The 42,931-nt window shown below is 66.2% G+C and carries 42 protein-coding genes, 1 pseudogene and 1 riboswitch; of the genes and pseudogenes, 22 read left to right on the forward strand and 21 right to left on the reverse strand.

All coding sequences use genetic code 11. The features are described 5' to 3' along the window. Positions 1-217: 217 nt before the first annotated feature. The 3 genes from ACI2KK_RS24880 to ACI2KK_RS24890 form a co-directional block, all read right to left on the reverse strand. Positions 218-1,057 carry an alpha/beta hydrolase gene (locus ACI2KK_RS24880; protein ID WP_404671042.1) on the reverse strand — a complete coding sequence of 280 codons (840 nt, stop codon included), beginning with the start codon at positions 1,055-1,057 and terminating at the stop codon, positions 218-220. A 150-nt stretch (positions 1,058-1,207) separates the two neighbouring features. Continuing rightward, positions 1,208-2,002 carry a TSUP family transporter gene (locus ACI2KK_RS24885; RefSeq protein ID WP_404671043.1) on the reverse strand — a complete coding sequence of 265 codons (795 nt, stop codon included), beginning with the start codon at positions 2,000-2,002 and terminating at the stop codon, positions 1,208-1,210. 15 nt (positions 2,003-2,017) lie between these two features. After that, positions 2,018-3,058, reverse strand: a complete 1,041-nt coding sequence (locus tag ACI2KK_RS24890) for a TauD/TfdA family dioxygenase (RefSeq protein WP_404671044.1) — start codon at positions 3,056-3,058, stop codon at positions 2,018-2,020. 264 nt (positions 3,059-3,322) lie between these two features. Here ACI2KK_RS24890 and ACI2KK_RS24895 point away from each other — a divergent pair, with 264 nt between their 5' ends. Together ACI2KK_RS24895 and ACI2KK_RS24900 are read left to right on the forward strand one after the other, a co-directional pair. Beyond that, on the forward strand, positions 3,323-4,207 hold the full coding sequence (locus ACI2KK_RS24895; protein WP_369989406.1) for a sugar nucleotide-binding protein: 885 nt from the start codon (positions 3,323-3,325) through the stop codon (positions 4,205-4,207). Then, positions 4,200-5,132, forward strand: coding sequence for an NAD-dependent epimerase/dehydratase family protein (locus tag ACI2KK_RS24900; RefSeq protein ID WP_217841554.1), 933 nt, complete (start codon positions 4,200-4,202; stop codon positions 5,130-5,132). The genes ACI2KK_RS24895 and ACI2KK_RS24900 overlap by 8 nt, the downstream gene beginning before the upstream one ends. A gap of 276 nt (positions 5,133-5,408) precedes the next feature. Here ACI2KK_RS24900 and ACI2KK_RS24905 read toward each other — a convergent pair whose 3' ends face one another. Further along, a complete protein-coding gene (locus ACI2KK_RS24905) occupies positions 5,409-5,849 on the reverse strand; it encodes a winged helix-turn-helix transcriptional regulator (protein WP_404671045.1) in 441 nt (146 codons plus the stop codon). A 101-nt stretch (positions 5,850-5,950) separates the two neighbouring features. Here ACI2KK_RS24905 and ACI2KK_RS24910 point away from each other — a divergent pair, with 101 nt between their 5' ends. Further along, positions 5,951-7,171, forward strand: coding sequence for an MFS transporter (locus ACI2KK_RS24910; RefSeq protein ID WP_404671046.1), 1,221 nt, complete (start codon positions 5,951-5,953; stop codon positions 7,169-7,171). On the opposite strand, the gene ACI2KK_RS24915 is transcribed toward ACI2KK_RS24910, so the two are convergent. The 5 genes from ACI2KK_RS24915 to ACI2KK_RS24935 all read right to left on the reverse strand — a co-directional run bounded on the left by ACI2KK_RS24915 (position 7,168) and on the right by ACI2KK_RS24935 (position 11,177). Continuing rightward, positions 7,168-7,851, reverse strand: coding sequence for an OmpW family protein (locus ACI2KK_RS24915; protein WP_404671047.1), 684 nt, complete (start codon positions 7,849-7,851; stop codon positions 7,168-7,170). The genes ACI2KK_RS24910 and ACI2KK_RS24915 overlap by 4 nt on opposite strands. Before the next feature lie 109 nt (positions 7,852-7,960). Further along, positions 7,961-8,440, reverse strand: a complete 480-nt coding sequence (locus tag ACI2KK_RS24920) for a DUF3299 domain-containing protein (RefSeq protein ID WP_404671076.1) — start codon at positions 8,438-8,440, stop codon at positions 7,961-7,963. Positions 8,441-8,619: 179 nt separating this feature from the next. Beyond that, on the reverse strand, positions 8,620-9,885 hold the full coding sequence (locus ACI2KK_RS24925) for an ABC transporter permease (protein ID WP_369989415.1): 1,266 nt from the start codon (positions 9,883-9,885) through the stop codon (positions 8,620-8,622). Beyond that, positions 9,885-10,595 carry an ABC transporter ATP-binding protein gene (locus tag ACI2KK_RS24930; RefSeq protein WP_404671048.1) on the reverse strand — a complete coding sequence of 237 codons (711 nt, stop codon included), beginning with the start codon at positions 10,593-10,595 and terminating at the stop codon, positions 9,885-9,887. Before ACI2KK_RS24930 ends, ACI2KK_RS24925 begins: the two co-directional genes overlap by 1 nt. Continuing rightward, positions 10,596-11,177 carry a DUF2796 domain-containing protein gene (locus tag ACI2KK_RS24935; RefSeq protein WP_404671049.1) on the reverse strand — a complete coding sequence of 194 codons (582 nt, stop codon included), beginning with the start codon at positions 11,175-11,177 and terminating at the stop codon, positions 10,596-10,598. 132 nt (positions 11,178-11,309) lie between these two features. Between ACI2KK_RS24935 and ACI2KK_RS24940 the strand changes: the two genes are divergently transcribed. Beyond that, positions 11,310-11,657: a hypothetical protein gene (locus tag ACI2KK_RS24940; RefSeq protein ID WP_404671050.1), complete on the forward strand. Its 348-nt coding sequence runs from the start codon at positions 11,310-11,312 to the stop codon at positions 11,655-11,657. A 96-nt stretch (positions 11,658-11,753) separates the two neighbouring features. Here the strand turns inward: ACI2KK_RS24940 and trxA are convergent, their stop codons facing one another. From trxA to ACI2KK_RS24955, 3 genes are read right to left on the reverse strand one after another with little or no spacing between them, the layout of a single operon-like run. Beyond that, on the reverse strand, positions 11,754-12,626 hold the full coding sequence (gene trxA / locus ACI2KK_RS24945) for a thioredoxin (protein WP_404671051.1): 873 nt from the start codon (positions 12,624-12,626) through the stop codon (positions 11,754-11,756). 31 nt (positions 12,627-12,657) lie between these two features. Then, a complete protein-coding gene (locus tag ACI2KK_RS24950) occupies positions 12,658-13,317 on the reverse strand; it encodes a class I SAM-dependent methyltransferase (RefSeq protein ID WP_404671052.1) in 660 nt (219 codons plus the stop codon). Then, positions 13,318-13,770: a YbaY family lipoprotein gene (locus tag ACI2KK_RS24955; RefSeq protein WP_404671053.1), complete on the reverse strand. Its 453-nt coding sequence runs from the start codon at positions 13,768-13,770 to the stop codon at positions 13,318-13,320. A gap of 106 nt (positions 13,771-13,876) precedes the next feature. On the opposite strand from ACI2KK_RS24955, the gene nrdR reads away from it, so the two are divergent. The 12 genes from nrdR to ACI2KK_RS25015 all read left to right on the forward strand — a co-directional run bounded on the left by nrdR (position 13,877) and on the right by ACI2KK_RS25015 (position 22,803). After that, positions 13,877-14,341: a transcriptional regulator NrdR gene (nrdR, locus tag ACI2KK_RS24960; RefSeq protein ID WP_009685710.1), complete on the forward strand. Its 465-nt coding sequence runs from the start codon at positions 13,877-13,879 to the stop codon at positions 14,339-14,341. A 2-nt stretch (positions 14,342-14,343) separates the two neighbouring features. Beyond that, positions 14,344-15,471: a bifunctional diaminohydroxyphosphoribosylaminopyrimidine deaminase/5-amino-6-(5-phosphoribosylamino)uracil reductase RibD gene (gene ribD / locus ACI2KK_RS24965; protein WP_404671054.1), complete on the forward strand. Its 1,128-nt coding sequence runs from the start codon at positions 14,344-14,346 to the stop codon at positions 15,469-15,471. 42 nt (positions 15,472-15,513) lie between these two features. Continuing rightward, positions 15,514-16,179, forward strand: a complete 666-nt coding sequence (locus ACI2KK_RS24970; RefSeq protein WP_217887535.1) for a riboflavin synthase — start codon at positions 15,514-15,516, stop codon at positions 16,177-16,179. Positions 16,180-16,197: 18 nt separating this feature from the next. Then, the gene (gene ribBA / locus ACI2KK_RS24975; protein WP_404671055.1) at positions 16,198-17,289 is read left to right on the forward strand and encodes a bifunctional 3,4-dihydroxy-2-butanone-4-phosphate synthase/GTP cyclohydrolase II; all 1,092 of its coding nucleotides are present in this window, start codon (positions 16,198-16,200) and stop codon (positions 17,287-17,289) included. Positions 17,290-17,380: 91 nt separating this feature from the next. Beyond that, positions 17,381-17,857, forward strand: a complete 477-nt coding sequence (ribE, locus tag ACI2KK_RS24980; protein WP_217841567.1) for a 6,7-dimethyl-8-ribityllumazine synthase — start codon at positions 17,381-17,383, stop codon at positions 17,855-17,857. Beyond that, positions 17,854-18,354 carry a transcription antitermination factor NusB gene (gene nusB / locus ACI2KK_RS24985; protein ID WP_404671056.1) on the forward strand — a complete coding sequence of 167 codons (501 nt, stop codon included), beginning with the start codon at positions 17,854-17,856 and terminating at the stop codon, positions 18,352-18,354. The genes ribE and nusB overlap by 4 nt, the downstream gene beginning before the upstream one ends. Before the next feature lie 18 nt (positions 18,355-18,372). Then, positions 18,373-19,329, forward strand: a complete 957-nt coding sequence (gene thiL / locus ACI2KK_RS24990; protein ID WP_404671057.1) for a thiamine-phosphate kinase — start codon at positions 18,373-18,375, stop codon at positions 19,327-19,329. Beyond that, a complete protein-coding gene (locus tag ACI2KK_RS24995; protein WP_404671058.1) occupies positions 19,326-19,829 on the forward strand; it encodes a phosphatidylglycerophosphatase A in 504 nt (167 codons plus the stop codon). The genes thiL and ACI2KK_RS24995 overlap by 4 nt, the downstream gene beginning before the upstream one ends. Before the next feature lie 16 nt (positions 19,830-19,845). Continuing rightward, a complete protein-coding gene (locus ACI2KK_RS25000) occupies positions 19,846-20,589 on the forward strand; it encodes a substrate-binding periplasmic protein (RefSeq protein WP_404671059.1) in 744 nt (247 codons plus the stop codon). Positions 20,590-20,963: 374 nt separating this feature from the next. After that, on the forward strand, positions 20,964-21,581 hold the full coding sequence (gene ribA, locus ACI2KK_RS25005; protein ID WP_217841572.1) for a GTP cyclohydrolase II: 618 nt from the start codon (positions 20,964-20,966) through the stop codon (positions 21,579-21,581). Then, complete coding sequence (locus tag ACI2KK_RS25010) at positions 21,578-21,997, forward strand: MFS transporter (RefSeq protein ID WP_404671060.1); 420 nt, start codon at positions 21,578-21,580, stop codon at positions 21,995-21,997. Before ribA ends, ACI2KK_RS25010 begins: the two co-directional genes overlap by 4 nt. Then, positions 21,997-22,803 (forward strand): cobalamin-binding protein, encoded by an 807-nt coding sequence (locus ACI2KK_RS25015; protein ID WP_404671061.1) that lies wholly within the window; start codon positions 21,997-21,999, stop codon positions 22,801-22,803. Before ACI2KK_RS25010 ends, ACI2KK_RS25015 begins: the two co-directional genes overlap by 1 nt. On the opposite strand, the gene ACI2KK_RS25020 is transcribed toward ACI2KK_RS25015, so the two are convergent. The 4 genes from ACI2KK_RS25020 to ACI2KK_RS25035 form a co-directional block, all read right to left on the reverse strand. Next, positions 22,781-24,655 (reverse strand): TonB-dependent receptor plug domain-containing protein, encoded by a 1,875-nt coding sequence (locus ACI2KK_RS25020; RefSeq protein ID WP_404671062.1) that lies wholly within the window; start codon positions 24,653-24,655, stop codon positions 22,781-22,783. The two genes, ACI2KK_RS25015 and ACI2KK_RS25020, sit on opposite strands and share 23 nt — an antisense overlap. Positions 24,656-24,735: 80 nt before the next feature. Continuing rightward, positions 24,736-26,631: a 1-deoxy-D-xylulose-5-phosphate synthase gene (gene dxs, locus ACI2KK_RS25025; RefSeq protein WP_404671063.1), complete on the reverse strand. Its 1,896-nt coding sequence runs from the start codon at positions 26,629-26,631 to the stop codon at positions 24,736-24,738. Between the two features lie 175 nt (positions 26,632-26,806). Next, positions 26,807-27,694 (reverse strand): (2E,6E)-farnesyl diphosphate synthase, encoded by an 888-nt coding sequence (gene ispA / locus ACI2KK_RS25030; protein ID WP_404671064.1) that lies wholly within the window; start codon positions 27,692-27,694, stop codon positions 26,807-26,809. Further along, positions 27,691-27,933 carry an exodeoxyribonuclease VII small subunit gene (locus tag ACI2KK_RS25035; RefSeq protein ID WP_404671065.1) on the reverse strand — a complete coding sequence of 81 codons (243 nt, stop codon included), beginning with the start codon at positions 27,931-27,933 and terminating at the stop codon, positions 27,691-27,693. The genes ispA and ACI2KK_RS25035 overlap by 4 nt, the downstream gene beginning before the upstream one ends. A gap of 239 nt (positions 27,934-28,172) precedes the next feature. Between ACI2KK_RS25035 and ACI2KK_RS25040 the strand changes: the two genes are divergently transcribed. From ACI2KK_RS25040 to ACI2KK_RS25050, 3 genes are read left to right on the forward strand one after another with little or no spacing between them, the layout of a single operon-like run. Further along, a complete protein-coding gene (locus ACI2KK_RS25040; RefSeq protein ID WP_404671066.1) occupies positions 28,173-29,576 on the forward strand; it encodes an MBOAT family O-acyltransferase in 1,404 nt (467 codons plus the stop codon). Continuing rightward, positions 29,563-30,726, forward strand: coding sequence for a DUF459 domain-containing protein (locus ACI2KK_RS25045; RefSeq protein ID WP_404671067.1), 1,164 nt, complete (start codon positions 29,563-29,565; stop codon positions 30,724-30,726). Before ACI2KK_RS25040 ends, ACI2KK_RS25045 begins: the two co-directional genes overlap by 14 nt. A gap of 1 nt (position 30,727) precedes the next feature. Further along, entirely contained in the window at positions 30,728-31,918 is a 1,191-nt protein-coding gene (locus ACI2KK_RS25050) for an SGNH/GDSL hydrolase family protein (RefSeq protein ID WP_404671068.1), read from the forward strand. Positions 31,919-32,249: 331 nt separating this feature from the next. Here the strand turns inward: ACI2KK_RS25050 and ACI2KK_RS25055 are convergent, their stop codons facing one another. The 5 genes from ACI2KK_RS25055 to rtcR form a co-directional block, all read right to left on the reverse strand. Then, positions 32,250-32,735, reverse strand: coding sequence for a hypothetical protein (locus ACI2KK_RS25055; RefSeq protein ID WP_404671069.1), 486 nt, complete (start codon positions 32,733-32,735; stop codon positions 32,250-32,252). A gap of 70 nt (positions 32,736-32,805) precedes the next feature. After that, positions 32,806-34,068, reverse strand: a complete 1,263-nt coding sequence (locus ACI2KK_RS25060; RefSeq protein ID WP_404671070.1) for a PAAR domain-containing protein — start codon at positions 34,066-34,068, stop codon at positions 32,806-32,808. A 319-nt stretch (positions 34,069-34,387) separates the two neighbouring features. Further along, positions 34,388-35,038 carry a 3,4-dihydroxy-2-butanone-4-phosphate synthase gene (gene ribB, locus ACI2KK_RS25065; RefSeq protein WP_404671071.1) on the reverse strand — a complete coding sequence of 217 codons (651 nt, stop codon included), beginning with the start codon at positions 35,036-35,038 and terminating at the stop codon, positions 34,388-34,390. An 80-nt stretch (positions 35,039-35,118) separates the two neighbouring features. Beyond that, a riboswitch (FMN riboswitch) is annotated at positions 35,119-35,260 on the reverse strand. A gap of 62 nt (positions 35,261-35,322) precedes the next feature. Further along, positions 35,323-36,426 (reverse strand): alpha/beta hydrolase, encoded by a 1,104-nt coding sequence (locus ACI2KK_RS25070; protein WP_404671072.1) that lies wholly within the window; start codon positions 36,424-36,426, stop codon positions 35,323-35,325. A gap of 101 nt (positions 36,427-36,527) precedes the next feature. Then, positions 36,528-38,105 (reverse strand): RNA repair transcriptional activator RtcR, encoded by a 1,578-nt coding sequence (gene rtcR, locus ACI2KK_RS25075; RefSeq protein ID WP_404671073.1) that lies wholly within the window; start codon positions 38,103-38,105, stop codon positions 36,528-36,530. 1,225 nt (positions 38,106-39,330) lie between these two features. Between rtcR and ACI2KK_RS25080 the strand changes: the two are divergent. From ACI2KK_RS25080 to ACI2KK_RS25090, 3 genes and pseudogenes are all read left to right on the forward strand, one after another. Then, a pseudogene (locus ACI2KK_RS25080) lies at positions 39,331-40,248 on the forward strand (slipin family protein); the annotation flags it as partial. 213 nt (positions 40,249-40,461) lie between these two features. After that, positions 40,462-41,667 (forward strand): RtcB family protein, encoded by a 1,206-nt coding sequence (locus tag ACI2KK_RS25085; protein ID WP_404671074.1) that lies wholly within the window; start codon positions 40,462-40,464, stop codon positions 41,665-41,667. Between the two features lie 18 nt (positions 41,668-41,685). Then, positions 41,686-42,492 (forward strand): DNA polymerase beta superfamily protein, encoded by an 807-nt coding sequence (locus tag ACI2KK_RS25090; RefSeq protein ID WP_404671075.1) that lies wholly within the window; start codon positions 41,686-41,688, stop codon positions 42,490-42,492. Positions 42,493-42,931 lie beyond the last annotated feature (439 nt).

Genomic DNA, 42,931 nt, shown 5'->3' on the forward strand with positions numbered 1-42,931 from the left:
GCCGCCCCCCCCGGGGTTCTGGGCCTGGTTGGGGTTTGGGGTGGGGCCCCCGCCCGGCAATTTTGCATGAGGCCGAGGCCTTGGGGCCGCTTCGCAGCCCATCGCGACACGAGGCCGCTTCCCACAGAGACCGTGTTAATTCAATGAGTTGCAGTTTGTTCTATGAGAGCGGGCTTGCCCGCGAACACCGGCGCAGCCGGTGCCATGCCCATCACCGTCACCCCAGGATGAACGCCCCCACCGCCTGCGCCACCTGGTCCGCCACCGCCGGTCGCTCGCGCAGATGCGCGGCAATCCCGTGGTCGCAGTCGGTCAGCATCAGGCATTCCACATCCGCCGCCGGCACCGAGCGCAACAAGCTGTGGATCACTTCCTCAGGGATCGGGCTGTAGCGCTCCACCCCCGCCATGCGCCGCACCCCGGCCGAGGTCCCGGCCCCCTGGCCATACACCTTGGAGTTGAGCCCGTCGTACTCGCCGATCACCAGCAGCACCCGCCCCTGGAACTGGCGCAAAAAGGCATAGCTGTCGCAGTCCAGAAAGGCGAAGGGCTTGCGAATGGCCGCCGTGAACGCCGGCCCGAACGGCGCACTGTGCGCAGCATCCGGGTACACCGCCGGGCAGATCAGCACCAGCTTGCGCACGCTCGGGCGCTGCGCCGCGAGCTTCAAGGCGATGGCCCCGCCCAGGCTATGCCCGACCAAGGTGTCGCTGCGCGCATCCAGGTGCCGGTGAAAACGCAGCGCTTCGGCCAGGTTGCTCGCCAGCGAAGCGTCCCGAGCCCCAGGCTCAGCGGCCTGGCTGTGCCCCGACAGGTTGCCGGTCAGCGAACCAATGCCCTGTTGTTGCAGGCGGTACAGCAAGGGGTTGAGCCGGGTGAAATCCGAACGCGCCCCACCCACCACGAACACCGGCGCCGCGCGCTCCTGCCCCGGCACCAGCAGGCGGGCCTGCTGGCGGTAGCCGCCAAAGCTTTCCTCGATGAAACGCTCCGCGCCGGGCGCGGGTTCGTCGTACTGCCATAGCCCGCGTTGCGCGGTGTCCGAGCCCAGCTCCATCCGTACTCTCCCGAAACAGCACATCAATAGTCGATTTGGCCGGCACCTGTAGGAGCAGGCTTGTCTGCGATAAGGCCAGCACAGGCAGCAAAGGGCTGTTGCGCCCACACAGCATGTGACCTGCTCAAGCCCCCAGTTTTTCGCAACGCCTCAGGAGAAAACGTTCTTCAACCACTCCCCCAACGGATTGCCCGCCGTACCCAGCAGTTTTACCGCCATCACACAGCATACGACCACCAGCATAGGCCGGATCAGCCCTGGCCCGAAGCGCACGGCGCAACGCGCGCCCAATTGCGCCCCGACAATGGCCGCAGCAGCCATGGCCAGTGCCAACGGCCAGATGATCGCACCGCCCAGGGCGAACACCGACAGTGCGCCAAGGTTGCAGGCCGCATTGAGCAGCTTGCTGGTGCACACTGCAGCCATCAACTGCTGGCCCAGCAGAAGCACGCAGGCCAACATGAAGAACGAACCGACCCCCGGGCCGAAAATACCATCATAAAAGCCGATCAGCGGCGCTGCCGTCAGGCAGAACAGGCTGCGGCTGATCCGGGCCCTGCGCGGCATGTCCTGCAACTTGGGGGTGAAGGCAAACCAGGCCGCAACCGCTATTAGCAGTACCGGCACGCAGGCCTGCAACAGCCCCTGCGGCACCAAACTGACAGACAACGCCCCGGCCGCACCACCGACAAAGGCCAAGGCCGCCATGGGCAGGCCGCTGCGCCACTCGATCATGCCCTTGCGGGCAAACGCTGCAGTGGCAGAAACCGTGGCCGAAGCGGCCTGGAACTTGTTGGTGGCGATCGCGGCCACCGGCTCGATCCCCGCAATGAACAGCACAGGCAGCGTCAGCAAGCCACCGCCACCGGCGATTGCATCGAAAAAGCCTGCCAGCAGCGCGACTGCAGCAAGGGCGAGCAACAGCTCAAGGCCGGGTTCCAGCATGGTGAAATCTCCTGTTCAGCCGCGTACCAGCAGCGGGTCGTCGTTGAGCACCACAGGGCGCGCATAGGGGGCATAACCGAACAGCCGCACCAGCAGGCGGCGGTTGTCCTTGAGCACATCGCGGCCATGCAGGGCACGGCTGTTGTTGATCAGCAGGGCGTTGCCCGGCTGCAGGTCGAACGTCACGGGCTGCGCCTTGCGCAGCAATGCGGTGAAGGCATCGAATGCCTGCGCTGCGGCTTCGCTGGCGTGATCGTTGAGCGAGAAGCGGTAGGCGTTGTAGCGCATGGCGAAGCCGCCTTGGCTATCGAATTGCAGCATCGACACGGCGCTGCCGGCGGCGCCCTGGCCAGGCACGAAACAATCGCTGCGGCTGTAGTCGAAGGCGGGTGAGGTCAGGGCCAGCGCGTGCAGGCTGCCCAGGCGCTCGATGAGCGATGGCAAAGGTGTGATCAGGGTGGGCTCGTGCGCCGGGTTCCAGCGGGCGCTGAGAATCAGCGCTGAAGGGGCAGGGGAGTGACCGTCGCAAGACCGGACCGAACAGCGATAGGGCGCTTCGGTGTGGGCCCCGAGTTGCAGGCCGGAGTGAGAGCTGAGCTCGACAGAAGTTTGCCGGTTCTCATCGGCCCGGGGTGTGCGCCCCCCGCCTTTGAAGTTGCCGACCAGGCGTACCTGCTTGCCGTCATTGTCGATGTCGAAGGCGAAGGCCCGGTGAAAGGCCAGCTCCAGCAGCAGTTGATTGCGCGCGGCAAGGTAGAGGCATGGGTGAGCCTGTTCCAGGTCGGCAAGCCCAGGCAGTTGCTCTGGCAGCGGGTCGTCGAGGCTGAGCATATGTGTGTACAGCAACGCCGAGTGCTTGCCCTCGGCAAAGCGCTGCAGCACATCGCGCTGGCTGTGGCTCAGCGTTGCCCTGAAACGATCGGCCTGCTCGCGGGCCGTGCGGGCAGCCCCGCAGGCCTGCGGCCCGCCGAGCGCGACCAATACCCCGGTGGCGTCGGCCAAGGCCTCTGCCTGTGCAGGCGTGAACTTCAGATAAGTGATTTCTGGCTCGAGCATGTGCAACTCTCCCTGTCGACAAAGCGGTTCGCACTGGCGCCGATCATTGGCACCAGGCATCGAGTGCTATTGGAGGGATATCTGGGCGAGCCGAATAGTCAGACCGTTCCGACACTGCTATCAGCAGTTTCCTAAGAGGTGCCAGTCATTACCCAGGTGTGAGAGGGCCGCAAACACAGCGACAGCGGCCCCGGTTGCACTTCCCCCCGCACAAACCGCAAAATGCCCCTTTCCCCAATCGACCAGACCGGACCTTCTGACTCTATGCGTATGCGCCTGATGCTGTTGGGTGGTGGCAATGCCCTCGGGCAAGCGCTGATTCGCCTCGGGGCCGAGGAAGACATCGCCTTCCTGGCACCGCGCCCGCCGGAAGGCGGCTGGGACGCGGCCAGCCTGACCTTGCTGCTCGACGAGCAGCGCCCGGATGCGCTGGTCAACCTGGCCTACTACTTCGACTGGTTCCAGGCCGAGTCGGTCAGCGAGCCGCGCCTGGCGCAGCAGGAGCGCGCGGTGGAGCGGCTGGCCGAACTGTGCCAGCACCACGAGATCGTCCTGGTGCAGCCCTCCAGCTACCGGGTGTTCGACGGCTCGCGGGCCACCGCCTACAGCGAAAAGGACGAACCCGTGCCGCTGGGCCTGCGCGGCCAGGCGCTGTGGCGCATCGAGCAGAGCGTGCGCGCCACCTGCCCGCAGCATGTGCTGCTGCGCTTTGGCTGGCTGCTCGACGAAAGCCGCGACGGCTCGCTGGGGCGTTTCCTCACCCGCGCCGAGCAACCCCAGGAACTGCTGCTGGCCGACGACCGGCGCGGCAACCCGACCCCGGTGGATGACGCCGCGCGGGTGATCCTTTCGGTGCTCAAGCAGCTCGACTGCAAGGCGCCGCTGTGGGGCACTTACCACTACGCCGGCAACGAGGCGACCACGCCGCTGGCGCTGGGCCAGGCGATCCTCACCGAGGCTGCGCAGTGGCACCCGCTGGCCGTGCAGCAACCCACCGCCCAGGCCCACGCCGCGCGCCCGGACGCCAGCGAAGAGCCACAGCACGCGGTGCTGGCCTGCAAGAAGATCCTTCACACTTTCGGCATCAAGCCACGCGCCTGGCGCGCCGGCTTGCCGCCCCTACTGGACCGTTTCTACCGACATGGCTGATGCCCCCATCCTGATCACCGGCGGCGCCGGCTTCATCGGCTCCCACCTGTGCGATGCGTTGCTGGAAAAAGGCTACGCGGTACGTATTCTCGACGACCTGTCCACCGGCAAGCGCAGCAACCTGCAGCTGGGCCACCCCAGGCTGCAACTGATCGAAGGCGATGTCGCCGACGCAGCACTGGTGGCGCGCGCCACCGAAGGCTGCCAGGCAGTGGTGCACCTGGCCGCGGTGGCCTCGGTGCAGGCCTCGGTCGAAGACCCGGTGAAAACCCACCAGAGCAACTTCATCGGCACCCTCAACCTGTGCGAGGCCATGCGCCTGAACGGTGTGCGCCGGGTGCTGTTCGCCTCCAGTGCGGCGGTGTACGGCAACAACGGCGAAGGCCAGTCGGTCTTTGAGGACTCCCCGAAAGCGCCGCTGACCCCCTACGCGGTGGACAAGCTGGCCAGCGAGCAATACCTGGACTTCTACCGCCGCCAGCATGGCCTGGAGCCGGTGGTGTTCCGCTTCTTCAACATCTTCGGCCCGCGCCAGGACCCGTCCTCGCCGTATTCCGGGGTGATCAGCATCTTTGCCGAGCGCGCGCTCAACGGCCAGCCGATCATGCTGTTTGGTGATGGCGAGCAGACCCGCGATTTTCTCTATGTAGGCGACCTGGTCCAGGTGATGGTGCAGGCCATCGAAATGCCGCAGGTGGAGGAGGGTGCGGTGAACATCGGTCTGAACCAGGCCACCTCGCTGAACCAGTTGCTCAAGGCCATCGAGCAGGTGGTCGGCAGCCTGCCGCCGGTCAGCCATGGGCCGGCGCGTTCGGGTGACATCCGCCACTCGCGGGCCGATAACAGCCGCCTGCTGGCGCGCTTCGACTTCCCTGAGCCGACGCCGTTCGTGGACGGCGTGGCGCGGTTGCTGGGCAAGGCCTGACGTGTTGTGACGCCTGCACCGGCCGCATCGCCGGCAAGCCGGCTCCTACAGAACAAATCACAACTCGTTGATTTAACGAAGATTCTGTGGGAGCGGCTTCAGCCGCGAACACCGGCGAAGCCGGTGCCATCTAGCGCGGTGCCTGCTTCGCGGCTAAAACCGCTCCCACAGGTGCCGGGGCGCGCTTGGGACCGTAGTACCCTGCGCGACAGCGCAGCCCGAAGGGCTGTAGGAGCCGGCTTGCCGGCGATGCGGCCGGTGAAGGGCTTCAAGCCATCACGAATGCCGAATCACCCGCCGCTGACAATCCCCCGCCTGCAACACCCGCCCATCGCTGGCCTGCACCTGCAGGGTCGCGAGCCCTTGCCCGCGATCATCCACCAGCTCTGAACGCGCCTCGTCTGCACTGAACAGAAACCGCTCCCCCCACTGGCGCAAGCCGACCACCACCGGGAACAACGCCTGGCCCTTGTCCGTCAGCACGTACTCCTTGTAGGCACTGCCATCCGAGGCCGGTTGCTGCGCCAGCAGCCCGGCCTCCACCAGCAGTTTCAGGCGCGAGGCGAGGATGTTCTTCGCCAGCCCCAGGTTTTTTTGCCACTCGCTGAAACGCCGTGCGCCGTCGAAGGCATCACGCAGAATCATCAGCGCCCAGCGGTCACCAATCACTTCGAGGGCACGGGCCACAGGGCATTGCAGGTTGTTGTCGTCGAGCATGGGGGGTATCCGCAAGTCATCTGGTTGCAGATTAAAACCACATTTGCTAGAAAGCCAGCATGTGGTTTCAATTAGAAACCAGATTGATTGAGGATTCTGCCATGTCCAGTACTGCCGAACCCCTCGGCCGCGGCCTGACCTGCCTGCTCGCCGCTGCCTGCGCCCAGGCTGTGGCCACGGTGTACCTTGCCCAGCCACTGCTGGCCGCCATGGCCTTGAGCCTGGGCGTACCCCAGGCGCAGGTGGGACTGGTAGTCGGCGCGACCCAGGCCGGCTATGCGGCGGGGCTGCTGCTGATCGTGCCGTTGGGCGACCTGCTCGATCGGCGGCGGCTGATCGTTACGCAACTGCTGCTCGGCGCCGCTGCGTTGCTGGCCGTGGCCCTGGCCCCGGGCTGGGTTGTGCTGCTGGCGGCCATGGCCATGGTCGGGCTGATGGCGGTGGTGGTGCAGGTGATGGTGGCCCATGCCGCCACCCTGGCCACGCCGGCCCGGCAGGGGCAGGTGGTGGGCACGGTGACCAGCGGCGTGGTGCTGGGCATCCTGCTGGCGCGGCTGGTGTCGGGTGTGGTGGCCGACCTGCTGGGCTGGCGCGGGGTGTATGCCGGGGCGGCGGGGGCAGCGCTGCTGATGGCCCTGCTGCTCGCCTGGCAGTTGCCGGCAGCCCAGCCACGGGCCTGCGGCGACGGGTATCGGGCGTTGTTGCTGTCGACCTTGCGCCTGTACCGCGATGACCGCTTGTTACGCCAGCGGGGAGTATTGGCGTTGTTGGTGTTTGCCGCGTTCAGCGTGCTGTGGAGCGCGATGGTGCTGCCGCTCAGTGCCCGGCCCCATGGGCTTGGGCCGACCCAGGTCGGGCTGTTCGGCCTGGCTGGCATCGCCGGGGCCCTGGCTGCCTCGCGTGCGGGCTGCTGGGCTGACCAGGGGCGCGGCCAGCGCACCACGGGGTGGGCGTTGGCGTTGCTGACGTTGTCATGGCTGGCCAGTGCGATGCCTGGCGCCTCGCTGCTGGCGCTGGTGGCCGGCGTGCTGTTGCTGGATTTTGCGGTGCAGGCGGTGCACGTCACCAACCAGAGCCTGTTGCTGGCCGGGCGCGCGGCAATGGCCAGCCGGCTGATCGGCGCCTACATGTGCTGTTATTCGCTGGGTAGCGGGCTGGGCGCGGTGGCGGCGAGCTGGGTGTACGGGCAGTGGGGGTGGGGCGCGGTGTGCGTGCTGGGGGCAGCAATCAGTGCTGGCGCCTGGGGTTGCTGGTGCAGGCAGCAAGTGCGGGGCAAGCCTGCTCCCTCGCATGGGGAGCAGGCTGCTGGCGGAAAGGCTTAGAACTTGTAGCCGATGCCGACCATGTACACCCATGGGTCGACGTCCACATCCACCTTGGTCTTGCCCACGCCCAGGGCGCTCGGGCCGTCGATGGTGGCCTTGGTATCGATGTCGACGTACCAGACCGCGGCGTTCACCAGCAGGTTTTCGGTGAGCATGTAGTCCATGCCCAGCTGGCCGGCGATACCGATCGAATCCTGCAGCTTCATGTTGCTGAAGCCTTGCGCCTTGCGGTTGCTGCTCAGGTCTTCATCGAAGAACAGGGTGTAGTTGATGCCAACGCCTGCGTACGGCTGGAACTTCGAGCTCGGCTCCATCGGGTAGTACTGCAGCGACAGGGTCGGTGGCAGTTGCTTGATGTCGGCCAGCTTGCCGTCCAGGCCTGCGCCGAGGCCCTTCACGCCGACGGTGTGCTTGAACGGCGTGGCGGCCAGCAGTTCCAGGCCGATGTGGTCGGTGAGCATGTAGGCGAAGGCCAGGCCCAGTTGGGTGTCGCTGTCCAGGGTTGCCTTGGTGCCAGAGGCCTTGGCGCCGTCGAGCTTGATCTCGCCGCTGTCTTCGTTTGGCGCGGTGGTGATGGCGCCGGCGCGCAAGATGAAATCACCCGCCTGGTGGGCGTGGGCAACGGGCGCTGCGAGCGCCAGGGCAACGAGCGAGGCGCCGAGCAAGGACTTGTTCATGGAAGCTCCCAAAGGACGTGAGTAATCGAGTAGTCCAATGGTATGAATCCGTTCGAACGCAGGGTTTGACCCAGCTCAACGAACCCGCTTCATAAAGCCGACACAGGTCTCATTTCAGCTCGTAAGCGTAGATTTTCTCGGCTTCCATCTGGTAACCGGCATCGGCCAGTTCGCTGCTGCTGGCCTTTACCTGCATCGTGCCCTCTATCCAGTAGGGCTGGTACAGGTCCTCCACGCGCACGCCCATCTCGCTGAAAATGTGCACGATCTGGTTCGACGGTGGCGGCGGCACGTGAATGCACGCGCCGTAGTAGGGCACCAGCAAAAACTCGGTGGTACGGCCTTCCTCGCTCACTTCAAGCGGCACGATATAACCGGGGATCTTCACCTGCTGGCCGTTCAGCGCCTTCACCACCGGCGCGTCGGGTGCCTGCTGGCGGGCGGCGGGGGCCGACTCGGCCGCCAGCGCATCGCCGATCTGCGACAGGTCGTGCAGCGGCACCAGTTGCGGCGGAATCACCGGCGCGCCCTCGGGGATCAGCGCCGGCCAGTCCAGCTCACGCGGTTCGCCAGCCCAGGCTGCCGGCATGATCAACAGCAAGGCGGCCAGCACCGCAGCCCCTGTGGGGGCGGCTTTAGCCGCGAAGCAGACGACGCGGTGGATGGCACCAGCTTTGCTGGTGTTCGCGGCTAAAGCCGCTCCTACAGGGGGCGAAGAGCCTTGCCGGCGACGGCGGGCGAACCTGAAACAACGCAACATGAACACCCTCAAAGATGAATCGACAAGCCATCGGCCAGCGACTGCCGGTAGGCGCGCCAGGCCGGCACGCTGCCCATCAGCAGCGCCGCGCCGAGGATGATAGCCAGCAAGGTCCATTCGTGCGCGCTCGGCCAGGCCAGCGGCAGGTACAGCCCGTAGTTGGCCTGTACATAGCCCTGGGCCAGGGCGATACCGGCATACAGCAAGCCCAGCCCGGCAGCGATGCCGGCCACGGCCAGGGCCAGCGCCTCGAGCACCAGCAGCCCGCCGATATGCCAGGGCCGCGCGCCCACCGAACGCAAGATGGCCATCTCGCGGCGGCGCTCGTTGAGGCTGGTGAGGATGGCCGTGAGCATGCCGATCAACCCGGTCAGCACCACGAACAACGACACTACGAACAGCGCCTGCTCAGCCGTGCCCATCAGGCTCCACAACTCCTGCAGCGCAACGCCGGGCAAGATCGCCAGCAATGGCTCGCTGCGGTACTCGTTGATTTCGCGCTGCAGGCTGAAGGTGGCGATCTTGTTGTTCAGGCCCAGCATGAAGGCAGTGATGGCCGTGGGTTGCAGGTCCATGGTGCGCGCCTGCTCGGCGCTGATGCGCCCGGCGCCGCGGGCCGGCACGCCGTTGTGCCAGTCGATGTGGATCGCCTCCATGCCGCCCAGGCTGATGTGCAGGGTGCGGTCCACCGGGGTGCCGGTGCGCTTGAGCACGCCGACCACGGTGAACGGCTTGTCGTCATGCTTGACCAGGCTGATGGCGGCTACACCGTGCGCCAGCACCAGTTTGTCGCCCAGCTTGTAGTGCAGCGCCTCGGCCACCTCGGCGCCCAGTACCACCTCGAACGGGTCGCTTTCGAACGGGCGGCCCTGGCTCAGCGCCAGGTGCTGCTTACGACCGTACTGGTAGTGGTCGAAGTAAGCGCTGGTGGTGCCCATCACCCGGTAGCCGCGGTGCGAGTCACCCAGCGAGATGGGGATCGCCCACTTCACACGTGGGTCCTGGGCGTAGTGCTGGTAGCTGTCCCAGCGGATGTTGTTGGTGGCGTTGCCGATGCGAAACACCGAATACAGCAGCAGGTTCACCGACCCCGAGCGGGCGCCGACGATCAGGTCGGTGCCGCTGATGGTGCTGGCGAAGCTGGCGCGGGCTTCGGTGCGTACCCGCTCGACAGCCAGCAGCAGGCACACCGACAGGGCAATGGCAAAGGCGGTCAGCAGGGCGGTGAAGCGGCGGTTGGCAAGGCTTGCCAGGGCAAGGCGGAGCAGGTACATCAGGCCTCCCGGGGCTTGGCGGCGCGGTTGAGTTCGGCCAGGGACAGGTTGCGGTCGAACAGCGCTGCCAGGCTCTGGTCGTGGCTGACGAACAGCAGGCTGGAGCCGGCGGCGCGGCACTCCTCGAACAGCAGGCGGATGAACGCCTCGCGGGTGTCCGCGTCCAGCGCCGAGGTGGGCTCGTCGGCGATCACCAGCTCCGGCTGGCCGATCAGCGCGCGGGCGGCGGCCACCCGTTGCTGCTGGCCGATCGACAGGCTGCCGGCACGCCGCGCCAGCAGGTCCGGGTCGTTAAGGCCCAGGTGCGCCAGCAGGTGCGCGGCGGCCTGGTCGATGCTGCCATGGCGCTGGCTGGCGCGTTCGGCACGGGACTTCGAGAAGCGGCAGGGCAGCTCGACGTTTTCGCGCACCGACAAAAACGGCAGCAGGTTGAACTGCTGGAAGATGTAGCCAGTATGGTCGACCCGAAAACGGTCGCGGGCGCCCTGGCTCAAGCTGGCCAGGTCCTGGCCGAGCAGCTGGATGCGCCCCTGGCCCGGGCGGTTGACCCCGCCCAGCAGGCCCAGCAGGGTGGTCTTGCCACTGCCGCTGGGGCCCTTGAGGAACAGCGCCTCGCCGGCCTCCAGGCGAAAGCTCGGGATATCCAGCAGCGGCGCCTGGCCGGGCCAGGCGAACACCAGGTCATGCAGCTCGATCAGCGCCTGGCTCATTCAGAACGCGACCACGGCCTTGGCGGGGGTGGCTTCCACGCCTTTCTGGCCATTCGGGCCGATCAACTGAACGTTGACCTTTTGCGTTTGCGGGAAGGTCTTGAACAGCGGGCCGAGGTCGAGCTGGGTGAGCTTGCCCGGGGTGGCGCAGGTGAACTGGTAGTGGGCGTTCACATCGGTGTGCTGGTGGCCGTGCTCATGTTCGTGCGCGTCGGCATCGTCGTCGGCGTGGGCCGCGTCGCCGAACAGCGGGCTTTCCAGCTCCTGGGCGTCATCCTTGCAGCCGGCAGCCTGGGCCAGGCCGAACAGCTTCTGCGGTTGCTCGAGCAACTGGCGTGCGGCGGCGACCTTGGCCTTGTCGGCGTCAGTGCTGGCGGCGTGCTCGAAGCCGACGATGTTCATCGCCGGGCTGTCCAGCTCCAGCTCCAGGGTGTTGCCGTCAAGCACCACGTTGAGCTTGGCCACGCCGTGCTCGTGGGTACCGAGGGTGCCATGGGCGTGATCGTGGTCATGGTCGTCGTGGGCATGGGCCACGGCCAGGGGCAGCAGGGCGAAGGGCAGGGCGAGCAGCAGACGACGCATGGACGGCTCCAGAAGCGGCTTTGAATGATTTGGTAATGTTATAACAACTTTTCTTTGTGCCGCCAGACGTTCCCGTGCAGGTTTCATGTTGCGGTAGCATGGCCCAATTGACCTGCGTGCAAGGAAAACATCGTGAGAATTCGTGGACAGATTGGTGATTGGCCAGTGGACCTGACCGTTGAACTGGAGCCCCATGAGTGGGCGCAGTTGGGCCGCCAGGTGGTGTTGCCGGTGGCCGCCGAGGCCGCGCAGCCCGCTACCGCCAGCGCGGCGCCGCGTCAGGATGACGGGCAGTGGGCAGCGGCGCGCGAGGTGCTGCGCACGGCAGGGCAGATGAGCGGGCCGCAGTTGCTCGACCGGCTTGAAGCACTGGCGGGCAGTACTGCTGCCGGCAAGCGGCTGCTGGTGCGGTTGCGCCACAGCAGTGAGGTGAAGGTAGAAAGCGGCGTGGATGCGCCGGTGTATCACTGGGTGGGGTGAGGCGGCCTTTCGGGCCTCATCGCCGGCAAGCCGGCTCCTACAGGTAGGGCGTATCCCTTGTAGGAGCCGGCTTGCCGGCGATAGAGCCGTGGAAGGTCAGAACATCGCCGAAGACAGGCGCCGGCGGTAAACGCCCACCAGCGGGTGCTCGTTGCCGAGCAACTCGAACACCTGCAGCAGCGCTTTTTGCGGCAAGCCGTTCTCGTACGCGCGGTTACGCTGGAACAGCTTCAGCAGCCCGTCCAGCGCCGCTTCGTACTGCTGGCGCGCCAGTTGCTGGATGCACAGCTGGTAGCTGGCTTCGTCGTCCTGCGGGTTCTGTGCCAGGCGGCTCTTAAGCTCGGCGGCCTCCGGCAGGCTGGCGGCCTGGCGCAGGAAGGTCAGCTGGGCCTTGGCACCGGCCAGGGCGGCCTTGTGCTCGTCGGTCTTGACCGCATCCAGCACCACCTGGGCTTCACCCAGTTCGCCGCGTTCGGCCAGGCAGCGGGCGTACAAAATCAGCGCTTCGGCGTTGCTGTTGTCTTCGCCCAGCAGCGCCTGCAGCAGCGCTTCGGCCTCGCTGAAACGGCTCTCGGCAAACAGCGCCTTGGCCTGCTCCAGTGGCGCGGCAGCGGGCGGGGCGGGCATCTGTACATGGGGTTCGAGCATGGCGCGAATGGCCGATTCCGGTTGTGCGCCGGCAAAGCCGTCCACCGGCTGGCCGTCCTTGAACAGCACCACGGTCGGCAGGCTGCGGATGCCGAACTGGGCCACCACCTGCTGCTCCGCGTCGCAATTGATCTTGGCCAGCAGCAGTTCGCCCTGGTAGCCCTCGGTGATTTTCGCCAGCAACGGCATCAGCGCCTTGCACGGCGCGCACCATTCAGCCCAGAAGTCCACCAGCACCGGCTTGTGGAAGGAGTTCTCGATCACCAGTTGCTGGAAGCTGGCATCGGTGGCGTCGAAGATAAACGGGGTTTCCTGACTCATTACGACTCTCGCAAAACCGTGAATGGCACCACTATAAAGGCTCGCGACTGGCGTGGTACAGGCTGACCCGGCGGAATTCGTGGGGCTCGGCCAGGTCTGGCAGGGTCAATGCGTCGAGCACCCCCAGCGAGCGGTACAGCGGGTGGTTGAAGTCGCGCACCCGCGAGTCGGCCACCAGCGCCTGGCGTGCGCGGCTGAGAAAGTGGTCGAGCAGCGGCAGGTTGGCGCGGTCGTAAAGCACGTCGGCTACCAGAATCAGGTCGAAGCGGTCGGCCTCGGCAAAAAAGTCGCTGCTGTAGTTCAGCACCACCTCGTTCAGCGCGGCATTGGCGCGGCAGGCCTCCAATGCCAGCGGGTCGAGGTCGCAGGCCACCACCTCCAGCGCACCGGCCCGGGCTGCGGCGATACCGGCGATGCCGGAGCCTGCGCCGAAGTCCAGCACGCGCTTGCCGCGCACCCATTCGGGGTGCTGCGCCAGGTAGCGGGCCATGGCCAGGCCGCTGGCCCAGCAGAAGCTCCAGTAGGGCGGCTCTTCAAGAATGCGCCGGGTTTCTTCGCTGCTGAAGGCGCGGTCCATGTTGTTTTCATCGATCAGCCACAGCTTGAGCTCGCATTCAGGCAGTTCGCTGACGGTCAGCCGCGCTTCGCCGATCAGGCCGCTCAGGGCCTGTTGCAGGGCTTGCACTGGCATTTACGGGGCCTTTTCGAAGCGCAGCGGGCCGGTGGCCTGGGTTTGTGGCTGGGCGATACGTTGCGCCGGCAGGTGCATGATCAGCTGGCCGGACTGGCTGGCACGGCCGCGCAACTCGACCCGGGCGCCGGCCGGGAAGGCCTCGGGGTTGAAGCGCAACTGGTAGGGCAGGGCCTGGCCGGTGCCGGTCAGGGTGCCGCTGGCCAGCAACTGCTGCGGGCGGCCGCGTTCGTCGATCACCAGCAGCGCAAGCTCCACGCTGGCGCCGGCCGGCACCTCCAGCAGGGTGCCGCTGAGTTCACGCTGGTAGGCCGGCAGCGGACCCAGCGGTTCGGCCTTTTTCGCGACCGGCGATGCTTTGGGCGCGGGCGCCGCTTCGGGCTTGGGGCGGTCGCTGCCGCAGGCGGCGAGCAAGGCGGCGCAGCACAGCACGAGGAGCGCTCGAGGTTGCATGGGGTAGTCCTTCGCGGGCAGATTTCCCATGGATGTTAACCCCTTTGGCTTGTCTTGCCAGTGCAATGCGCTACCATGGCCCTCCCTTTTTTTGTTGCCTGCCACCATGCACTGTCCGTTTTGCGGTGCCAACGACACCAAGGTCATCGACTCGCGTCTGGTCGCCGAGGGCGAACAGGTGCGCCGCCGCCGTGAGTGCGTCGCCTGCGGCGAGCGCTTCACCACCTTCGAAACCGCCGAACTGGTCCTGCCCCGGCTGATCAAGCAGGACGGCACCCGCCAGCCCTTCGACGAAGACAAACTGCGTGCCGGCATGCAGCGCGCGCTGGAAAAGCGCCCGGTCAGCGTCGAGCGGCTGGAGGCGGCGCTGGCGCATATCAAAAGCCGCCTGCGCGCCACCGGCGAGCGCGAGGTGAAGTCGCTGGTGGTGGGTGAAATGGTCATGGCCGAGCTGCGCAAGCTCGATGAAGTCGCCTACATCCGCTTCGCTTCGGTGTACCGGCGCTTCCAGGACCTTGACGAGTTCCGCGAAGAAATCGACCGCCTGGCCCGCGAGCCAGCCAAAGAGTAAGCATGAGCCAAGCCGCCATCCTCGACGCCCACTACATGGCCCGGGCCGTGGAACTGGCCCGCAAGGGCCTCTACACCACCCACCCCAACCCGCGCGTAGGCTGCGTGATCGTGCGTGACGGCGAGGTGGTCGGCGAAGGCTGGCACGTGCGTGCCGGCGAACCCCACGCCGAGGTCCACGCCCTGCGCCAGGCCGGCGAGCTTGCCCGCGGCGCCTGCGCCTACGTCACCCTCGAGCCCTGCAGCCACCATGGCCGCACGCCGCCGTGCGCCGAGGCGCTGGTCAAGGCCGGGGTGGCGCGGGTGGTGGCCGCGATGCAGGACCCAAACCCGCAGGTGGCCGGCAACGGCCTGCGCCGCCTGCAGCAGGCCGGCATCGAGGTGGCCAGTGGTGTGCTCGAAGCCGAAGCCCGCGCCCTCAACCCGGGCTTTCTCAAACGCATGGAACACGGCTTGCCTTATGTGCGGGCCAAGCTGGCCATGAGCCTGGACGGGCGCACCGCCATGGCCAGTGGCGAAAGCCAGTGGATCACCGGCCCCGCCGCCCGCTCGGCGGTGCAGCGCCTGCGCGCCCGCTCCAGCGTGGTGCTGACCAGCGCCGCCAGCGTGCTGCAGGACAACGCCCGCATGACCGTGCGCGGCAGCGAGCTTGGCCTGGACGCCGACACCACTGCTCTGGCCCTGTCACGCCCGCCACTGCGGGTGCTGGTGGACGGGCGCCTGCGCCTGTCGCTGCAGGCGCCGTTCTTCCAGGCAGGTCCCGCGCTGGTGGTCACTGCGGCAGGGGATGACCCGCGTTATGCCGCCGCAGGCCATGAGTTGCTGGTGCTGCCAGGCGCAAACGGCCAGGTCGACCTGGCCAGGCTGCTGGCGGTGCTCGCCGAGCGCGGCGTCAACGAAATTCTGCTGGAGGCCGGCGCCGGCCTGGTCGGTGCCTTCGCTCGCCAGGGCCTGGTCGACGAGTTCCAGCTGTTCGTCGCCGGCACCTTCCTCGGCTCCGCTGCCCGCCCGTTGCTGGACTGGCCGCTGGCGCACATGAGCGAAGCGCCGCGGCTGAAAATTACCGAAATGCGCGCAGTCGGCGATGACTGGCGAGTCACAGCCATCCCCCTGCCGGCGCCCGGCGTATAATGCCCGGCTTGCCCCGCGCAGCCCGTACTTGAGGAGAACAGCATGTTCACCGGCATCATCGAATCCATCGGCACCATCCGCAGCATGACCCCCAAGGGCGGCGACGTGCGCCTGTACGTCGAAACCGGCAAGCTCGACCTGGGCGACGTCAAGCTCGGTGACAGCATCGCGGTCAACGGCGTGTGCCTGACCGCCGTCGAGCTGCCCGGCGACGGCTTCTGGGCCGACGTCAGCGTCGAAACCCTCAAGCGCACCGCCATGGTCGAGCTCAAGAGCGGCAGCCGGGTCAACCTGGAAAAAGCCCTGACCCCCACCACCCGCCTGGGCGGCCACCTGGTCAGCGGCCACGTCGACGGCGTCGGCGAGATCGTCTCGCGCGCCGATAACGCCCGCGCCATCCAGTTCCGCGTGCGCGCCCCGAAAGAGCTGGCCAAGTACATCGCCCACAAGGGCTCGATCACCGTCGACGGCACCAGCCTGACGGTCAACGAAGTCGATGGCGCCGAGTTCGAGCTGACCATCGTCCCGCACACCCTGTCCGAAACCATCATGGCCGACTACCGCCCCGGGCGTCGGGTAAACCTTGAGGTCGACCTGCTGGCCCGTTACCTGGAGCGTTTGCTGCTGGGCGACAAGGCCGCCGAGCCGAGCAAGGGCAGTGGCATTACCGAAAGCTTCCTGGCCGCCAACGGCTTCTTGAAATCCTGATTGAGAAGGGGGTGCCGCGTGGCGCTCAACAGCATCGAAGAACTGGTCGAAGACATCCGCCAGGGCAAAATGGTCATCCTGATGGATGACGAAGACCGCGAGAACGAAGGCGACATCATCATGGCAGCCGAATGCTGCCTGCCTGAGCACATCAACTTCATGGCCAAGCACGCCCGTGGCCTGATTTGCATGCCGATGACCCGCGAGCGCTGCGAAACGCTCAAGCTGCCGCTGATGGCGCCGCGCAACGGCTCGGGCTTCGGCACCAAGTTCACCGTGTCGATCGAAGCCGCCGAAGGCGTCACCACCGGCATCTCCGCCGCCGACCGCGCGCGCACCGTGCAGGCTGCCGCCGCCAAGGACGCCAAGGCCGAAGACATCGTCAGCCCCGGCCACATCTTCCCGCTGATGGCCCAGCCCGGCGGTACCCTGGCCCGCGCCGGCCACACCGAAGCTGCCTGCGACCTGGCGCGCATGGCCGGTTTCGAACCCAGCGGCGTGATCTGCGAGGTGATGAACGACGACGGCACCATGTCGCGCCGCGCCGAGCTGGAAGTGTTCGCCGCCCAGCACAACCTCAAGATCGGCACCATCGCCGACCTGATCCACTACCGCATGATCCACGAACGCACCGTGCAGCGCGTCTCCGAGCAGCCGGTGGAGAGCGAGCTGGGCGAGTTCAACCTGGTCACCTACCGTGACGCGGTCGAAGGCGACGTGCACATGGCGCTCACGCTCGGCAAGATCTGCGCCGAAGAGCCGACCCTGGTGCGCGTGCACAACATGGACCCGCTGCGCGACCTGCTGCTGGTCAAGCAACCGGGCCGCTGGAGCCTGCGCGCGGCCATGGCTGCGGTCGCCGAAGCCGGCAGCGGCGTGGTGCTGCTGCTGGGCCACCCGCTGGACGGTGACGTGCTGCTGGCACACATCCGCGAAAGCGCAGGCGATGCGCCCACCAAGGCGCCGACCACCTACAGCACCGTCGGTGCCGGTTCGCAGATCCTGCGCGACCTCGGCGTGCGCAAGATGCGCCTGATGAGTTCGCCGATGAAGTTCAATGCGATATCCGGATTCGATCTGGAAGTTGTAGAATACGTGCCCTCCGAGTGACTTGAAGCGTCTTTGTCGCCCTCAAGCTCGAGTCCAAACCCTCCCGAGGCCGCCACAGCGCGGCCTCGCTCTTGAAGATGAGAACATCGGAATGACCCTGAAGACCATCGAAGGTACCTTCATCGCCCCCAAAGGTCGCTATGCTTTGGTGGTTGGCCGCTTCAACAGCTTCGTCGTCGAAAGCCTGGTCAGCGGCGCCGTCGACACCCTGGTTCGCCACGGTGTCAGCGAAAGCGAGATCACCATCATTCGTGCCCCGGGCGCGTTCGAAATCCCGCTGGTTGCGCAGAAAGTCGCGCAAAAGGGTGAATATGACGCGATCATCGCCCTGGGCGCAGTGATCCGTGGCGGTACCCCGCACTTCGAATACGTGGCGGGCGAATGCACCAAGGGCCTGGCCCAGGTGTCCATGGAGTTCGGTGTACCGGTGGCCTTCGGCGTACTGACCGTCGATTCCATCGAGCAAGCCATCGAGCGTTCCGGCACCAAGGCTGGCAACAAAGGCGGTGAAGCAGCCCTGTCCGCCCTGGAAATGGTCAGCCTGCTGGCGCAGTTGGAGGCCAAGTGATTAGCGACGAAAGCGATCGTTTCAACCCGCGCGATCCAAAACCTGCGGATGCTGGCAAGCCGTCGAAGAGCGCCAAGCGTCGCGAAGCCCGCAAGCTCGCGACCCAAGCGCTCTACCAGTGGCACATGGCCAAGCACTCGCTGAACGAGGTCGAGGCGCAGTTCCGGGTCGATAACGATTTCACCGATGTCGACGGTGCCTACTTCCGCGAGATCCTGCACGGGGTCCCGGCGAAAAGGGGCGAAATCGACGAGGCCCTCAAGCCTTGCCTGGACACCCCGCTGGATGAGCTCGACCCGGTCGAACTGGCCGTGCTGCGCCTGTCCACCTGGGAGTTCATGATGCGCGCTGACGTACCGTACCGCGTGGTCATCAACGAAGGTGTGGAGCTGGCCAAAGTGTTTGGCGCCACCGACGGCCACAAGTTCGTCAACGGCGTGCTGGACAAGCTGGCGCCGCGCCTGCGCGAAGCGGAAGTCAAGGCGAACAAGCGCTGATTGCGGCGCTGACGAGCCATGGGTGAGTTCGAGCTGATCAGCCATTACTTCGCCGCCGCGCCCTGTGCGCAGGGCGGCGAAGGTGTGGCCCTGGGTATCGGCGACGACTGCGCCCTGCTGGACCTCCCCGCCGGCGAACAGCTGGCGATTTCCACCGACACCCTAGTGGCCGGTGTGCATTTCCCCGCAGTTTGCGACCCCCTGCTGCTCGGCCAGCGCGCGCTGGCCGTGGCGGTCAGCGACCTGGCGGCCATGGGCGCCACGGCCATCGGTTTCACCCTCGCGCTCACCCTGCCGGATGTCGGCCGCGACTGGCTCGCAGGTTTTGCCGACGGCCTCGGCCGCATGGCCCGGCGTTGTGCCATCAGCCTGATCGGCGGCGACACCACCCGCGGCCCTTTGAGCATCACCGTCACCGTGTTCGGCCGCGTGCCGGCCGGCCAGGCTCTGCGCCGTAGCGGCGCGCGGCCGGGCGACCTGCTGTGTGTGGGTGGCCCGCTGGGTAATGCTGCTGGCGCCTTGCCGCTGGTGCTGGGCGAGCGTGAAGCCCCTGCTGAGCTGGCCACGCCGCTGCTGGAGCACTACTGGGCGCCGCTGCCGCAGCTGCGCCTGGGCGCGCAGTTGCGCGGCCGGGCCACGGCGGCGCTGGATATTTCCGACGGCCTGCTGGCCGATTGCGGGCATATCGCCAAGGCTTCGGGGGTGGCGCTGCAGGTGAACCAGGCGCAGGTACCGGTGTCTGCCGCACTGCAGGCCTTTCTCGGCCGCGAGGCGGCGCTGCACGCAGCGCTCACCGGTGGCGACGACTACGTACTGGCGTTCACCGCGCCAGCCGCCGCACTGTCTGGCCTGGCCGAGACCGTGCATGTGATCGGCCGCGTGTGCGAGGGCCAGGGCGTGACCCTGCTCGATGCGCAGGGCCAGGACATCACCCCGCAGCAGCGGGGCTATCAACATTTCAGGGAGTCACCGTGACCGACCACCCCAACCAGGTGCCTGCGGAGTTCGTTCCGCCTTCGGTCTGGCGCAACCCGTGGCACTTCCTCGCCTTCGGCTTCGGCTCCGGCACCCTGCCCAAGGCGCCGGGTACCTGGGGCTCGCTGGTGGCGCTGCCGTTCATCCCGCTGTGGCAGATGCTGCCCGACTGGGGTTACTGGCTGCTGCTGGGCGTGACCATGGTGTTCGGCGTATGGCTGTGCGGCAAGGTGGCCAACGACTTGCGCGTGCACGACCACGAAGGCATCGTCTGGGACGAGATGGTCGGCATGTGGATCACCCTGTGGCTGGTGCCGGAAGGCTGGCAGTGGCTGCTGGCGGGCTTCTTGATGTTCCGCTTCTTCGACATCCTCAAGCCCTGGCCGATCCGCTGGGTCGACCGCCATGTGCATGGTGGCTTCGGCATCATGCTCGACGATATCCTGGCTGGCGTGTTCGCCTGGCTGGGCATGCAGGTGCTGGTGTGGGCCGTGGCCTGAGACGGGGAGTTCGCTGATGGGTGCAAGGACGCTGTTGCTGGCATTGATGCTGATGGTTGCGGGGCAGGGCGCCATGGCCCAGACCGCGCCGACCCAGGTGCGCCTGGTCAGCGAGGCCTGGCTCGACTACACCAACGCCGACGGCACCGGGTTGGCCTGGGATGTACTGCGCAAGGTGTTCGAGCCGGCCGGGGTCAAGGTACGCACGCAGAGCGCGCCGTACAGCCGCGCCGTCGGGCTGGTCAAGCGTGACGAGGCCGATGCCTGGGTTGGCTCGTACAAGGAAGAGAACGACGACAACCTCTACCCGCGCTGGCACTTCGACCTGGACCACATCTATGCCCTGGGTCTTGCCAGCGAGCCGGTGCCGACCCTCGAAACCCTGGGCCGTTACCGCCTGGCCTGGGTGCGCGGCTACGACTACGCCAGCTACCTGCCCAATGTGCGCAACTTCCGCGAAGTGCAGCGCCGCGAAGGCATCCTGCCGATGCTCGAGCACGACCGGGTGGACTTCTACATCGACGCCCTCACCGAGATCGACTACGTGGTCGGCCAGGCGCCCGACCCCGAGCGTTTTCGCAAGACCCACGTCGCCGAGCTGCCGCTGTACCTGGCGTTTTCCCGCAGCGAGCGCGGCAAGGCCCTGCGCGATGTATTCGACCAGCGCATGCAGGTGCTGGTACGCAGCGGCGAGCTGAAGCCGATTTTCGAACACTGGAAGCAGCCATACCCGTTCACCGCCGACAGCCAGCCCCATTGACGCCGGCTGGTACTTTCCTCATGTTGACGCGGACCCTGTAGGAGCGGCTTTAGCCGCGAACACCGGCGAAGCCGGTGCCATCCCCTGCGTTGCCTGCTTCGCGGCTAAAGCCGCTCCCACAGGGATTGCATAAGCTTCAGGCCTGCGCTGCACCTGTAGGAGCCGGCTTGCCGGCGATAGGGCCTGCACAGGCGAACACCGGCTGCGCCAGCGTCCAGAAAATCTGCAGGGCAGTTGGCCCCAGGTGCCTGCACCGCGCGTTCCCCATAAGCATCGAACTTTTCGATCTTGATCCACGGTATTCAGCCTGCGCACCTGCGCCGGGCTGCTGATACAATCGGCCGATCTGAAATGTCTATCACCAGGAGCACAACGTGCCCGTCGTCTTTGTCGCCGCCTCCAAACTCCCGACTCCCTTTGCGATCTTCACCATGCATGGCTTCCTCGACGAAGCCACTGGCCGCGAGCACGTGGTGCTCAGCCTGGGTGATATCGGCGACGGCGAGCCGGTGCTGGGGCGCCTGCACTCCGAGTGCCTGACCGGCGATGCCCTGTTCAGCCAGCGCTGTGACTGCGGCTCGCAACTGGAAGCCGCGCTGCAGGCCATCGCCCGCGAAGGCCGTGGCGTGCTGCTGTACCTGCGCCAGGAAGGCCGTGGCATTGGCCTTCTGAACAAGATCCGCGCCTACGAGCTGCAGGACGGCGGCGCCGACACCGTCGAGGCCAACGAGCGCCTGGGCTTTGCCGCCGACCAGCGCGACTACGCCATGTGCCTGCCGATGCTCGAGCACCTGGGCGTCAGCGCGCTGCGCCTGATGACCAACAACCCGCGCAAGGTCAAGGCACTGACCGACATGAACATCAAGGTTGCCGAGCGCGTGCCGCTACATACCGGGCACAACCCGCACAACCGCCTGTACCTGGCCACCAAGGCCGACAAGCTCGGCCACATGATGGGCAACAAGCACCAGGGCGAGGTCCCGCAGGCTTGACCCGGGGCGAGGTGAAGCGCCGGCTGGCCCTGGCCTGGTGGCAGTACCTGGCCGTTGGCCTGGTACCGCTGCCGGTAATGGCCTGGGCCTTTGGCGGCGGTGACCCGCTGATCCCGGTGCTGGCCATGCCGCTGTTCATTGCCGGCGCCGCCACCATGTTCCTCAGCCTGCCGCGTTTCGGCGCCTACAAGCGTGCACTGATCGCCACCGACAAGGCGTTGGGCAGTGCCGAGGAGCCTGGCGCGTGGATCACCCTGGCGCGGGTACGGCGCATGGCCATGCTGTTCGCCTGCCTCCCCGCATGGGTAGCGGCGCTGTCGGTGCTGGTGGGGCTTGAAGCGATTGCGCAAATCCTTCTGGCACTGTCCACCGCGGTGCTGCTTTATCTCTACCGCATCCCGCGCCAGCTCGGCTGATGCGGGCGCTGCTGGCCCTCCTGCTGCTCTGCTGCACCGCCGCCCAGGCTGCGCCCCGGGTGGTCAGCCTGGCGCCGTCGATGACTGAAATCGTTCTGGAGTTGGACGCCGGCGACCTGCTGGTGGGCCTGCTCGACGGCGGCGAGCGCCCGGAGCAGTTGCAGGGCCTGCCCAGTGTCGGGCGCCACGGCCAGCTCGACATGGAACGCCTGCTCAGCCTCAAGCCCGACTTGCTGCTGCTCTGGCCCGGCAGCGTGGCGCCGGCCCAGCGTGACCAACTGCGGCGCCTGGGCATCGCCACCTTCACCGCCGAGCCGGGCAACCTCGACCAGCTGATCGGGCAGATCGACGCCATTGCCCAGCGCCTGGGGCGCGAGGAGCAGGGCCGGCACTACACCGCCGGCCTGCGCCAGCAGCTTGCCGAACTACGCGCACGCTACCAGCGGGCGACGCCGCTGCGGGTGTTCTACCAGGTGTGGGACAAACCGCTGTACACCCTCGGTGGGCAGCAGGTGGTCAGTGACGCCTTGCGCGTGTGTGGTGCGCGCAACGTGTTCGACGACCAGGCCCTGCCGGCGCCGCAGGTGAGTGTGGAGTCGGTGCTGCTGCGCGACCCGCAGGTGATCCTGGCAGGTGACCCGGCGCAGCTGGCGGCCTGGCGTCGCTGGCCGCAGCTCAGCGCAGTGGCTGGCAACGCCTTGCTGGTGGTGCCGGACAAGGGCCTGGAGCGGCCCAGCGGGCAGATGATCGAAGCCACTGCGCGGCTGTGCGCGTTGCTCGACGCTACAGTGCCGGTGTCCAGGTAAGGCTCAGCAGCCAGGTGCGGCCCTCTTCGCGGTAGCCGTAGTTGCTGCCCTGATAGCTGTACAGCGTGCGGCTGTAGCCTTTGTCCAGCAGGTTGTCGAGCTTGAGGTCCAGGCGCAGCTCATCGTTCATCGCCCAGCCGCCACGCAGGCCGAACAGGCCGTAACCGCCCAGTGGCGCGTTGTTGGCTTCATCGTTGTAGCTGCTGCTGACGGCCTGCCAGCTCGCCCCCAGGTTGAACTGCCCGATCGTGCGGTCAAGGTCCAGGCTCAGGGTACGTCGGGCGCGGCGGGCGAGGGTGTGGCCGCTGTTGCGGTCGCGCGGGTCGATGAGCGCCAGGCCCAGTTGCGAGGTCCAGCCGGCCCAGGTCTGGGTCAGGGCCAGTTCAAGGCCGTCGATGCGCGCGGCGTCGATATTGCCCGGGCGGTTGCGGCTGGCATCGTAGTTGATGGCGTCGCGCAGCTCGGTGCGGTACAGCGAGGCCTCCAGCCGGCTGCTGTCGCCCAGCTGGCTGCGCCATTGCAGCTCGTAGCTTTTCGAATGCTCCGGGCGCAGGCTCGGGTTGCCGTATTGCACGTCGTACAGGTCGTTGAAGGTCGGCGCGCGAAAGCCCTCGCTGTAGGACAGCAACACATCATCGCGAGGCGTCAGCGGCACGCTCAGGCCGGCGTTCCAGGTGGTCTGGCTGCCGTACTGCTGGTTGTGGTCCTGGCGCAGGCCTAATTCCGTGGCAAAGCCTTCGCCGCTGAAGCGGTGCTGGGCGAAGGCGGCGCGGTTCCAGCGGCTGTTTTCGGCGAAGTTGGCGCTGCCGTGGTAGCGGTCCTGATACCAGTCGCCCCCCAGCATCAGCTGGTTGCGCTCATCGAGGGCCAGTTCGTTCTGCCAGGTCAGCTGGTCGCGGTAGGTGTTGTAGACGAAGCGTTCAGCGCTGAGCTTGTCGCGCTTGTCGTCGCGGTTTTCGCTGTGGCCCAGCTCCAGCCGCGAATGCCAGGTGTCGTTGAGCTGGGCATCGAACCAGGTGCCCAGGCTGCTGACGCTGAAGTCGGTATAGGGCGCTTGTGGATAACTTTGCCAGGTGTTGCTGTCGAGCCGCCCGTAGGGGTTGTCGTATTCGCTGCGCCCACGGCTGTCGAGCAGGTTCAGGCCGGCTTCGAAGCGCTCGTCGAACACGTGGCTCAGGCTCAGGTTCAGCGAACGGTTGCGGTAGGCGTCATGGTCGCCGTCGCTGGCATAGGACGGGCCGGTGGAATCGATGCCGGCGGTTTCGTCCAGGCTGGCGCCCAGGTTGAAACGGGTGCCGCCCTGGCCCCCGGAGAGCCCCAGGCTACGCTGGAAGGTCTGGTTGCTGCCGGTGGCCAGGCGCAGGCGTGCCTGCAGGTTCTGGCCGTTGCCGCGGCGGGTGAAGATCTGGATTACCCCGCCAATGGCGTCGCTGCCGTAGATGGCCGAGCGTGAGCCGCGCAGCACCTCCACCCGTTCGATCTGGTCGATGTCGATAAACTGCAGGCCGCTGTCGCCGGAGGTGGTATTGGCGATGCGCACGCCGTCCACCAGCACCAGCGCCTGGGCGGCCTTGGTGCCGCGGATGAAGATCCCGGGCAGGCTGCCGCGCCCGCCGGTAGGCGCCACTTGTACACCCGGCACGCGGGTCAGCAGGTCGCTGACGCTGGACGGTTGCAGACGGTCGATATCGCTGCGGGTGAACACGCTGTTGGCGGCGCTGGTGCTGCTGCGCGATTCCACCTGGCGGTTGGCGCTGATCAGTACGTCGGGGAGCTTGAGGGCGTCGTCGCGCTCGGCGGCCAGCAGGGTGGCGGGGAGGCAGAGCAGGGTGGCAAGGGCTGATTGCTTCATTGGGGCTCCAAAAGCAATCGCCGGCAAGCTGGCTCCTACAGGGTGTCCTGTGTAGGAGCCGGCTTGCCGGCGATAGGGCCTTACAGGCCGAGCTTGGCGATACGCGCCTGGACCGCAGCCTCGATACCCGCCGCATCCAGCCCGCACTCGGCGAGCATCTGCGCAGGTTTGGCGTGCTCGACGTAGATATCCGGCAGGCCCAGGTGCAGCAGTGGCTTGGTCACCGCCTCGCGGGCGAGGAACTCGCCCACCGCAGCACCGGCGCCGCCCATGATGGCGTTCTCTTCGATGGTCACCAGCAGGTCATGGCTGGCGGCCATTTCCAGCACCAGGGCTTCGTCCAGCGGCTTGACGAAGCGCATGTCGACCACCGTGGCGTCGAGCTTCTCGGCCACCTGCAGCGCTTCGGCCAGTTGCACGCCGAACACCAGCAGGGCGACCTTGCTGCCCTGGCGGCGTACCACGCCCTTGCCGATTTCCAGCGGCTCGAGGTCGCCGCTGATCGGTGCGTTGGGGCCGGTGCCGCGCGGGTAGCGCACGGCCGCCGGGCCCTTGTAGAGGTGGCCGGTGCTGAGCATCTTGCGCAGCTCGTTTTCGTCGCTCGGGGTCATCACCAGCATGCCGGGGATGCAGCGCAGGTACGACAGGTCGTAGGCGCCGGCGTGGGTCGGGCCGTCTTCGCCCACCAGGCCTGCGCGGTCGATGGCGAACAACACGTCCAGGTCCTGCACCGCCACGTCGTGGATCAGCTGGTCATAGGCGCGCTGCAGGAAGGTGGAGTAGATCGCCACCACCGGCTTGGCGCCTTCGCAGGCCATGCCTGCGGCGAGGGTCACCGCATGCTGCTCGGCGATGGCCACATCGAAGTAACGTTCGGGGTAGCGCTCGCTGAATTCGATCAGGTCCGAGCCTTCCTTCATCGCCGGGGTGATGCCCACCAGGCGGTTATCGGCGGCGGCCATGTCGCACAGCCACTGGCCGAACACCGAGGCGTACTTCGGCCCGCTGGCTTTTTTCGGTGCCACCGGCTTGTCGGCCGGCTCCAGCTTGGTGATGGCGTGGTAGCCGATCGGGTCGACCTCGGCCGGGGCGAAGCCCTTGCCCTTCTTGGTGACCACGTGCAGGAACTGCGGGCCCTTGAGGTCACGCATGTTGCGCAGGGTGGCGATCAGCGTCGGCAGGTCGTGGCCGTCGATCGGGCCGATGTAGTTCCAGCCCAGTTCTTCGAACAGGGTGCCGGGCACCAGCATGCCCTTGGCGTACTCTTCGGTGCGGCGGGCGATTTCCCAGGCGCCGGGCAGGCGCGACAGCACTTTCTTGCTGCCTTCGCGCATGCTCGCGTAGGTGCGGCTGGAAAGGATTTTGGCCAGGTAGTTGGAAAGCCCGCCGACGTTGCGCGAGATCGACATGTCGTTGTCATTGAGAATGACCAGCATGTCGGCATTGACTTCCTGCGCGTGGTTCAGCGCTTCGAAGGCCATGCCGGCGGTCAGCGCGCCGTCGCCGATCACGGCGATCGACTTGCGCGCCTCGTTCTGCAGGCGGGCGGCAATGGCCATGCCCAGCGCTGCGCTGATCGAGGTACTGGAATGGCCGACGCCGAAGGTGTCGTACTCGCTCTCGCTGCGCCGCGGGAAGGCGGCGATGCCGTCCTTCTGGCGCAGGCTGAGCATGCGCTCGCGGCGCCCGGTGAGGATCTTGTGCGGGTAGGCCTGGTGGCCGACGTCCCACACCAGCCGGTCATCCGGGGTGTCGAACACGTAGTGCAGGGCAATCGTCAGCTCGATGACGCCCAGGCCTGCACCAAAATGCCCACCGGTCTGACCAACGGTATAGAGCAGCTCCTGGCGCAGCTCGTCAGCCAGGGTCTCCAGGTCGGCTTCAGCCAGGCGGCGCAGGCCGGCTGGCGTATCGGCGCGGTCCAGCAACGGCGTGACCGGGCGTTCGCGGGGGATCTCTTGAAACGTCGTGGGCATCAGGCGAGTCGTTATAGGTTTGAAGACGCGGCAGTTTACCCCATTGTGGGAAAAGCTGCCCATTCACGCAGGGTTGTTACCTACCCTGTAGGAGCGGGTTTACCCGCGAATGCGGTGGCTGCTGCAACATCGCATTCGCGGGTAAACCCGCTCCCACAGGGTGGGGCGTCTAGGCTTAATGGCGGCGTTCGACGATATACCGGGCCAGTGCCCGCAGCGGTTCGGCGTGCTCGCCAAAGCCCTGCAACACCGCCAGCGCCTGGTCGCGCAGCTCGATTGCGTAGGCCTTGGCCGCATCCAGCCCGAGCAGCGCCGGGTAGGTCGGTTTGTCGCGGGCAATGTCGGCGCCCTGGCGTTTACCCAGGGTGGCGGTATCGCTTTCCACGTCGAGAATGTCGTCCTGCACCTGGAACGCCAGGCCGATGGCCTGTGCATAAGTCTGCAGGGCGTCCAGCTGGGCCTGCTCGGCGCGGCCACTGGCCAGGGCGCCCAGGCGCACGCTGGCCTCGATCAGCGCGCCGGTCTTGTGCCGGTGCATGAATTCGAGGGCCTTCTGGTCGAGCTTCAGGCCCACCGAGCCCAGGTCGATGGCCTGGCCGCCGACCATGCCGGCAGGGCCTGCGGCCTTGGCCAGGGCCTGGACCATGGTCAGGCGCAGGGCGTCCGGCTGCGGGCTCAGGCGTGGGTCGAGCAGGGCGCTGAAGGCCAGGCTCTGCAGGCCGTCGCCGGCCAGAATGGCGCAGGCTTCGTCAAAGGCCTTGTGGGTGGTCGGCTGGCCGCGGCGCAGGTCGTCGTCGTCCATCGCCGGCAGGTCGTCGTGCACCAGCGAGTAGGCGTGGATCAGCTCTACCGCGCAGGCGGCGCCGTTGGCTTGCTCGGCCGGCGCGCCCAGGGCTTCGCAGGCGGCGTAGGCGAGCAGCGGGCGCACCCGCTTGCCGCCGTTCATCACGCTGTAGCGCATGGCGGCGTAAAGCCGTTCGAGCTCTTTGGACGGCGCCTGGAACAGCGGCTCGAGGGCGGCGTCGACCCGTGCCTGGCAGTTGGCCTGGTACGCGCTGATCATGCCTCGGGCTCCGCGTCGAATGGCTGGGCAGCCAGTTCACCGTCACGCTCCAGCAAAATTTGCACCTTCTGCTCGGCCTGGGCCAGGGCGCCCTGGCAATCGCGGGTCAGGGCGATGCCCTGCTCGAAGGCAGCCAGCGAGTCTTCCAGCGACAGTTCGCCGTTCTCCAGGCGCTCGACCAGGGCTTGCAGGTCGGCGAGGGATTGTTCGAAATCGATGGAGGTTTTTTTGCGGGCCATGGCGACTGTCTCGGTGGCGTTCAGAACGGCGCGACACTAGCAGAGCGGGGCAGGGGGAGCAAATCAGCGCGGCTTTCGTCTTATTTTGTTGCATTTGAGGCGTGAGCGCTGGCTTGCAAATGTTGCTGTGTTGCGATTGTGGGGGTGTGGGCCCTCTGCCATAATCCGCGCGCTTGCGCCTGCGGACCCCGTGCCGGCAGGCTTCACCCCCCCCTCGATGTCACGTAACGGACTACGTTGTGAGCTTCCTTTCGATCGAATTCGGCCTCTGCTTCACGCTGTTCTTCATTCTTTACTGGAGCCTGTGCTGGAGTGCGCGGCTGCAGAACCTGCTGTTGCTGGCGGCCAGCTACGCCCTGGTGGCCAGCTTCAGCCTGCAATCGCTGTGCATCCTGCTGGGCTACAGCGCGCTGGTGTACCTGCTCGGGCTGCTGGCCGGGCGCTACCCGGGGCGTTGGTTCATCAGCGGGTTGCTGCTGACCCTGGTGCTGGGCTGCTTCTACGTGTTCAAGTACCAGGTGTTCTTCGTCGAGGGGGCGCAGAACGCCCTGGCGGCGGCCGGGCTAAATGTTTCGTTGCCGCTGCTGGAAGTGCTGGTGCCCATCGGCCTGTCGTTCTACGCCTTCCACTCGGTCAGCTACCTGGTGTCGATCAACCGCGGTGAGCTGAAACCGGTTGGCCCGCTGGACCTGGCGCTGTACCTGGCATTCTTCCCAAGCCTGGTGGCGGGCCCGGTGAACCGCGCGCTGCACATGCTGCCGCAGATCCGCCCCGAGGGTTTGCGCCAGGTGCTGGAGCCGCAGCGGGCGATGGGGCTGATCGCACTGGCGGTGGTGAAATTGTTCTTCCTCAGTGCCTGGCTGGGCAGCGAGTGGGTCGACCCGGTGTTCGACACCCCGGGCGGCTACACGCCCGAGCAGGTGCTGCTGAGCGTGTACGGCTACAGCTTCCTGATCTATTTCAACTTCAGCGGCTACACCAACCTGGTCACCGGCATCGCCCTGTTGCTGGGGTTCCGCCTGCCGGAGAACTTCAACGCGCCTTATGCTGCGCACAACCTCAAGGAATTCTGGGGGCGCTGGCACATCAGCCTGTCGCGGTTCATCCGTGATTATGTGTACATCCCGCTAGGCGGCAATCGCCAGGGCGTATGGCGCGGCAACCTGAACATGCTGCTGGCGATGCTGGTGTCCGGCCTGTGGCACGGGGCGAGCCTGAACTTCATCATCTGGGGTGCGCTGCACGGCGTGGGCCTGGCCATCTCCAAGCTGTTCGCGCAGCTGCTGCCAGGCTTTGCACGCATGCCCGGTGCCGGCCTGCTGGCGCGCTTGATGACCTTCCACTACGTGGCCTTTGCCTGGATTTTCTTCCGCAGCTCCACCCTCGATGGCGCCCTGGAGATGCTCGGTGACATCGCCGAGCTGAGCCTGGCCGGCCTGAACAGCAGCACCGGCCTGATGCTGCTGGCCTGCGTGCTGTTCGTGGCCAGTTACCCGCAGTGGCTGGTGCTGCTGCGCCAGGGCTTTGCCGCCAGCCAGCGATTGCCGTGGCAGTTGTACCCGATCCCGCTGGGGATCGGCGTGTCGCTGGTGATCTTCGCTTCGCAATCGGGTGTGCCGGGGTTCATCTATGCAAGCTTCTGATAGCAAACAGCTGTTCCAGGTACAGCTGGGGGCGTTGCGTGCGCTGTACGCCATCGTGGTGACCACTGCGCTGCTGTTCTGGCCGAACCAGGACTCGATCAAGCTCTACTGCCAGCAGAAATACCACCAGGGCTGCGAGATCCCGCTGCTCGGGCAACTGCCGGCCTGGCGCTACGGCGCGCAGCTGACCCTGGCCCTGGAAGAGGGCCGTGACAGCTTTGTCGAGCGCCTGCGCCAGGCGCCGCTGCTGGCCAGCGCTCCGGCACCGCAAGTGCTGCCGGAGCCCGCGCCAGTGGTCACGGTCAACCTGGAAACCCCGGCCGCGCTGGCCAAACCGTTGCCGGTGGTCGCGGTGGTCGAGCCGGTACATGCCGTAGAGCCTGTGCCGGTACCGGCTCATGTTGCGCCGCCCGCACCTGTACATGCCGAGCCCGTGCAGCCTGTGGTTGTGACCCCGCCGGCGCAGCCTGTGGCGCTGCAGCCGGGCACGGTGGCCGCGCTGGCTTCGGGCGATGAAGTGTTTCTGGTCGGCGACTCGCTGATGCAGGGGGTGGCCCCGCACCTGGCCAACAGCCTGCGCAAGCGCTACCAGATCCGCACCGTCAACCTGAGCAAGCAGAGCACCGGCCTTGCCTACCCGGGCTTCTTCAACTGGCCGAAGACTGTGGCCGATACCTTGCAGCACGAACCGAACATCCGCCTGATGGTGGTGTTCCTCGGCCCCAACGACCCCTGGGACATGCCCCAGGGCAAGGGCAAGCCGTTCCTGCGCTTCAAGTCGCCGGACTGGGAGTTGGCCTACCGCGCGCGTATCGACTCGATCCTCGAGCAGGCCCGGGCGCACAACGTGCAGGTGCTGTGGGTCGGCCCGCCGAACATGGAGAAGACGCGGCTGTCTGCGGCCATGAATTACCTGAGCGGCCTGTACCAGGAGCAGACCGCGCTGTACGGCCAGCACTTTGTTTCGGCCAACCCGATCCTCGGCTATGCCGACGAGGCCTTCTCGTACACGATGCAGACGCCTGAGGGCAAACGGGTCAAGGTGCGGGTCGACGACGGCATTCATTTCACCATCACGGGCCAGAAGCTGATCGCCGAACAGGTCATGTCGCTGATCAGCTTCCCGGGCCTGACCGTTACAGGACATTGAGATGCGCCAATGGCATCACCTGCTGGGCCTGGCCCTGCTGATCAGCGCCGCCGGGTGCAGCACCGGCGCCACCAGCGCTGCTGCCCAGCCTGCGGCGCGCAAGGCGCCCGCGCCCGCCGCCAACCAGGACGGCAACCTGGCCGTGCTGGCCGGCAAGCTGCGCAATGCCAACCGCGCACCGGTGGCCATCGTTCAACTGGGCGACTCGCACACCGCCGCCGACCTGTTCAGCGGCGAGCTGCGCCGCCTGCTGCAGGCCCGCTACGGCGATGGTGGCATCGGCCTGGTGCCGGCTTCGCCGGTGCCGGGCATCCGCAACGACCGGGTGATCATCAAGAGCGAGAAGCGCCAGTGGGAGCTGGTGTCGGCGCGCAACCAGCAGAGCAGCCAGTTCCCCCTGGGCGGCTACCTGTCGTTGCCCCAGGCCAACCGCTCAAGCGTGGTGTTGCAGGCACGTGATGAAGACCGCCAGCGCTACAAGATTTCGGCCCTGTACCAGTCCACCAGCAATGCCGCGTTGCTGGTCAACGGTGGCCAGCGCCGCCCGCTGGCCATCAGCAACGGCCAGTGGCGCTTCAGCCCGGCGTTCGCCAATGTCAGCCTGCCGGTGCAGTTGAGCGTCGAAGGTGGCCGTGGCATCGCCTTGGGCGGCTGGTACATCCAGGGGCAGAAAAACGCCGGGGTAACCTATTCGACCCTGGGCATCAATGGCGCGCGCCTGGAAGTGGTGGACAAGTGGCAGCCCGGCTGGCAGGACAGCCTGAAGGCGGTCAAGCCGGACCTGGTGATCCTCGCCTACGGCACCAACGAGGCGTTCGACGACAAGCTCGACCTGGCCCTGTACCAGTCGCAACTGGACGCCACCCTGACGCGCCTGCGCCAGGACCTGCCGCGCACGGCAATTCTGCTGGTGGGCCCGCCGGACTCGATCAAGCAGCGCAAGGCGCGCACCTGTGCGGCGCGCCAGCCGCAGCCGCTGGCCTCGGTGATTCGCATCCAGAAGCAGGTGGCGCAAAAGCACAAGGCGCTGTTCTGGGACTGGCAGGGGTTCATGGGCGGGCCTTGCTCGATCGCCGGCTGGCAGGCCAGCGGGTTGGCGCGGCCGGACCTGGTGCATCTGACCGCCGATGGTTATCGCAAGAGTGCGGCGGGGTTGTATGAGTACCTGAAGGGGCCGTTGGGGTTGCGTTGAGGGGCCAAGTCAGGGTGCAGAGCCTGCTCGCGACGCATTGCTTCACTGGGGGGTAGGGCAGCTTTTCAGGGCTGCCTGCAAACTTTTCGCGCAATCCATGTAGGTGCGCGGGTCGTAGTAGAGGGCCCGGATGCTAAAACTGGATGTTCCATCATATTCAATGTATTGCATTACCCTGAGCGCCCAAGTTTTATCTGCGTGATGTGCCATCAGGTCGAATTCGAGGATGCGGAGTTCACTGCTTTCACTGAGTCCTGAGGAAGGGTAGCGCAAATCCTTCGCCAACAGCGCCACACGCTCGCCCAGGTATTCTTGGCGCTGGATGGGTGTTTTACTGGGGAACGGGGCAACTTCTGGCAGCGGCTTGAAGGGCTTTTGCGTAGTCCACGTAAGTCTCAGGATTGTACGGCTCGGCATCGACCATGAAATTGTATTCACCGCCATACAGGACCTGCTGTACCACCCTCAAAGCCCACGTGCGTCCTTCATGCTCTGTCAGCAAGTCAAATAGATGAGCGCTCACCGTACTGCTCTCGCCAAGTACTGAGTACAAGTAGCGCAGATGCTTGTACCAGTCTTGCTTCGCAGTCGCAGCCCTGATTGCAGCTTTCGCCAGTTCTTGTTCTGAAGCATCCAGATAAATATCGCCGATCGTAAGCTGATTGGCCTGTTCCAAATCTGCAATTGGAGCGGGCAGCGGCCGCCGGCTGATCAAGCGTGAATATTTGCAGTCGTAAACCCACTGACCACTCTTTACATATTCATCGGCGTAGATAACTACACCGTTGCCGCGGTCTTTTTTATACACGCTCGTCATGAGCTTTACTCCATGGTTGACTGCAAGCAGTATCAGGGGAGATGCGACTATCAGGAAAAACCAGAAGCCTTTATTTCGGTAGAAACTCAAAGTACCCCCCAGGTACGCCAATCGGTGTATCGCCCGACATCACAGAATGGATGGCCCCCATCGTCTGATACGTATAATCGTGGCTGGCATCATTCAAGTCACGTTCCGCTGCCAGGCGCTTCCATTTTTTGCACCATGCTTCTCCGGGTGCTGCGTTATCGCTCAGCCCACACAACTTACCCAATTGACGCTCCTCGAACGACCCCCAGGTGTTCTTGTAGTCCGACCGACGAATGTAGGCACGCACCTTGACGCGTAAATGATCGGCCAGCAACTGCGCCAGGCTCTGGTTGGTCTGTGGAAAGAACTGGATGCCATCCTCGATCGGAAACTCCGAACGATTGCCCATCCCGGTCCGACACGCGTAGCTGTCGATCTGCGCCGAACGTGCGAACGCCTGGGGCGAGATCTGTTCGTAGTTCAACACATTGAGCGCCATGTTGTAGTCGCTGGTTAACTGGTAACCGAAGGCGATCCGATGCGGGACGCCATGGCTGAACAGCGACAGATGCTCGATGGGGGACTGGGTCCGATCCTTGCCTCGGTTCAGGTAATCGACCAGCTCTTGAAGGGTGCTGACTTTAACCAGCTCAGCACCGTAAGCGTCGGCAGATTCACCTGCTGCGTAGAGCATCTTTTCGTTGTACGACGGCGTGAACACGATCAGCGTCCGCGCAGTGTCAGGCTTGCTGCGCCTGAACTCGGCCAGCTCACGCACCGCTTGGGCGATGAACATCATCTTGTTGCCCGAGCCCTCGTCGTGCTGGCTGCCGGCGACGGCGATCAACTCAGGCGTCAATGGCGTCGCCGAGGCGGTGCCGCCCGGGTTCACCAAGGCCCCGGCCAACAAGGCGCGGTGCTGCAGGTCCGGGTCGGCCAGCAGTTCGGCCAGGCGCGCGTCATCCACCGAACCATCCGGGAGAATCGCGCCGAGCTTGGCGAAGTCGATGATCGCCTGGGTTGCACCACCCGCGAACTGCACGCCGCCGAAGACGTTCGGGCTGCCGCTGACGATGCTGCCGCCGTGGCTGGTTGGGGCGCCCAGGTAGGCCATTGGCCGGTATTCGACCGTGATGCTGGGGAAGCCTGCGGTGATGACCGCGCCGCAGCCACAGACATCGCCGACGCGGGCGATACCCAGCGAGTTGACCAGTGTGTTGGGTGCGGCCGAGACGATGGGCGAGGTGCCGTGGCCGGGGATGGGGCAGGCGTGCAGGTCGCCAAGCCGAGCGATAGGGATCATGCCGTTCCTTGGTATCGAAGTATCGGAAAGGGCCACGGCCAAGCCGCGGACGGGCTCCTGATCAGCGTGCCGAGCGGCTGTGCTCTGCGCCTGAAAGGGCGAGCGAAGACGGTATCCCTGGGGGGATTTCCGCTACAACACGGCCATTTCCGATAGATACGTAGGAAGGTTCTGAAGCGTCTTTGAGATTGAAATATTGGGTATCAGCTTGCAAACCTTACCGCAGGCTTCGCCAGTACCCACAAGATCAATAGCGACATGATCACCGTGCATGCTGGCGGCAGCCTGTGATAGGGCCGCGTAGCGGCCCCTGAGGGGCTCAGGCCGGCTCTGCCTGCAGCGCCTCCTGCGCCTGGCGATAGCGCGCCAGTTCCTCGATGGTCAGCACCGGCAGGTTGTACTGCCGGGCATACACCGCCACTTCTTCGCCCCGGGCCATGCTGCCGTCGGGGTTCATCAGTTCGCACAGCACCGCCGCCGGGCGCAGGCCGGCCAGGCGCGCCAGGTCCACCGAGCCTTCGGTGTGGCCGCGGCGGGCCAGCACGCCGCCGTCGCGGGCGCGTAGCGGGAACACATGCCCGGGGCTGACGATGTGGCGCTGCTCGGCGGTGGAGCGCAGCGCCGCCTCGATGGTGGTGATGCGGTCGCGGGCCGACACGCCGGTAGTTACGCCTTCGGCGGCTTCGATGGTGACGGTGAAACCGGTGCCATGGCGGGCCTGGTTGTTCTGCACCATCGGCGCCAGTTGCAGGGCGTCGACCGTGGCTTCGTCCAGGCACAGGCAGACGATGCCGCTGCAATCGCGGATCATCATGGCCATGCTTTCAAGCGAGAGGTTCTCGGCGGCGGCGACGATATCGGCTTCGTCCTCGCGGTCGTCGTCGTCGAGCAGCAGCACCGGGCGCCCGGCCTTGAAGGCGGCGATGGCGGCAGTGACGTTGGGGTATTGCGAGTTGAACGGGGTAGGCATGAAACGCTCCTCGTGAATGATCGATGAACGTCTCGGGGCGAACAAAATGCGCGCGCAGGGGCGCCCAGACGGCCCCTGCCAAACGCCTTCTTTCATCCGGACTATGACCGTCGGCTCTGGAGTCGCACCAGATCTGCTGACCCCCGGCATGGCCGGGGCGCTCGCGGGCTCATCTTTCGATTTACCGCCGGTGGGGACTTTCACCCCGCCCTGAAGACCGCGCAAGCATACCCCGGAATGCCATCAACGGGGCAAGCCTGGCGTGTGCGACCTAAGTCGCAGCCTCAGATCCCGAGCGCGAAACGCACATAGCCTGGGTAGGCGCTTTCCCAGTCTTCCTGGAAGGTGTGGCCTTCGGCGTGTTCATGGCTCTGCACCTGGTTGCCCTCGGCGAAGGCCTGCTCGGTGGCGCTGGCCATCGCCAGGTTGCCCTTGCCTTCCTGGGCGCCGTGCAGCACCACCACGCGCTTGCCCCTGGCCTGGTGCTCGGTGAACGGCATGTCGAAGCCGCCGGGGGACACGATCAGGGCGCCGCTGTACTGCTGCGGGTAGCTGGCCAGCAGGTGGGCGGCATGCTGTGCGCCCTGGGAGAAGCCCATCAGGGCAACTTTGCTGCGGTCGATGGGGGTACTGCTGGCCAGTTTTTTCAGGGCGGCGTCGATGGCCTTGGCGGTCGGCTCCACCGAGCGCGGCTCCCACATGAAACTGTGGTCATTGCGCTTGAGGGTACCGTTCAGTGCCACCAGCACGGCTTTGTCACCCACCAGTTCGGCGCGCATGTCGGTACCGCTGCTGCCTTCGGTGCCGTAGCCCGACAGCCACACCAGCACCGGCCAGCCGCCAGCCGGGGCCTTGCCCTTGGGGATGCTGAACGCGGCAAGGCCTGCATCCTTGGCGTGCTTGACGTAGTTCTTCTCGGCGGCCTCGAGCAGTTTGTGGTACTGCGGGTACTTGCGCATCTGCACCAGCTCGTAGTCCTCCTTCATGATCAGCACCTGCCAGAAGCCGCGCTCGCGGGCCTGGTCGAGGTAGTCGACGGCGAACTCGGGGCTGTCCAGGGCCGACAGGGCGGCGGCAGCCTGGTAGGAGGCGAAGGCATTGGCCGGGTCGAGGCGGGCAGCGGTGAGGTAGAAGGCCGCGGCGCCGGCGTAGTTGTGGTGTTTGCTCTTTTCCTCGTCGCCGGCTTCGAGGAATTCGGCCGGGGTGGCGCCGTTGAGGTACAGGTCGGCCATGCTGCCCAGGCCTTGCCAGCGGCCTTCGCTGATGGCTTCGGCGCGGGCCTTGTCGGCGTCTTTGCCGGTGTCGGTTTCGTCGGCCAGGGCCAGCGGGGCGAAGAGGGCGGCCAGCAGGCCGAGGGTGCGCAGAGGCGCAGCGGTCATGAGCGACATGTCCGAGAGTCCTTTTTCGGTGATGTCCGGCCATCGTTGGCCGAAGCGGGAGCGGATTCTAATGGCGGGTAATGTCGATTGGCCAGCCTGCGGCGTGCTGTTCAGCCCTTGATGCGCTTCCAGTCCAGGTCGAAGCGTGCCAGGTACTTGCGCAGGCGGTCGGCGTCGTTGGGCTTTTCCTTTTCCTGGCGCGACACCGCGAACAGCTGGCGCCCGGCCTCGGACAGGCTGGCCGCGCCCCGGCACACCTGCAGCACTGCCTGCAATTGCAGCTGGTCGAACAGGTCCAGTTCGCGCTCGGCCAGCAGCGGCTCGGGCGCTGATTCCAGCCCCCAGGCATGGCGCAGTCGGCCGATTTCTTCCTCCACCAGCGCCTCGTCGATGCGCCCGCTGTCGGCCAGGGTGGCCATGCGCGTGACCGAGGCCGACAGCTCGCGGAAGTTGCCGGCCCAGCGCGCTTCGCTGGCGTGGGCGAAAGCCAGGTAGCGGCGCTTGGCCTCGAGGTTGAAGCGCACCTGGCGGTTCTGCTCGCGGGCGTGGCGCTGCAACTCGAAGTCCAGGTTCGGCTCGATGTCTTCGCGCCGCTGCGCCAGGCCCGGCAGGGCGAAGGTCCACAGGTTGATGCGGGCGAACAGGTCTTCACGGAAGGTGCCGTCGGCCACCTTGGCGCGCAGGTCGCGGTGGGTGCCGGCGATCAGCTGGAAGTCGCTTTGCACCTCGCGGTCGGCGCCCAGCGGGAAAAAGCGCTTTTCTTCGATGGCCTTGAGCAGCATGGCCTGTTCGTCGGCGCCCAGTTCGCCGATTTCGTCGAGGAACAGCATGCCGCCGTCGGCGGCGCGCAGCAGGCCGTCGCGGGCGTTCTGCGCGCCGGTAAAGGCGCCTTTGGCATGGCCGAACAGCGCCGACATGGCGCCGTCGCCGCGCAGGGTGGCGCAGTTCACCTCGATGAAGCGCCCGGCCAACTGGTGGCGGCCGCGCTTGAGCTCGTGCACGCGGCGGGCGAGGAACGACTTGCCGGCGCCGGTGGGGCCCACCAGCAGCATCGGCGCCTTGGAGCGCAGGGCCACCCGCTCGATCTGCTCGATGGTGCGGTTGAAGCCTGCGTTACGGGTGGCGATGCCGGCCTTGAGCAGCGACTGGCCCTCGGCCTGCTCGCGGCGAAAGCGCGAGGCGATCGGGTCGTAGCGCGACAGGTCGAGGTCGATCAGCGTGGCTTGGCCTGCCGGGTCGCCTTCCGGTTCGCGGCGGGGGGCGGTCTGCACCAGCTGCGCCGGCAGGTAGCGCGCCTCGGTCAGCAGGAACCAGCAGATCTGCGCCACGTGGGTACCGGTGGTGATGTGGACCAGGTAGTCCTCGGCCTCGGTATCGAACGGGTAGCCGCTGGCGAAGTCGTGCAGGGCGCCGTAGACCTCCTCGAAGTCCCAGGGGTTGGCCAGGGCCAGGCTGTGCAGGCGCACTTCGGTGCGTGGCGAGAGGCTGCGGATATCGTCGCGGATGCGCTCGGCCAGGCCGATATCGCGCGCGGTGGTGCCGTGCAGCAGCTCCAGACGGTCGATGGGCAGGTCGGGCTGCTGGCATAGCGCGATGCTGGGGCGCCAGTGGTTCCAGCGGTTCGCGCCCTTGCCTTTGCGGTCGAGGGTGGTGCCGAGAAAACCGATGGCGACGGTGGGCTTGCTCATCCGTGATTATCCAAAAATATAAAGTGCTAGCGGATGATATAGGAATTTCCAGAGCCTGTTTTCAACGGGCAGCTTCGATTTAAATCATTCGAAATAAATTAATCGTTATAAATCAATTAGTTAAATAATTATTTCGTCTCGTTTTGAAAACCTGGCACGCCGCTCGCTATATCCCTTTCGACCGCATCGCCAGGCTGGCCCTCGGGACAGGGGTTATCGAAACCCCGCCGGTGCACGAACCCACGCAAGTGTCGGTGTCGTGCATGCCGCCACCGCAACGAACGGTCGCCGCCGTGCGCTCTGGTGAAAAGGGGCGTGCGGACACTGCTTCGGCCTCAAGCCGATCCATACCCTCCAAGGTAGTTACACCCATAGGCAATACCCGCCGGTGGGGTGCAGGCAACGCGAACAGGGCCAGGCAGGCCCGCTGCAGCGAATGGATGCCTGGCCCCACCGCTGGCCCACCCGGCCCGCCGGCCGGGCCTGGCGCAACGAAGCTGGCCGCAGGGGCAACGCCCCCGGCCGCTGACTCCGCCAGGCTTCGCCCACGGCGCTCGGTGCTTCGGCGAACACCGGCACTCAAGGACAACGAGAAAGGATGAACACGATGAAACTGTTGAAACGCTTTGTGGTGAAGAAGAACGAACACGGCCTGCTGCTCAAGGACGGCGAGTTCGCCGGCATCCTCAAGCCCGGGCAACACCAGCGTTTTGACTGGCAGGGCCGGCTGACGCTGGTGGCCTGCCCACAACATTCCCCGCTGCACGACGAGCTGCTGGAGCGCTACCTGCGCCAATACGAGCCAGCGTTGGTCGAGCAGCATTTCGACACCCTGGACATGGCCGAGCATGAAGCTGGCCTGCTGCATGAAGATGGCAAGCTCAAGGAGCTGCTGGCCGCCGACAGCCGCCGCCTGCAATGGAAAGGGCCACAGGCGCTGCGTGTGGAGCGGGTCGACCTGACCCAGGGCCGGCGCCTGGATGCCGCGCTGCTGGCACGCCTGCAACAGCCGGGCATCGAAGGCATGGGCAACGTGCTGCTGGTCAGCGTGCCCACCTTCAATGCCGGCGTGCTGCGCATCGACGGCGTGGTCAGCGCGTTGCTGCCGGTGGGCCAGCACGGCTTCTGGCGCTGCGGCGCCAAGGTCGAGGTGCAGACTGTCGATACCCGTCGGCCAGTGTCCGAGCTGGATGCCGAGGAGTTTAACGCCCAGGGCATGGGTGAGCATTTCGTCGCCATGGACCTGGCCGCCGATGAAGTGGGCCTGCGCTTCGAGGACGGCAAGCTGGCCGAGATCCTGCCGCCGGACACCCGCCGCCAGTACTGGAAGGCCCAGGCCCGCCAGGAGCTGCAGCGTGTTGATCTGAAACAGGGCCTGCGCCTGGACGCCGGGCAGGTGGCCCGGCTGAACCGCCCGGGCGTGGCCGGCATGGAGCATGTGCTGCTGGCGCTGGTGCCGGCCTTTCATGTGGGTGTGCTGAAGATCGACGGCGTGGTGGTCGGTTTGCTCGAACCCGGGCAGCATGGTTACTGGCGTTGTGGCAGCCAGGTCGAGGTGGAGATGGTCGACACCCGCCTGCAGGCGCTGGAGGTGAGCGGGCAGGAGATCCTCACCCGCGACAAGGTCAGCCTGCGCCTGAGCCTGGTGGCCAACTGGCGTTACCTGGATGTACTGGGGGCCCATGCGCGCATGAGCAAGCCGGTGGAGCACCTGTACCGCGAGCTGCAGTTCGGCCTGCGGGCGGCGGTGGGTACCCGTACCCTGGATGAGCTGCTGGAAGACAAGCAACTGATCGACGACAGCGTTACCGGGCACCTGCGCACGCAACTGCAGGACAGCGGCCTGGAAGTGGGCAGCCTGGGGGTGCGTGACATCATCCTGCCGGGCGAGATGAAGACCCTGCTGGCGCAGGTGGTGGAAGCGGAGAAGTCGGCCCAGGCCAACGTCATCCGCCGCCGCGAGGAAACCCAGGCGACCCGTTCGCTGCTGAACACCGCCAAGGTGATGGAAGGCAACCCCACGGCGCTGCGGCTCAAGGAGCTGGAAACCCTGGAGCGGGTGGCCGAGCGCATCGACCGGATATCGGTGGTCGGCGGGCTGGACCAGGTGTTGAACGGGTTGGTCAGCCTGAAGACCGGTTGAGCCGCCGATGCATATCCCCGCAGGCGCCAGCAAACCGGCCCCTGCAGGGGTATGCGATTCCTTGTAGGAGCCGGCTTGCCGGCGATGAGGCCGGGCCTGCGGCAAGAAGGCGCAAAGTTTTATCAAGGCAGATGGCCCTATCGCCGGCAAGCCGGCTCCTACAGGGATCGTGAAGGGTTCTAACCCAGCACAGAACGAACAAGGAACAGCGTAATGAACATTCTCGAAGTCGCCGGCGGCAAGCCGATCAAACTGTGGACCGACGGCGTCCCCGTCGATGATGGCGCCCGTCGCCAGCTCAGCAACACTGCCCAGATGCCATTCATCTTCAAGCACCTGGCGGTCATGCCCGATGTGCACTTGGGCAAGGGCTCGACCATCGGCAGCGTGATCCCGACCGTGGGCGCGATCATCCCGGCAGCGGTGGGCGTGGACATCGGCTGCGGCATGATCGCGGCGCGTACCTCGCTGCATGCCCGCGACCTGCCCGACCACCTGCATGGCCTGCGCAGTGCGATCGAAAAGGCCGTGCCCCATGGCAAGACCTTCGGTCGCCGCGACCAGGGTGCCTGGGGCGATGTGCCGAACCAGGCCGACCAGGCCTGGAGTGCCCTGGCCGGGCGTTTCAAGGCAATCACCGACAAGTACCCGCAACTGGAGAAGACCAACAACCGCCAGCACCTGGGCACCCTGGGTGGGGGCAACCACTTCATCGAGGTGTGCCTGGACGAGGCCGACCGGGTCTGGTTCATGCTGCACAGCGGCTCGCGCGGGGTGGGCAATGCCATCGGCAACCTGTTCATTCAACTGGCCCAGGCCGACATGCGCCAACATATCGCCAACCTGCCGGACAAGGACCTGGCGTATTTCGAGGAAGGCAGCCGGCACTTTTCCGACTACGTCGAGGCGGTGGAGTGGGCCCAGGACTTCGCCCGGCAAAACCGCGAACTGATGATGCTGGCGGTGGTGGAGGCGACCCGCAAGGTGCTGGGCCGGCCGTTCGAGGCGCGCCTGGAGGCGGTCAACTGCCACCACAACTATGTGCAGAAGGAGCAGCACTTTGGTCGCGAGGTGCTGGTGACCCGCAAGGGCGCGGTGTCTGCGCAGAAGGGCGAGTTGGGCATCATCCCCGGCTCCATGGGGGCCAAAAGTTTCATCGTGCGCGGCCTGGGCAACGAGGAGTCGTTCTGCTCGTGCAGCCACGGTGCCGGCCGGGTGATGAGTCGCACCCAAGCCAAGAGCCGGTTCACCGTCGAGGACCAACAGCGCGCCACGGCTCATGTTGAGTGCCGCAAGGACAGCGCGGTGATCGACGAGATCCCCATGGCCTACAAGGACATCGACGCGGTGATGCAGGCCCAGCGCGAGCTGGTGGAAGTGGTGCACACCCTGCGCCAGGTGGTGTGCGTGAAAGGATGAAAGCAAGGAGCGACAACCATGCAACAGCAAGACCCCCACCCATTACCCGCCGCCATGCGTGCGTGGGTGCTCGATGAACTGCAGCGTATCGAGGCCGAGCATGAGGTGACGGTGCTGTACGCCTGCGAGTCCGGCAGCCGGGCCTGGGGCTTCGCCTCGCCGGACAGCGACTACGATGTGCGCTTTGTCTACGTGCCGCGTACCGAGTGGTACCTGCGGGTGGACGAGCCGCGCGATGTGATCGAGCGGCCGCTGACCGATGAACTGGACATCAGCGGCTGGGAGCTGCGCAAGGCTCTGCGGCTGATGCGCGGCGCCAACCCCAGCCTGCTCGAGTGGCTGGGTTCGCCGCTGGTTTACCGTGCCGACCCGCAGGCGCTGGCCAGCCTGCGTGAGCTGGGGCGGGCGTTCTATTCACCGCGGGCGGTGCGCCATCACTACCTGTCGATGGCGCGCAAGAACCTGCGCGGCTACCTGCTGGGCGATACCGTGCGGCTGAAGAAGTACCTGTACGTGATCCGCCCGCTGCTGGCGGTGCGCTGGATCGACCAGAGCCTGGGCATGCCGCCGACGGCCTTCGCCGAACTGCTGGCAGGTACCGTGAGCGAGTCATGGTTGCAGGCGGCGATCGATGCGTTGCTGGCGGTGAAGCGAAGCAGCGGTGAAGCGGCGCACGGGCCTCGGGATGAGGTGTTGCATGGCTTCATCGAGGCTGAACTGGCACGTGCAGAGGGCGTTCAGGAGGTGCCGGTGGCGCGAGGCGACAGCGTCAGGCTGGATGCCCTGTTGCGCGAGACGGTGCTGCGGCATGGGTGCCAACCGTAACAGCAACTGCCGGCCTTGGCAGCCTGTGTGGAGGGCAATGGTCTTGTGCTGCTGGTGCTGGCCTCATCGCCGGCAAGCCGGCTCCTACAGGTACGGCACGGACCAGAGGCTTATGCAGTCCCTGTGGGAGCGGCTTCAGCCGCGAACACCGGCGCAGCCGGTGCCAGCCACCGCGTCGTCTGCTTCGCGGCTAAAGCCGCTCCCACAGGTACGGCGCTTGGTTCAGGCTTCGCGCGATCCTGTAGGAGCCGGCTTGCCGGCGAACACCGGCGCAGCCGGTGCCAGCCACCGCGTCGTCTGCTTCGCGGCTAAAGCCGCTCCCACAGGTACGGCGCTTGGTTCGGGCTTCGCGCGATCCTGTAGGAGCCGGCTTGCCGGCGAACACCGGCGCAGCCGGTGCCAGCCACCGCGTCGTCTGCTTCGCGGCTAAAGCCGCTCC

Source organism: Pseudomonas sp. NPDC089406 (assembly GCF_044900265.1).
GTDB lineage: Bacteria > Pseudomonadota > Gammaproteobacteria > Pseudomonadales > Pseudomonadaceae > Aquipseudomonas > Aquipseudomonas fakonensis.

Bases quoted from the DNA above. Each gene is read 5' to 3' on its own strand.
- ACI2KK_RS25085 (WP_404671074.1), top strand. From the start codon at position 40,462: ATGAACATTCTCGAAGTCGCCGGCGGCAAGCCGATCAAACTGTGGACC.
- ACI2KK_RS25090 (WP_404671075.1), top strand. From the start codon at position 41,686: ATGCAACAGCAAGACCCCCACCCATTACCCGCCGCCATGCGTGCGTGG.
- ACI2KK_RS25035 (WP_404671065.1), bottom strand. From the start codon at position 27,933: ATGGCCCGCAAAAAAACCTCCATCGATTTCGAACAATCCCTCGCCGAC.
- ispA (WP_404671064.1), bottom strand. From the start codon at position 27,694: ATGATCAGCGCGTACCAGGCCAACTGCCAGGCACGGGTCGACGCCGCC.
- ACI2KK_RS24955 (WP_404671053.1), bottom strand. From the start codon at position 13,770: ATGCAACCTCGAGCGCTCCTCGTGCTGTGCTGCGCCGCCTTGCTCGCC.
- ACI2KK_RS25000 (WP_404671059.1), top strand. From the start codon at position 19,846: ATGGGTGCAAGGACGCTGTTGCTGGCATTGATGCTGATGGTTGCGGGG.
- ACI2KK_RS24900 (WP_217841554.1), top strand. From the start codon at position 4,200: ATGGCTGATGCCCCCATCCTGATCACCGGCGGCGCCGGCTTCATCGGC.
- ACI2KK_RS24920 (WP_404671076.1), bottom strand. From the start codon at position 8,440: ATGCCGGCAGCCTGGGCTGGCGAACCGCGTGAGCTGGACTGGCCGGCG.
- ACI2KK_RS24895 (WP_369989406.1), top strand. From the start codon at position 3,323: ATGCGTATGCGCCTGATGCTGTTGGGTGGTGGCAATGCCCTCGGGCAA.
- thiL (WP_404671057.1), top strand. From the start codon at position 18,373: ATGGGTGAGTTCGAGCTGATCAGCCATTACTTCGCCGCCGCGCCCTGT.
- ACI2KK_RS25015 (WP_404671061.1), top strand. From the start codon at position 21,997: ATGCGGGCGCTGCTGGCCCTCCTGCTGCTCTGCTGCACCGCCGCCCAG.
- ACI2KK_RS25045 (WP_404671067.1), top strand. From the start codon at position 29,563: ATGCAAGCTTCTGATAGCAAACAGCTGTTCCAGGTACAGCTGGGGGCG.
- ACI2KK_RS24880 (WP_404671042.1), bottom strand. From the start codon at position 1,057: ATGGAGCTGGGCTCGGACACCGCGCAACGCGGGCTATGGCAGTACGAC.
- ACI2KK_RS24905 (WP_404671045.1), bottom strand. From the start codon at position 5,849: ATGCTCGACGACAACAACCTGCAATGCCCTGTGGCCCGTGCCCTCGAA.
- nrdR (WP_009685710.1), top strand. From the start codon at position 13,877: ATGCACTGTCCGTTTTGCGGTGCCAACGACACCAAGGTCATCGACTCG.
- ribB (WP_404671071.1), bottom strand. From the start codon at position 35,038: ATGCCTACCCCGTTCAACTCGCAATACCCCAACGTCACTGCCGCCATC.
- ACI2KK_RS24930 (WP_404671048.1), bottom strand. From the start codon at position 10,595: ATGAGCCAGGCGCTGATCGAGCTGCATGACCTGGTGTTCGCCTGGCCC.
- ACI2KK_RS24910 (WP_404671046.1), top strand. From the start codon at position 5,951: ATGTCCAGTACTGCCGAACCCCTCGGCCGCGGCCTGACCTGCCTGCTC.
- ACI2KK_RS25055 (WP_404671069.1), bottom strand. From the start codon at position 32,735: ATGACGAGCGTGTATAAAAAAGACCGCGGCAACGGTGTAGTTATCTAC.
- ACI2KK_RS25070 (WP_404671072.1), bottom strand. From the start codon at position 36,426: ATGTCGCTCATGACCGCTGCGCCTCTGCGCACCCTCGGCCTGCTGGCC.
- ACI2KK_RS24915 (WP_404671047.1), bottom strand. From the start codon at position 7,851: ATGAACAAGTCCTTGCTCGGCGCCTCGCTCGTTGCCCTGGCGCTCGCA.
- ACI2KK_RS24890 (WP_404671044.1), bottom strand. From the start codon at position 3,058: ATGCTCGAGCCAGAAATCACTTATCTGAAGTTCACGCCTGCACAGGCA.
- ACI2KK_RS24935 (WP_404671049.1), bottom strand. From the start codon at position 11,177: ATGCGTCGTCTGCTGCTCGCCCTGCCCTTCGCCCTGCTGCCCCTGGCC.
- ACI2KK_RS24970 (WP_217887535.1), top strand. From the start codon at position 15,514: ATGTTCACCGGCATCATCGAATCCATCGGCACCATCCGCAGCATGACC.
- ACI2KK_RS24885 (WP_404671043.1), bottom strand. From the start codon at position 2,002: ATGCTGGAACCCGGCCTTGAGCTGTTGCTCGCCCTTGCTGCAGTCGCG.
- ACI2KK_RS24925 (WP_369989415.1), bottom strand. From the start codon at position 9,885: ATGTACCTGCTCCGCCTTGCCCTGGCAAGCCTTGCCAACCGCCGCTTC.
- ribD (WP_404671054.1), top strand. From the start codon at position 14,344: ATGAGCCAAGCCGCCATCCTCGACGCCCACTACATGGCCCGGGCCGTG.
- ACI2KK_RS24950 (WP_404671052.1), bottom strand. From the start codon at position 13,317: ATGCCAGTGCAAGCCCTGCAACAGGCCCTGAGCGGCCTGATCGGCGAA.
- ribE (WP_217841567.1), top strand. From the start codon at position 17,381: ATGACCCTGAAGACCATCGAAGGTACCTTCATCGCCCCCAAAGGTCGC.
- rtcR (WP_404671073.1), bottom strand. From the start codon at position 38,105: ATGAGCAAGCCCACCGTCGCCATCGGTTTTCTCGGCACCACCCTCGAC.
- dxs (WP_404671063.1), bottom strand. From the start codon at position 26,631: ATGCCCACGACGTTTCAAGAGATCCCCCGCGAACGCCCGGTCACGCCG.
- ACI2KK_RS25020 (WP_404671062.1), bottom strand. From the start codon at position 24,655: ATGAAGCAATCAGCCCTTGCCACCCTGCTCTGCCTCCCCGCCACCCTG.
- trxA (WP_404671051.1), bottom strand. From the start codon at position 12,626: ATGAGTCAGGAAACCCCGTTTATCTTCGACGCCACCGATGCCAGCTTC.
- ACI2KK_RS25060 (WP_404671070.1), bottom strand. From the start codon at position 34,068: ATGATCCCTATCGCTCGGCTTGGCGACCTGCACGCCTGCCCCATCCCC.
- ACI2KK_RS25050 (WP_404671068.1), top strand. From the start codon at position 30,728: ATGCGCCAATGGCATCACCTGCTGGGCCTGGCCCTGCTGATCAGCGCC.